The organism is Sphingomonas crocodyli, assembly GCF_004005865.1.
Lineage (GTDB): Bacteria > Pseudomonadota > Alphaproteobacteria > Sphingomonadales > Sphingomonadaceae > Rhizorhabdus > Rhizorhabdus crocodyli.
The window spans coordinates 173,015-230,383 of the sequence record NZ_SACN01000003.1 but is presented as its reverse complement, the minus strand read 5'-3'; the positions used below and the strand labels follow the sequence as shown (position 1 = coordinate 230,383).

Here is a 57,369-nt window from a genome sequence, read left to right as displayed (position 1 = left end):
CTCGCCGATCGCCACGATCTGCGCCGCGATATCAAGTTCAACGCGTCGGTGAACAAGGCCGACTGGAACGAAGACAGCAAGACCTGGACGGTCGGCACCGACACCGGCGACACCTATGAAGCGCGCTTCTTCATCAGCGGCGCGGGTGCCCTGTCCGAACCGAACCTGCCCGATATTCCAGGCATCAAGAGCTTCAAGGGCGAGCTTTATCACACCGGCCGCTGGCCGCGTGACAAGGTGGCGCTGAAGGGCAAGCGCATCGCCGTGCTGGGCACCGGATCGACCGGGGTCCAGGCGTCGACCGCGATCGCCAAGGAAGCCGAGCATCTCTACGTGCTGCAGCGGACCGCGCAATACAGCCTGCCGTGCCTCACGCCGCCGCTGTCGGACGAGGAGATCGCGAAGCGCAAGGCGATCTATCCCGCGCACCGCGAATGGCAGCGCAACAGTTTTGCCGCGACCTGGTCTGATGTCGGAACCCCCTTCGCGATGACGGCGGCGGAGCACACGCCCGAACAGCGCCTCGCCAATATGGAGAAGTGCTGGGCATCGGGGACGGCGGCGCTCGTCGGCGTCTATGCCGACGTGTCAACCAATGCCGAAACCGCGCAGGAAGTGTCGGACTTCGTCCGCAACAAGATCCGCCAGACGGTCAAGGATCCGGTCACGGCCGAGCGCCTGTGCCCCAAGCAGGGCACCTATATCGGTACCCGCCGCATCATCATCGACACCGGCTATTACCAGATCTTCAACCAGCCCAACGTGACGCTGGTCGACATCACCGAGGATCCGATCGTCGAGATCACCGATACGGGCGTGAAGCTGAAGAGCGGCACGTTCCACGAACTCGACATGCTCGTCGTCGCGACCGGATATGACGCCGTCACCGGGCCGCTTCTGTCGATGAACATTACCGGCAAGGACGGGCTGGAATTGCGCGAAGCGTGGAAGGATGGCCCGCACACCTATATGGGCCTGGCCGTCGCCGGCTTCCCGAACCTGTTTACGATCACCGGCCCGAGCAGCCCGGGCGTTCTTGCCAACGTGATCTTCTCGATTGACCAGCACGTCCAGTGGATCGCCGGCGTTCTCGAGCATATGCGCAAGATCGACGCGGTCGAGATCGACACGACCGAGGCGGCGCAGAACGAATGGGCGATGCACGCCGCCGAAACCTATTCGCGGGCGCTGCGCATCCACGACGACCAGAACTGGTATCTGGGCACGAACATCCCGGGCAAGCCGCGTTCGGTGCTCGTCTACCAGGGTGGCCTGGGCTTCTATAAGACCAAGTGCGACGAGATCGCTGCCGACAATTATCGCGGCTTCGTGTTCGAGCGCGAGAAGGCGGCGGCCTGAGCGGGCGGGGCCTGCGCCCCGCCTAAAACTTCAACCGCTTTTTAACTGACGTGGGCCTTTCAGTCTGGCCGAGTGCCGCGCGGCGTCAATTGGCCGCTTACCGTCAGATCGTCCCACACAGGCGTGCTGCACAGCTTGTGATAATAAGGTGCGTAGAAGGGCGAGTTCACCTGCAGGCGCATGTGCTCGGTATTGACGTAGTAGTTCTTACCGACGCCGCCGACCTCATTCATCGAGATGAGCTTGCTCGCTTCCTCGTCCAGCTCGGCATTGTAGCGATCGAACGCGTCCTGCTTGACGTCGACCTGGGCGTGCCCGGTCTCGAGCATCTTGATGATGCACTGGGTCGCATAGGAGCACCAGATCGCGAACCACACCGGCTGGGCGGGGCCGCCCGACACCGGCTGCGAGTTCGGGCCGTAGAGCGTCCACAGGTTCGGGAAGCCCGGGTTCATCATGCCGACATAAGCGCGCGGGCCATCACCCTCGTCCCACTTCTGGTGGAGGTCGACACCGTCCTTGCCGATATAGCGGGCCGGCCACAGATATTTGACGACATCGAAGCCGGTCGCGGTGACGAACAAGTCGGCCTCGTAGATCTTGCCGTCCGCGGTCTCGATGCCTTCGGGCACGAGCCGCTTGATCGGCGTGGTGACCAGTTCGACGTTCGGCTGGGTCAGCGCCTTGTACCAGCCATTGTCGACGATCGGACGGCGCGAAAAGGGCGCGTAATCGGGCATGACCTTGTCGATCAGATCCTGCCGCCCGCCGAGCTGGTGGCTCATATAGGCGGTCAGATCCCTGCGGATCTGGTCGTTCGCCTCGCTGACGATGCCGCCTTTGGCCTGCCATTCGGGATCGACCTGCATCAGGCCGTGCGTTTCGAACAGACCCGACGTCGCGCTGTAGCGCCACCAGTTCCAGTAGCCGGGAAGATTGTGGACGAGCCACTGCACTTCGGGCTCCATCGCCTCGCCATATTTCTCACGCGGCATCATCCACTGCGCGGTGCGCTGGAAGACGGTGACCTGGCTGCCTTCGCGGGCGAGCGCACCGAGCATCTGGATGCCGGTCGACCCCTGGCCGACCGTCGCGATCTTCTTGCCCTTCAGGTCGACATCGTCCTTCCACAAGGCGGTGTGGACGATCTCGCCCTTGAAGTTCTCCTGCCCTTCCCAGTCGACGACCTTCGGGGTCGCGAACAGGCCGGCGCACGAGATGATCGCATTGGCATCTTCCTTCAGCACGCCATCGGGCGTGTCGAATTCGAGCTTCCACACGTTGCGATCGTCGTCCCAGGTGGCCTTCTTCAGGTCATGTTCGAAGCGGGTCTTGTCGAACACGCCGCGCTTCTTCGACACCTTGCGCAGATATTCGCGCACCTCGGCGCCGCGGCCGAAATATTCGGACCATTCGTGATCGCGTTCGAACAGGAATTCGTAGGTGATCGAGATCGTGTCGACGCGGACGTCGGGATAGCGGTTGATGTTCCACACGCCGCCCGGGTCCTTGCGGCGCTCGTACACCGTGTAGGGGATGCCGAGATTGTCGAGCTGGACGCCGGTGCCGATGCCCGCGAAGCCGCTGCCGATCACCGCAACCTTGAAGCCTTCGGGGATCTCCGGCTTCCCGTTGGTCCAATCGACCATATACGGGAATTCCTTGAACCCGGTCAGGTCGCGGCGGAGGTTGAACTCCATCTCGCCGTTCGGAATGCCGGTGACCATGTCCATCATCCGGCGCAGATCGGCTTCGGCCGGCTCTTCCAGATTGGCGGGACCGGCATTCTTTTCGAGCCACGCAGCCGCCTTGTCGGCAAGCCATGCCTTCTGCTCGGGACTCATCTTGGCGCCGACGGGGAGAGCCGCGAACGCTTCGTCACGGGTGATGTGGAACATCGCCAGCTTGACCGCATTCAGATCCGCCAGCTCCACCGCGCGCCGGATATAGGCGGCGTCCTTCTTCGCTTCGTGCTCCACGAACTGACCTCGGATAGGGAGATGTGGACATACGGCACCTTCGCCTGCCGTGCGCCGCATCTATGTTTGAAGATGAAGGGCTGAGAGGATGCCGGAGCCGCGTGACCCCGGCATCCCTGCCATCTTAATATTCGGCCGGCACAGCTGAGCCGGACTTCTCGTCCTTCGGCGCTTCGGCAACGAGCGCCTCGGTCGTAATGAGAAGCGACGCTACCGAGGCTGCATCCTGCAGCGCGGTGCGCACCACCTTTGCCGGATCGATCACGCCGGCCTGGACGAGGTCGCCATATTCGCCGGTCGCCGCGTTGAAGCCCCAGCTATAATCGGAGGATTCGAGCAGCTTTCCGACGATGTAGGATCCGTCCTCGCCAGCATTTTCAGCGATCTGCCGGGCCGGCGCGCGCAGAGCGCGCCGGATGATATCGATGCCCGACTGCTGATCATCATTGGCGGCTTTCAGCCCGTCGAGCGCCTTGAGCGCCCGTAGCAGAGAAATGCCCCCACCAGGCAGGATACCCTCTTCGACGGCTGCGCGGGTGGCATGGAGAGCATCGTCGACGCGATCCTTCTTTTCTTTGACCTCAACCTCGGTCGCGCCGCCGACGCGGATGACGGCGACGCCCCCTGCAAGCTTGGCCAGTCGCTCCTGAAGCTTCTCGCGATCATAGTCACTGGTCGTGCTATCGATCTGCTGACGCAGTTGCGCGACCCGGTTATCGATATCGGCTTTGACACCGACGCCATCGATGATCGTGCTATTATCCTTGTCGATCGTGACCTTCTTCGCGCGGCCGAGCATATCGATCGTGACATTCTCAAGCTTGGTGCCAAGCTCTTCGCTGACCACCTCCCCGCCGGTCAGAATGGCGATATCTTCAAGCATCGCCTTGCGGCGATCGCCGAAGCCCGGCGCCTTGACAGCAGCCACCTTGAGACCGCCTCGCAGCTTGTTAACGACCAGTGTCGCCAGAGCTTCCCCTTCGACGTCCTCGGCGATGATCAGAAGCGGGCGACCCGACTGAACCACCTTCTCGAGGAGGGGGACCATGGGCTGCAAATTGGCAAGCTTCTTTTCGTGAAGGAGGATGAAGGGCTCGTCGAGCTCGACTTTGAGCTTTTCGGCATTGGTGATGAAATAAGGCGACAAATAGCCTCGATCGAACTGCATACCGTCGACCGTCTCGAGTTCGGTCTGCAGGCTCTTGGCCTCCTCGACCGTAATCACGCCTTCATTGCCGACCTTTTCCATTGCCTCGGCAAGGATGCTGCCGACTTCGGCATCGCCGTTGGCCGAGATCGTCGCGACCTGCGCAATCTCGCTGTTCGCGCTGACCTTCTTGGCGTGGGCTTCGAGATCCCTGATAACGGCACCGACCGCCAGATCGATCCCGCGCTTGAGGTCCATCGGGTTCATTCCCGCCGCGACGGCCTTCGAGCCTTCGCGCACGATGGCCTGGGCGAGAACGGTCGCGGTCGTCGTGCCGTCACCCGCCTTGTCATTCTGCTTATTCGCGACCTCGCGCAACATCTGCGCGCCCATATTCTCGAACTTATCGGCAAGTTCGATCTCCTTGGCGACGGTGACGCCGTCCTTGGTGATGCGCGGAGCGCCGAAGCTCTTCTCGATGACCACGTTGCGGCCTTTGGGGCCCAGGGTGACCTTCACCGCATTGGCGAGAGTGTCGACGCCGCGCAGCATGCGGTCGCGCGCATCCGAAGCGAATTTGACTTCCTTCGCAGCCATGAGGGCTAAACTCCTTTCATTCCTGACTGATGGTGGGGTCAGGCCGCCTGCCTGAGATTGGCCACGGTTTCGATCACGCCGAGGATGTCGCTCTCTTTCATGATGAGCAGGTCCTCGCCGTTGATCTTGACCTCGGTTCCGGACCATTTGCCGAACAGGATGTGGTCACCGGCCTTCACAGCCAGTTCGACCAGCTGGCCATGCTCGTCGCGCACGCCGGTACCGACGGCGACGACCTCTCCCTCCTGCGGCTTCTCTCTGGCGTTGTTAGGAATGATGATGCCGCCCGAGGTCTTCTCCTCGGCTTCGACGCGGCGGACGACCACACGGTCGTGCAAGGGGCGGAAATGCATGCATAACCTCCGTTTGCAAAACAGGTTGAATCGCGCCTGCTGGCCCTTTTTGCAGCAGGCGGGTGCCAGCTAATGCGGGTCGATTTTCCGTTCAAGACAGGGAACGAAAAATTTTGGCACTCGGCATGATAGAGTGCCAATCTCCATGACAAGGCACATCGCAGAGTCTTGACGGATCGGCCGACGCAGCCCAGATTTTCCTTGCGATCGACATGATCGCGAAGCGACCAACGAAAGGAGGATGGCGTGTCGCAGCCCGAACCCAAACCTGTCATCTTTTTCGCAACGCGCCGCGCGGGACCGAGCCACGAACCCGAAGTAGATCATGCCATTCGGCGCGCACGACAGGGTAAATCGACCCAATCCAAGACTGACGGAGCTCCACCCGGCCCGCCTACTATGGTCATTCGGATCCACTTCGCTTTGCCATCAAGTCGGCCAGCCGATGAGCCAAGTGTCCATTGAAATGGTCGATCACACATTTCTCAGGCAGCTTCAGGGCTATGGCCTGACCACGGCGGAAATTCATTTCCATCGACCCGATGCTCCATCGCTGCTGCAGCTTTTCGTCTGGCAGCAATATGATCTGGCGCCCGACTTTCCCGTCCTGTTCGATTTTCTCGACTTTTGGCGCAGGGAAATTGATGCCGCTCTCCATTCGGTACGGATCGCGCACGATCAAATGGTTCAGCCGCGCGAATGGCTTGCGGTTGATGGGATCATATCGCTGCACTAAGCCCCGAGCGGGGCTACAGATTCAATCGTCTGGGTGAAGCTTTCTTCCAACGTCTCTCCGCGGACCCTAACGACCGATTTCGGGCATGCGCGAAGTCTGGCTGAACGGCTGATTAGGGGCGCGTTACTGCCATCGCTGTTACCCGTCGCCCAGAGCGTCAATCTAACGTCCGATGGCGACTGCCGAATGGTCCTCGCGCATCGCCGGGATGCCGGCCTCCTTGCGCTCCGAGTAGCGGTCGACGAGCTGTTCGACGTGCGGGCGCATCAGCACGGTCATCCGTACGAGTTCCTCCATCACGTCGACGATCCGCTCATAATAGCTGGAAGGCCGCATCCGATCGTCATCACCAAACTCCTTATAGGCCATGGCGACCGAACTCTGGTTGGGGATCGTGAACATTCGCATCCAGCGTCCGAGCAGGCGTAGCGTATTGACGCTGTTGAAGGACTGCGACCCGGCCGACACCTGCATGACGGCGAGTGTGCGGCCTTGAGTTGGGCGCATACCGCCCATCGCCAACGGTAGGTGGTCGATCTGAGCCTTCATGACGCCAGTGATCTGGCCATGCCGCTCGGGGCTGCACCACACATGCCCTTCGCTCCACAGGGAGAGCTCGCGCAGCTCGTGCACGGCGGGGTGGTCGTCGCCCGCCGCTTGTTCAGGCAGCGGCAGGTCAGACGGATCGAAAATCCGGGTCTCGGCGCCGAATAACTGGAGCAAACGGGCCGCCTCCTCGACGCAGAGGCGCGAAAAGGAGCGCTGGCGGAGGGAACCGTAGAGCAGCAGGATGCGTGGCGGTGGCTGGTCGGCACCAAGACCCAACGCAGGCCGGTCGATGACGAAGGATCGGTCGAGCGCCGGCAGATATTTGGGACTGGATAGGGCGCGGACGCGGTTCATGCGGTGCCTTTCGGTTTCTCGGTGAATAGGAGATCGGCAGCGAAGTGCGATGCCAAGGCTCCAAGGATCTGCGCCGCGATGAATCCGGGCACGCATGCGGGGGCGATGCCGGCGAAGCTGTCGCTAAACGACCGTGCGATGGTGATCGCGGGGTTGGCGAAGCTGGTCGACGAGGTAAACCAGTAGGCGGCCGTGATGTAGAGCGCGACGCTAGCCGGGATGCTTTCGGGCCGCATCCTCGCCGTGCCGAGGATCGTCACGATGATGCCGAAGGTAGCAACCGCCTCACCGATCCATTGGCCGGGGCCGATGCGGATCTTACGCGACAGCTGCAGAACCGGGACGTCGAACATCAGGTGGGCGAGCCAGACGCCGAGAACGCCACCGATCAGCTGGGCGAGGACATAGCTGATAGTCACCCTGGTGCTGACGTGGCCGCGCAGGCGCATGACGAGTGTGACAGCCGGATTGAGATGCGCTCCGGAGACCGGACCGAGCATGGTGATCAGCACAAACAGCATCGCACCGGTCGCCAATGTGTTCCCGAGCAGCGCGATGGCGACGTTCCCGTGGCCAGTCGCTCAGCCATGATGCCCGAGCCGATGACCGTCGCGAAGAGGATGAGGCTGCCGAGCGCCTCGGACAGGAGGGCTTGGCGGATCACGTCCCGCTGACACGCTGGCCGGCTGCGTCGACGACCTGTTCGCCGTCTTCTTTGGCGAAGGCGCCGCGTTGCGCGTCCGGCAGAATGTGGAGCACCGCTTCGGACGGACGGCATAGTTTCACACCGAGCGGAGTCACGATGAGCGGTCGGTTGATGAGGATCGGATGTTCCAGCATCGCGTCGATCAGCGCCTCGTCGCTCAGGGTTTGATCGTCGAGGCCAAGCTCGGCGTAGGGCGTGCCCTTCTCCCGGAGCAGATCGCGGGGCGTCATTCCGGCGCGTTCGATCATCTCGACGAGCAGGGCGCGCGATGGCGGCGTCTTCAGGTACTCGATCACGTGGGGCTCGACGCCGCTATTGCGGATCAGCTCGAGCGCGTTGCGCGACGTTCCGCAGTCCGGATTATGGTAGATGACGATTTCGGTCACGGCCGGTCCTTCAGCAGCAGGCGAGGTCGGCGAGCAAGGGCTCGCAGAGTTCGGCGCGGCCCTGACAGCAATCCTTGGCAAGGAAGGTCATCAAGGCGCGAAGCATGTCAATGTTGGCGCGCTGGATCTGCTGTCGGCCCTGCCGCTCGGCGATCACCAGCCCGGCTTTAGCAAGCACAGCAAGATGGGTTGAGAAGGTGCTTTGCGTTAGCCCACTTGCCTCGACCAGCGCACCTGTCGGCAAACCGTCCGGCTCGTGCCGAACAAGCAAGCGGAAGGCGTTGAGCCGGGTTGAGTGTGCCAGAGCCGCGAGCGCAGCAATTGCCAAGTCCTGATCCATAGATCGGGAATGCCCGATTAGTTGCCCGCGGGCAAGAGCCATCGACTTATCCCGATGTAAGCGGCTCACCAATGTCGGCTTTTCCTAAGATCAATGGACGGCAGGTTTTGAGCACGCACCGAGCCAGGCTAAACGGCCGATAATGGGGCGCAAGGCTGCCTGCATCATGACCGGCGGTCTATAGCCGCCTCACTCCCTTCAAATATTCAACAAGTCGACAAAGTGGAGCGCGACGCCCGCGACCGACGTGACGGCAAGGGTGGCGATCACGCTCCACCTCAGCACGAAGATCGCATGGAGCGCACCCAGCGAGAGGACGAAGGCGGCGGGATCGAGGCTCTCCAGCACCGGCGCGTCGAAGCGGATCGGCCCCAGTGCGAGCGGCGCGGTCTCACGGAACAGCGTATGCAGCGCGAACCACATGGCGAGGTTCAGCACCACGCCGACCACTGCCGCCGTGATCGCGGAGAGGGCGGCGGCGATGGCGGCATTGCCGCGCAACCGTTCGACGAAGGGCGCGCCTAGGAAAATCCAAGCGAAGCAGGGCATGAACGTCACCCAGGTCGCCAGTAACCCGCCCAGCGTCCCCGCCACCAGCGGCGACAGCGCGCCCGGATCGCGATAGGCGCCGAGGAAGCCTACGAACTGGAGCACCATGATCAGCGGCCCTGGCGTCGTCTCCGCCATGCCGAGGCCATCGAGCATCTCTTTCGGCCCCAGCCAGCCATAATGATCGACCGCCTGCTGCGCGACATAGGCCAGCACCGCATAGGCGCCGCCGAACGTCACCATCGCCATTTTCGAGAAGAAGGTGGCGATCCGACTAAACACGTCGTCGGGGCCGAGCAGCGCGATCAGCGCGGCGACCGGGATCAGCCACAAAGCGAGCCAGACGATCGCGGTCCGTGCGGTTTCGCGCCACGACGGATTGGCATGGTCGGGCAATTCCTCGCCCAGCAGGGTTTCGGCGTCCGGCACGATCTCGCCGCCCGCAGGACCATGCCCGCTGCCGCCCGCGAACAATCCTGCTCCCCGTCGACCCGCCAGCCAGCCGATCAGGCCCGCACCCAGCACGATCAGCGGGAAGGGTGCCCCGACGAAGAAGATCAGGACGAAGGCCGCCGCCGCGAGCATACGCGACGCCATCGTCTTCAGCGCGCGACCGCCGATCCGCAGGACCGCCTGCACCACCACCGCAAGAACCGCCGCCTTCAGCCCGAAGAACAGCGCCGAGACGATGCCGATTTGCCCGAAAAGGACGTAGATCCAGCTCAGCGCCATGATCGCGATCGCGCCGGGCAGGACGAACAGGGTGCCCGCGATCACGCCGCCCTTCGTCCGGTGCATCAGCCAGCCGATATAGGTCGCCAGCTGCTGCGCCTCCGGGCCGGGCAGGAGCATGCAGTAATTGAGAGCATGGAGGAAGCGATGCTCCCCGATCCAGCGTTTCTCCTCGACCAGGATGCGGTGCATAACCGCGATCTGCCCGGCGGGGCCGCCGAAGGAGAGCAGGGCGATCCGCAGCCAGACCCAGAAGGCTTGGCCCCACGTCACCGGCGCGGGGCGTGCGGGCGCGGTGGCGCCCCTTTCGATGTCAGCCATGACCGCCCCTTACGAACGCGCGCGGGCGGGCTGGTGCGATGTCCAGTCGTGCTTTTCGCCCTGCGCATCGCGGGACCAGCGGTAGAGCGCGTCATAGACGGCCATGCCCGCTTCGAGCTGCGCATGATCGTCGCTGAAGCTGCGCGACAGGCCCAGCGAGATGGCGAGCAGTCCCGCCGCCTCGGGCGCGATATCGAGTGTGTCGGTGTCCGCCCCGCGCACGATCGCGGCGAGCCGGGTCAGCGGCTCATGCGTGTCGAGCCCGAACGCCTCGATCATCAGGTCGAAGGTGCAGCGCCCGTCGCGGTGGCTCCAGAAAACACGGTCGTCGGACAGGTCGAACGGCTCCGCCCCCTGCGACACCGCAACGCTCAGCACGTCGCCGGGCGAGACGTAGAGGAAGCGCGCCTGGGGATCGACGAAGCGGCGGATCAGCCAGGGGCAAGCGATGCGATCGATCTTCGGCCGCGCGCGCGTCACCCACCATGTGCCGCCATCGTCGTGGCGCGGCGGCAGGTGATCGAGGCAGACGGTTATCCCGCCCGCACTTCGCCACGCTTCGAACCCGCCGTCGAGGATCTCAGCCGCCCGCCCGTCGCTGCGCAGCAGGGCGGCGACCGCGGCGGCCGGCCCGGCGCCGTCGGCATCGACCAGCAGGATCGGCTGATCGACCGGATCGGCCCAGTCGAGCGCATTGTCGGGGGATCGCGGGATCGATCCGGGGATGATCTCACGCGGCTGATCGCGCAGATCGATGATCAAAGGGGCGGCAGGGGTGCCGACGAGGCGGTCGAGCTTGCTGGCCGCAATGGCGTTATAGGCAGGCATAAGGCGTCCTTGATGACAATCGGGACGCGATGCTTCGGCTGACGCCTCGTGGGGGGATCGCCACCCCCATTGCCGGCCATCATGCTGTGGCGGGAAAAGTTGTCAAGCGTGATGGATCAGGCCCGTAGGCGACTAACTCCGATACTCAACCCTCCGACGGGCTCGCGTCCTTTCAGATTAAAAGTGAGGGAATATTTCTGTTCCTGATTTGCGGTCGCAGACTCTCAATATTCTAGGAGGTAAGTGCTCAGAATGTGACCGCTGGCAGATCGCCACGATTTCTCCATGAGGAAGCAGCGACCATGCCTGTGCGGAAATTGGACCGGATTGGCCGGCTGCGTCGGGAGCTAGGTATCTATGCTCCGGCGGAAAGCGCCGATGCGCAGCGAGGAAACCAAACAGCGCAGGATCGCTCGATGATCTTTCCTTCGGAAGAAAGGACATCGAACGTTCGCGCACTGTCTCCGAACTCAACCTCGCGGATGCGCAAGCTGCGCGCACTGTCGCATTCCAAGGATCGATAATTTGGTAGTCGGGCCAGCGAGCGCGAAATCAACGATCTCGAATGTCTGCTTTCAGGCGGGCTAGAGCGGCAATCGAACGACCGATATGGGGCGCGTAGCTGCCGCTTTGCACCATCGATTGGGGGAGCCCCCCATCAGCAGCAGCCATACGATGTCGGGCGGCATCTCAGGTGATGCCACCACTTACACCCGCATTGCCTTTGCGGCGACCTAATGCCGACGTTGCGCTCGACTATCCCGGCCATTTGCGCGGAGATCGCGCCGTAACATCGCGCTCATCATGAGGGGGCGCGGGTCCAGACCTGGCCCTGACAGAAGAAGGCGATGCAGCCTTCGACCTGGAGCGTGTTGTCGGGGAGCAGGCTCGCCTTGCTCTTGTAGGTCCGACCCGATCGGGGATCGTAGATCGAGCCGATCCACTTCGCGCTATCGGGGACGAAATCGGTCAGGATCTGAAGCGCTGCCAGCGGCCGGGCGCGCAGCGCCGGATCGGGATTGTTGGTGTCAGTCTTGGGCGCCGCCGGATCGGGTTTCAGGATCTTGACGATGCGCCCGCACATGTTGGCGCCGCAGCCTTGGATCCGCACAATCGATTTACCGCCGTCGGTGATCCAGTCGCCCATGATCGGCTTTGGCGCGGACGTCGCGGCGGCCAGCGGCGCAGCGGCGAGGCAAAGGGCGATCGTCACGGTGAAGTGTCTCAAGATCATCTCCTGATACGGGAAGGTTACGACAGGTGCGTCGCCAGCGCGGTGCGGAAGCGGCGCAGCTCGTCGACGAACAGGTCAGGCTGTTCGAACGCCGCGAAATGGCCGCCGCGCGCCGGCTCGGTCCAGCTGACGAAGCGCGGATAGAGCCGCTCGGTCCATTTGCGCGTCGAGCGCAATATCTCTTTCGGGAAACTCGACACGCCCACCGGGATAGTGACCTGGTGGCCCGCGAAATTGGTCGAACTCTCATGATAGAGCCGCGCCGCGCTCGTGCCGCTGTTGGTCAGCCAGTAGAGCATGATGTTGTCGAGGATTTCATCATAATGCAGCACATGGGTCGGATGGCCGCCGCAGTCGGTCCACAGAAAAAATTTCTCGTAGATCCAGGCCGCCTGCGCCACCGGGCTGTCGGCAAGACCGTAGCCGAGCGACTGCGGCTTCGTCCGCTGCACCTCCGAATAGGCACGGTTGTAGAGCTGATGGTCGGTGAATTGCGCTATGACCGCGGTCTCGGCCGGGTCGAGCGCGCCGCGCTCGGCTTCGCTCGGGAAGCCGAGCGGCAGATTGAGATGGATCGCGGCGAGCCCGGCAGGCGCCTGCGCGCCCATCGCCTGCGAAATCCCCGCGCCCCAGTCACCGCCCTGAGCGATATAGTCGGCATAACCAAGCCGCTCCATAAGGACCGCCCAGGCGCGCGCGATGCGCTCGATATTCCAGCCGCGCTCGCGCGGCTTGTCGGAAAAACCGTATCCCGGGATGCTCGGGATCACGAGGTGAAAGGCGTCCGCGGCCTCGCCGCCGTGGCGCACGGGATCTGCGAGCGCGTCGATTACCTTGAGGAACTCGACGATCGATCCGGGCCAGCCGTGGGTGAGCAGGAGGGGCGTCGCGCTGGGCTCGGCCGAGCGGATATGGAGGAAATGGATCGCCAAGCCGTCAATCGTGGTGGTCGACGAACCTCGGCGATTGATCTCGGCTTCGCACCGCCGCCAGTCATAATGGTGGCGCCAATGGTTGCAGAGCGCTTTCATCTCGTCGAGCGGCACCCCCTGGAACCAGCCTTCGCCAGTTTCGCGATCGGGCCAGCGTGTCATATCCAGCCGTGCCGCGAGGTCGTCGAGCTGCTGTTGCGGCACGGCAAGCCGCAAGGGTTGGATCGCGTCATGTTGAACCAGGGACATCATCTCGATCTCTTATGAAAAGTGCGCCGCCGCCTTTCTGAGGCGGCGCTGTTATAAAACTCACGTGAGCTGTCGCGACATCGATCGCGGCCAACTCAAGCGGTCGATTGGCACGACGAACGGCGGTCCTTGGAACAGAGAATCGCTTCGCTGAGGGACCGATGTAGGGCGCATTGCTGCCTCATCGGTGCAGTGAGAAGCCCACCTTTCCTGCAACAAGCGCCCACCAGCAGATCAAGGGCTGCGCGAACAAGCGAGGATAGTGGTAAAGCCATCCCGCGCCCGTCCCGGTGGATAGGTCGTGCACCGCGTGATTGATGTCCACCGGGTAAACGCAAACAGCGTAGAGGGCGAGCATCACCCCTGCGATCGACCGGGTACGCGGCAGGAACAATCCGATAGCACCTGCTAATTCAGCGAGACCGGTCGCGATGATCACCGCGTGCGGCGCAGGTATCGAGGGTGGCATCATCGCCGCAAAGAACCCGGGGCGCAGCAAATGGATCATGCCGATGAAAAGGAAGATTGGCGCGATAGTGATGCGCGCGAGATTGGGTACCCGCGTCGAAGATCCCTCTGGTCGGATGTCCATAGGAGACAGCTCTCGATTTGAATGTGTTCAAGCAGCCTGCAATGTCGCGCCATAAGTGCGGGTCATGTCCTCGCCCCGATCATAGCGCCCGGTCCATTCGGCGAAATAGTCTGGCAGCGCCTCATGGACCGGATCGTGCCAGGGCAATTGCGCGGCGAGCACGCCCGCCAGCGACTGCATCCGTGCCTTGAACGGCAGCGTCTGATCGCTCTTGTTGCGCAGGAGGATATCGGCCGGGACATCGTCGATATGGCGGACGAATTCCTCGCCCATCATTTTGAACAGCCCGCCCGAATGCGCCATATATCGGCGGTAATTGGCAATGCGGTAGAGATAGCGGCCAACGACATGATCGTAGATGATCAGGCCCGAACTGCGATGCTCGATCTCTTCGCAGAAATGCCAGAGCATCAGCGAGGCGACGCGCGTGTCGCCTCCAGCGAACAGCTTGTCGCGGTGATCGATCAGCAGCTTGAAAAAGGGCGTGAACACACTTTCGAGACCGCCGACATAGCCGAGGTGGAATTCGAGCGGATGCGCTTCGTACAGCTCGTCATACGAGGCAACGACCTTGTCGAGCGTCTCCTGCAGGCCAGGATAGCGGCGAATCAGCGCCTTGAGATGTTTCTTGTGCGCAAGCGAATGGATGCTTTCCTGCGCACGGAAGGCTTTGGCCTCCGCCAGCACCGCCGGATCCGTGATCCGCGCTTCGGCATCCTGCACAGCGCGGCAGATATACTTCTCAAACCCGACAGCGAGGAACGAGATCTTGTTCATCATCACCGAAAAGCCCGGATCCTGGGGATTCCAGATGAAGGCCACATCATCGAATACGAAAGGGATCTTGCGCAGTTTTAGATCGGTCATCGGGGTCGCTCCCAGGCGAGTCCATCCAGCGTCGGCGCGATCTATATACAATAATGGACAATATGTCCATTTATCGTTAGGGGTGCGATATGAGCGGTGACGGTCCCGACAGCAAAGCCGCGCTTTTACGGGCGCCACGGCGCGGCGAGGATCGCGGCGCGGCGCGGCGCGCTATGACGCGCGAGCAGATCTGCAAGGCTGCCAATAGGCTGTTCGCGACGGTTGGGTATGCGGCGGCGACAATGGACCAGATCGCCAATGCGGCCGAGATCCGGCGGTCGACGCTCTACACGCACTTCGCGGACAAGGAGCAGATCCTGGAGGCGATCGGCGAAAACTACGTCATCGACGTCTGCGATGTCATCCGGCGGCTGCCGGGGCCTGCGCCGTCCGATACGGAGATCGGCGCCTGGGTCGCGGATTTCGCCGACTTCGTGACGTCCGAGCCGGCGCCTGCCGAGCTGATCATGGCGGTGGGCATGCAGCCGGGAACACCACAGGCAACCGCGCGGTTCGGCGCGACGATGATGCGGTGCTTTGCCGAACAGTTCATCGCCTTCGAACGCGCCCTGCAACCGGGCGAAGGCTTCCGACTGGCATGGGCGCAGGCGACGCTGGCAGAACTCGGTCATGCCCTGACCCACCGCGCCCGGCATGGCGACGATCAGACATCGCGTGACCGGCTGGCCGTGGCGACGATGCTGTTCGGTCGCTTCCTGCGCGAGGAACGCTGACCACCGAGAATAAAATGAGGAGGAGGGGACGATGGACGACAGGATCGAGCCGTTCACGATCGCGGCGACCGACGCGCAACTGGGCGACCTGCGCGAAAGGCTGCTTCGCACCCGCTGGCCGCGCGAGATTGGCGACAACGGCGCGTGGCAGGCGGGCGCCAACCTGGCCTATATGCGCGAGCTGACTGACTATTGGCTCAACACCTATGACTGGCGCGCGCAAGAAGCGAAGATGAACGCGCTGCCGCAGTTCCGAACCACTATCGACGGCGTGCCGATCCATTTCATCCATGTGAGGGGCAAGGGCTCAAACCCGACCCCGCTGATCCTAAACCACGGCTGGCCGTGGACGTTCTGGGACATGCGCGAGATCATCGGGCCGCTGGCCGACCCCGCCGGAGTGGGTGGCGATCCGGCCGATGCGTTCGACGTGATCGTGCCGTCGCTGCCCGGCTTCACCTTTTCGAGCCCGCTCGACCGGCCAGGCGTCAACTTCTTCGAGACGGCGCATCTGTGGGTGAAGCTGATGGACCGGCTCGGCTACGAACGCTTCGCGACGCAGGGCGGGGATTTCGGCGCGATGATCTCGGCGATGCTGGGCCATGCCTATCCCGATCGCGTGATCGGCGCACACCTCCACTTCATCGCGCCGATCAAGCCGCCTTATCCCGAACCGTCGGATTTCGAGCCGCACGAATATGCCTGGGGCGCGAAGACGCAGACGTTCATGCAGGACGGAAACGGCTATATGCAGATCCAGCGCACCCGCCCGCAGACGCCGGCCTTCGCGCTGAATGACTCACCGGTCGGCCTGGCCGCATGGCTGGTTGAAAAGCGTTACGCCTGGGCAGATGTCCGTGACGGGCTGGAGACGGTGTTCAGCAAGGACGATCTGCTGGATACGGTGATGCTGTACTGGCTCACCGAAACCTATGTCAGTTCGGCCCGCTATTATTACGAAGCGCGGCCCGGCAATGCGGGGCCGGTCCACGATCGCGTGCCTGTGGTCGAGGCGCCGGTGGGAGTGCTGCAATTCGCCGAGGATGTGATGCCGCAGCCGCGCCGCTGGGCCGAGCGTTATTACAATCTCCAGCGCTGGAACGTCGCCCACACGGGCGGGCATTTCGCGCCCATGGAGGTACCGGACCTGATGATCGACGACATCAGGGCGTTCTTCCGCGAACTTCTGACCTAGCGCTATCCCGGATCGACATGTCTGCTTTCAGGCATAGGATTAGCGGCACGAATGACCGGTCATGAGGCGCGTTCCTGCCCGCTAAATACATCCCGTCCGATCCGGTCGCTCCATCCCAGAGCCCCCTTGCTTTTTGAGCCGTGTCGTTGATCCTGCTCCAAAATCAGAATGGGTTATGGAGGGACAGATGAAAGGCGCGGGAGACGTATCCGACCTCGATGTCGTCGTCGTAGGCGGCGGCTTTGCCGGGATCTACATGGTTCACACGTTGCGGAATGCGGGCTTCGATGTCCGCGCGATCGACAAAGCGGGGGATTTCGGCGGGACCTGGTATTGGAATCGCTATCCGGGCGCGCGCTGCGACGTCGAAAGCTTCGACTATTCCTACTCTCGCCGGAGATCGATCAGGAGTGGACTTGGACGGAGCGCTACGCGGCTCAGCCGGAAATCCTGCGCTATGCTCATTTCGTGGCGGATCGGCTGGGCGTCCGGCCCTACTTCACCTTCAACATGGCAATGGTCGGCGCCGACTATGACGAGGCGGTCGCGCGCTGGACGATCCGTACCGACAAGGGCGACAGCCTGACGGCGCAGTTCGTCGTCATGGCAACGGGGTGCCTGGCGGTGCCGAAGGATCCCGCAATCCCCGGTCTCGGCGATTTTGCGGGCGAGACCTATTTCACATCGCGCTGGCCGCACGAGGACGTGTCGTTTGCAGGCAAGCGCGTGGGTGTGATCGGCACCGGATCGTCGGGCATCCAGGCGATCACCGCTGTCGCCGAAAAGGCGGGCGAGCTGTTTGTCTTTCAGCGGACCCCGACGTTCTCCGTCCCCGCGCGCAACGCCCCGATCTCGCCCGAGAAAATGGATGAGGCCAAGGCGATCTATCCCGATCGGCGCCGCGACGCGCGGGCAAGCTATGCCGGGCTGAAGGCGACGCCCGGCACGCGCAAGACGTTCGAGATGAACGATGAGGAGCGGCGCGCGAACTTCGATCAGGCGTGGGCGCGCGGCGGATTTTCGATGCTGGGCGCCTTCCCCGATCATATGATGACGATCGAAGCCAATGATCAGGTCGCCGATTATGTGCGCGGCGAGATCAACGTGATCGTCGAGGATCAGGCCGTGGCCGAAGCGCTGAAACCGCGCGGCTATCCGATCGGCAGCCGGCGCGTCGCGCTCGATACCGGCTATCACGCGGTTTATAACAAGCCCAACGTCCACCTCGTCGATCTCAAGGTCGATCCGATCCGCGACGTGACTGCCGAGGGTGTCCGTACCGAAAGCGCGACCTATCCGCTCGACATGCTGATCCTGGCGACGGGTTTCGATGCCTTTACGGGCGCGCTATCGTCGGTCGATATATATGGGCGCGACGGCCGATTGCTGCGCGACGTATGGGCCCAGTCGGCGGACTGCTTCCTGGGCATGGCCGTGCATGGCTTCCCGAACATGTTCATGATCACGGGGCCGAGCGGGCCGACCGCGATCTCGAACGTGATCGCCACGATCGAAGCCAATGTCGAATGGCTGGTGCGGGCGTTCACTTATGCCCGCGATCACGATATTGAGGCGCTCGAGGCCAATGCCGACGCGCAGTCCGCGTGGGCGGCCAAGGTGGCGGGGTTAGCCGAAAACAGCCTCTATATGCGCGGGAACAGCTGGTACATGGGGGCGAACATCCCCGGCAAACCGGTGCAGTTCATGTGCTACCTGGGCGGGCTGCCATCCTATCGGCAGATTTGCGACCAGGTGATCGACGCGGGGTTCGAAGGCGCGTTCGATGTGACCTACAAAGCACCCGCCGAGATGGCCTGATCGATCCTTGTTCGGGGTCTGCCCCTCAGCGGCAGACCCCGAACAATCATCGTCAGCGAATGAGCAATTCCGTCAGTTCGCCCTTCAGGAAAGCCATCAGCTTCTGCTGGGAGGCAAGGTTGGGCATCTGCGCAAAGCCGTGGATCGTGCCTTCGATGCAGCGATAGGCAACCGGCACGCCCGCGGCTTCGAGCCGCGCGGCATAATCGCGCGCCTCGTCACGCAGCGGATCATATTCGGCGGTGACGATGGTCGCAGGCGGAAGCCGGCTCAGATCGTCGTGGAAGGCCGGGGCAGCATAGACATCCGCATCGCGTCCGCCCAGATACAGGCCCCACAGATGGCGCAGCGAACCCTCGGTCAAATAATAATCGCGCCCGTTCGTGCGGATGGATTCGGTTTGCAGCCGGGGATCGAGCGCGGGATAGAGGAGCAGTTGGTGGTCGATCCGTGGGCCATCCCGCTCGATTGCGGCGATGCACATGCCGGCCGCGATATTGCCGCCCGCGCTGTCGCCCCCGACCACGATTGCCGTCGGCGTGATGCCCAACGCTTCGGTGCCGTCGCCATTGACCCATTCGAGCGCCGACCAGCAATCGTCAAAGGCAGCCGGATAGGGATGCTCGGGCGCCAGCCGATAGTCGACCGACAACAGGCTCCAGCCGAGCAATGCGCTGAGCCTGCGGCAGAAATCGTCATGCGTATCGAGATTGCAGAAGGACCAGCCCCCGCCGTGGAAATAGAGCAGCAGGGGCGCGTCAGGGGCACCGTTTGCGTAGAAACGCGCGGGCACATCGCCGTCCATGCCGGGGAAGCGCACATCCTGGACCCGCGTGATCGAGAAGGGCTCGCCGCGCGCCGCATTGCCTGCCGCCATCATCGCGCGGAAGGTCGCCATCTCGATCTCCGGCCCGGGCACGGGTGCGAGTTTCAACATTTCCAGCGTGGCGGCCACATCGGCATCGATTGTCATCGCTTCTCTCCAGCGGGGAACCGTTGATCAGTCCTTCAACAGGCCGGCATAAGCCGTGCGGATCGCCTTCTTGTCGATCTTGCCGGTCGCGGTCAGCGGCACCGGCGCGCAGATGATGCGATCCGGCATCCACCATTTCGCGATGCGCGATGACAGCCAATCGCGCATGGCATCAACCGAAATGTCGGCGCCGTCATGCGCCTCGATCAGCATGATCGGCCGCTCTTCCCACTTCGGATGATAGACCCCCGCGACCGCGGCCACTTTCACGCCGGGGAAGCCCGCCGCGATGTTCTCGAGATCGATCGAGCTGATCCACTCGCCACCCGACTTGATGACGTCCTTCTTGCGGTCGGTGATCCGCATGAAACCGAACCGGTCGATCGTCGCGATGTCTCCCGTATCGAACCAGCCATCGGCGTCACACGCATCCTCAGCATGCTTATAGTAGCGCTCGACCACCCAGGGACCACGCACCTTGAGCGTGCCCGAAACTTCGCCGTCATGCGGCAATGGCTGCCCATCCTCGCCGAATATCTCGATCTCGATGCCAAACAGCATGCGCCCCTGCCGGGTCCAGATCTGGTCCTTGGCACCCTCGACGCCCAGTTCGTCGAGATCGGGCGTGGGGGCGGAGACGACACCCAGCGGGCTCGTTTCGGTCATGCCCCAGATCTGCTGAACCTCCACGCCCAGCTTGTCGAAGGCGATCGCCATGTCGCGCGGCACCGCCGATCCGCCGATGATCACACGCCGCAGCCGGTGAACGCTGCCGCCGGTGCGTTGCAGATGATCGAGATAAGTCGTCCAGATCGTCGGCACGCCACCGGTGAAGGTGACCCCTTCGCTCTCGATCAGTTCCTGTAGCGACGCGCCATCCATCCGGTCGCAGGGCAGCACGAACTTGGTCCCGTTGATCGCCCCGCAAAAGGGCAGCCCCCAGGCGGTCGCATGATAGAGCGACTGACACGGCAGCACGACGTCGAATGCCGAAAAGCCCAGCGCACCGGTTAGCCCGGCCGCAAATGCGTGCAGCACGACCGATCGGTGCGAATAGAGTACGCCCTTGGGATCGCCCGTCGTTCCGGAGGTGAAGCAGAGGAAAGCCGCTTTGTTCTCCTCGATCCTGGGCCACGGGTAGACATCGGGCTGGTCGGCGATCAGCGCCTCATAGCTTTCCCATTGCCCCGCACGATCGGGAGGCGTCAGCAATATGATCCGCTCGACCGTATTCAGGAGCGGCTTTACCCGCTCGATGATCGGGATCATGTTGAGATCGGCCAGCAGGATGCGCGAACCCGCTTCGTTAATCGTGTAGGCGAGTTGCCCGTCGGGCAGCCTGGGGTTGGCCGTGTGCAGGACGGCACCGATGCCAGGCACCGCAAAGAAGAGCTCGAAATGGCGGTGATTGTTCCACGCGAGCGATGTCAGGCGGTCGCCCGGTGCGATCCCGAGCTGCGCAAAAGCGTGGGCCGCCTTCGCGCAACGGGCAAAGCAGACTGCATAATCATAGCGCCACAGCGTTTCATCGACATTGCGTGACACGATCTCACGCCGCGGATGCGCGGTCGCTGCGAACTTCAGCATATCGATAATCGCCAAGTCGCCGTGCTGCATCAGCCCGTGCATATCGACATCCCCTTTATCTTTGCGCGGGAGCCTATCGTGCGTCGGTGCCGGCCGCCAGAGCCCTCAACGGTATCGGATGACGGCGCGGTTGGTCTCGCCTTTCTTCATCATCGCGAACCCCTCGTTGATCTGATCGAGGGTAATTTCCTGCGACACCATCTCGGCTAGGTCGAGCTTACCGCTGACGAACCAGTCGACATAGGTCGCGACATCCTGCCGCTTCGCGCCGCCCATCATCGTATTGTGCCAGTTGCGGCCGAGCATCTGGCTCCACGTCACCGGCACCGGCCGATCGTCCGGGATCATGCCGACGGTGATCATCTTCGACCAGCCGCCTTTGCTGAGACAGGCCAGCGCCTGTTCGAACACCGTAGGGCTGCCGACGCAGTCGAACGCATAATCGGCCCCGATGCCCGTCAATGTTTGCACTGCCTGCGCAACGTCGCCGCCGGACCCGTTGACGAAATGTGTCGCTCCCATCGCGCGTGCCGCGGCTTCCTTTCCGGGCATGACGTCCACCGCGATGATCGTCTTGGCGCCGGCGATCTTCGCGCCCTGAACCGTGCTGAGACCGACACCGCCAAGCCCGATCACCACCACGCTTGAGCCGGGATCGACTTTCGCGGCGATCAGCGCCGCGCCCACGCCGGTCGTCACCCCGCAGCCGATGCACGACGCCGTCGCGCGATCGGCCGCCGGATTGACCTTCTGCACCTGATCCTGCGGCACGACGAGATATTCGGAAAATGTACCGAGCGCCATGAAGCCGGGCACGTTCTTCCCCTGCCAGCGGAACCAGGTGGGGAAATCGGGGCGATAGGATCGGCCCATCTGCGCGCACATATTGGTCTTGCCCGAACGGCAGAAGACGCATTCGCCGCAATCGGGCACCAGGAAGGGAACCACGATATCGCCGACGGCAGCTGATGTGACGTCGGCGCCGATCTGTAAGACCTCGCCTATCCCTTCATGGCCGAAGATCGCGGGAAGGCTGTGCCGGAACTTGCCCTCGATATAGCTCAGGTCCGAATGGCAAAGGCTGGCCGCGTCGAGACGGATAAGAATGTCGGTCGTACCCGGATCAGCGACTTCGATCTCGTCGATCACCAACGGTTTTCCCGGCTCGACCAGGATAGCGGCACGCGAGACGACGGGCATGGGCACACTTCCATTCTGACGAATGGCATGTTTCATCCAACGCGATGGCCTTGTCGTCAACCTGAATGGGTGTCGGCTTTGGAGACCGCCGCCGTAGACGCGTTCGGCGGTGGGTAATGTCGGTTTTGGTGACCGTGTTCTGGATAGGGTGGTCTATGCCGGAAGAGCACCAGCCCATTAATGGGCTATCATCGGCTATTGCGCGTCAGCTACCTCCATGCAGCCGGCGTTGCCAATCTCGGCTATAAAAGCAAAGCAGCTTCGTCGCGATGTTCAGCAATGCGCTTGGGAAACGCTTGGCTCCCACCTGACTTATCGGAGATCGCGTCGTAATCACACGTCTTCGTTTCAGCTTTTAGGATCAGCAGTAACCTCCGTGGACGGCCGAAATTGAGGCGTAAAGCTGACTAGGCGCCGATCTCGATCCGAAGTCCCGTATGCACGTCGATAGCAATCTTGAAGAGTGGCAGGCCCATCATATCGTAGACATGGAGTGTCCACCGGCGATCGTGCCAGGCGCCTAGCGGACTTGCCAGAGCGACGTTCGCAAGCTCCAGTGCTCTCGCCCGCGCGGCTTCCAGATCTGGCAATTCCTGTCCACTCAAATCCCCGACATTTGGCCATCGTCGATGTCGAAATAAAACAGGGGCATTCAGCTTTTTACCGCTAGGCGCTGCCGCGGTAAACGGCAGGTTCTGGCACTGACGAACTCCCAGCTGAATGGCCGATCTTGCGGCGCGTTGCCGCTCGACCGCTCCTGCTCCGATCACGACCAAAAACCCCTTGCTCGCGTTGGCTCTAACGATACCGTTGCACATGATCGTACCGGACGGCAGGTTTCGCATCATCACCAGCAGGACACGCCACCATGAACTGGAAGTATTTCGCCCTGGCGCTTGCCGCCGTGACGACGCCGGCGATCAGCCAGCCCACGCCGGGCGTCTCCGTGCCGCCAGAAATCGGCGTGGCCTATGGCCGATTAGGCAAGGCGATCATGTCGCACGATGCGGATGGTGTTAAATCCGTCTGGGCCGAGGACTTCGTCGTCAACTCGCCCAACAACGAGGTGCTGAACCGCGACCAAGTTATTGCTGTGATGGAACGGGACTTCCTAGAATATAAAGATTTCCGAAAACACATCACCTTCGTTAGCCAGAAGCCCGAGATAACGGTGGTCATGGGTTACGATACGATGGTCCCGATCAAAGGGCCGGGGGCCGGCCAGCAAGTAACTCGACCCTTCACTGACATATGGGCAAAACGGACCGAAGGCTGGAAGCTGGTCGCACGGCAAGCGACTATCTCCGCCGTCGGTTCACCAAACGTCCGATAGGTCTGTGAAGCCAGCCGACCGCTATGAAAGCGAACTGCCCGCTTTCAGGAAGCCAACAGACTACCCGCTACGTCCAGTGTTGGGGCGCGTTGCCGATGCCCTGCAGCTTAACCGCTACAGAAAAATGGCCGCGCCCGGGAAGGTGGGGGCGCGGCCAGTGGAGAGAACTTAAAGGGCTATGGTCAGGTCGACACCGTAGGTGCGAGCGCGCTCGTAAATGACCGACCCGACAGAGCCGATCGGCCCCAGGTCGAAACCGATATATTGGGTGATGTTGCGGTTATCGAAGATGTTGCGTCCCCAGATTCCGAGGTCGAGCTTCGTCCCGCCGACCTCCATGCCGATCAGCCCGGCACGACCGTTCACGATCCACTGAAATGGCGTCGTCGCGGAATCGATGAGCGCCTGGCTGGCCTGGGCCGTCGGACCACTGCCTGGCGCAATGTCCGAGGTCATCAGGATCTTGCTGCGGAAATTGGCGTCGGCCCGGATCGATAGGTGCCCGCCGGCGACCAGCTCGGCGCTATCATATTGGGCGGCGAGGCTCCCGGTCCACTTCGGGCGTTGAAACGGCTGATAGCCGGGCGCCCCGGACTGAAGGACGAAGCCCGGGAAAATGGTGCCGCGCTCGAACTTGAAGTCCGTATATCCAACGTTGGCGGTGAGGGTGAGCCCATTGACCGGGACGACGGTATTTTCCCATTCGAAGCCGGTAGCTTTTCCGTCTGCGGATGACACAACCGCCTGAGCGAAGGGCGCGGAACTTGCGACACCCGTTAATAGCCCGGAAGTGGTGTACTGCATCGCCTTATAATCGACATGGAAGACAGCGAGGTTCGACCGGAAGCGACGGTCGAACAGGTCAGCCTTGATGCCGCCTTCGTACGAATAGGCTCGCTCGGGCTTGAACGTGATCGTCGCAAGCTGACCACCCGAAATGTAGCCGTCAGCATATTTGACGTAAGTGAGAATGTTGTCGGCAGGTCGGAAATTAAGGCCTGCCATGAAGGTCTGTTCCGAGTCCCGGTACCGGATCGGCGATACGATCGCGCCCGGCGGGGTTGTTGGAGTTCTCGACAGCGTCTGGTCAGGCAGGGTCTCGTAGCCCCGCTTGCGATCTTTGGTGATACGCGCGCCAAGCACCAGGTCAAGGCGGTCGGTCAGGTGAAACTCGGGCTGCACAAAGGCGGCTTTCGACACAGCGGTGACGCGGTTGGGGATATAGCCGGGGTTGCCCGGAATGACGAACGGTGTCCCGTTCGACGTGGTTTGCTGGCCGTTGACCGCGGTCAGCACCAGCGAATTGAAGACGTTGCTCGGGCCGCCCGTGACGATCGTGTCGCGGAAGTAGAGGACGCCCGCCGTGACCTGGAACCAGTCAGTGTTCACGTTGACCTGGAACTCGTTGCTCCATTGATGCTCGTTGTTCGACGAGTCCGTTGTGACGATAGCATAGGGCGCCGTGGTGGGCGCGAACCGCAGCGCCGGATTGCTCGACAGGAACGACGCCGGCAGGAAGGCTGGAGTGCCCAACGAAGCGAAGTTCACCGGGCTGTTCACGAGGCCACCCAGGCCGTCGAGCTGCTGGGCGGTGTTGCTCAGCTTAGTCTTGCGATAGGCGAAGATGTTCTTGAACGTCAGCTCATCCGTCGCCTGCCAGCTGGCGGTAAAATTATGGCCAAAGGTGTAGAGCCGGGCCGCCTTTGTATAGGCGTTGTTGACCGCATCAGGTCGCTTCTTGGCGATGGGAGTCTTGGGGTTCGGGCTGGCGTTATACAGCGCGCTGGCGATCGTGCCGGCTGGCAAGTAATCGATCCCGATGGCGTTCGGGGTGAAGTTGTTTTCGGAATAGTCGAACTTGTAGAGCAGCGTGACGTCATCGATGAGGTCAGTTTTTAGAGCAGCGCTCACCGCCTCGACATTGTCGCTACCGAGATATTTCGGCGAAACTCGACGTCCCAGAGTGCCTCCGGTTGCAGGGCCATAATTCCAGACCGTACCGGCGCCGGAGTTGCGGATGTCACCCCGTTTTTCAGAGTGAAGATAAGTCACTGTCGCGCTGAAAGGGCCGACTTGCGGGAGGTCTACGCGCGTCTTGCTACGCAATGCGTTGTAATTGCCGTAGCTGAGTTCCTGGCGGGCGCTGAACACACCCGTCGGGTTGCGGGTCGTGATGCTGATCGCGCCACCGGTCGCATTTCGGCCGAACAATGTCCCCTGCGGCCCCTTGAGCACCTCGATCCGCTCGATGTCCGCAAAGTCAAAGACGCCGCCCACGACACTCTGCATGTAAACGCCGTCGAGATAGACGGCGACGCCCTTGTCGGTCCCGGCCGCGGTGCCGCTCGTGAGAATTCCGCGCAAGGTGAAGTTCGGGATTTGCGCACCACCACCCGAGAGACGCACGGTCAGATTAGGTGCGATGGCGTTCAGATCGCGCACGTCCTGAATGCGGTTGGCTTTGATCGAATCCTGGGTCAGCGCGGTGATTGAGATCGGCACCGTCTGGAGGTTCTGCTCGCGCTTTTGGGCGGTGACGATGATCTCCTCGACACCGGATACTTCCTGGCTGCCGAGGCTTTGAGCCGCGAGGGGCGGAGCGCCTAGAGCCGACCCTGCGACGAGCGCCAGACGGATTAACGAGCGCCTGCGATTATATGCCATGCCTTTCATAGTCCCTTCCTCTCCCTGGGCGGTCTTTGCCGCCTCTCCACAAAAACTTATGTGCGGCCGCTTTGGCGGGCTGCGCTTTTTGCTGCTTCGGCCGACCGTAGCTTCACGCCGTGCCAGGCGATGAGATCCATGATCTCCGGCGAGAACATGTCGTAAATTTCGATCCCTGTGCCGGTGAGTGCTCGGCGAACCGCCGCCAGCTGACGGGGTGACGTGCCGGAACTGATCAGAGACGAGATGAAGCCGGCCCATTCGATTCTTGGCGCCGCGATGTCTCCGGCAAGCTCCGGATGTAGGAACGCCAGGCCAAAGAAGTGATGATTAGGATCGGCGACAAGGCCGATCATATGAACACCGCATCCAGAGCAGGCGTACCGCTGGATGTTCGCGGCGGTGTCGACAATCGAAAGCTTGTCGTGGTTCGCGGTGACGGAGTGGAGGTCGCTCGCAACCACGGCCGTGAGAGCGAGCAAAGCGCCTTGCGGTTTCCAGCACTGACTGCAACCGCACAAATGTGTGTGCTCGACCGGACCTTCGATCTGGACCAGAACCGGATCCGTGTCGCAGTGACATTGGAGATAGCGGCGCCCCGCCCTGGGGCCTTCATCGCGCCGACCGTCCAAGGCCGGGTGAAGCCTGACGCGAGCTCTCGCGAGCTGTTCTGCGCGCTCTTTGAGATCGAGGTTCATCTGTTCGTAATCGCGCCGACCCAGGCCATCCATCATCGGCCAAAGCATTTCAGTCAGAGGGCCTTCGAAGGACTCGCTGTGATCGAGCCGCGTCTGGGTCGGGCCAAGCGGAGACAGCTTGAAAACATGCTCTGCGCGATAACCATGCTCACCGGGCACCTCGGTGAACCAACGCAGCTCGCGGGCACCAACGACGCGCATGATCGTCGGCGAGAACGGGTTTGGCGGCATTCCGGTGAACGCGATGTCGGCGGAAAGTGTCTGCCCGACCGTGGTCAGCCCCGCGATCCGCGGGATGACCTTGTTCCATTCGGCATAGGCATCGAGTTCATCAAGGATGGCCCATATTGTCTGCGCGGGCGCATCAATGGTGATCGAGGTTTCGACGGTCCGCATGTCAGTAAACGACCACCGAGCGGATCGACTTGCCCTCGCGCATCAGATCGAAGGCGGTGTTGATCTCTTCGAGGCCCATGACGTGGGTGATCATCGGATCGATCTCGATCTTGCCGGTCATGTACATGTCGACGATCTTGGGCACGTCGGTGCGGCCCTTGGCGCCGCCGAACGCCGTCCCGCGCCAGTTGCGGCCGGTGACGAGCTGGAACGGGCGGGTGGAGATTTCCTTACCCGCTTCGGCCACGCCGATGATGATGCTGGTGCCCCAGCCGCGGTGGCATGCCTCCAGCGCGGTCCGCATGACATCGGTGTTGCCGGTCGCGTCGAAGGTGTAGTCCGCGCCGCCATCGGTCATCAGCACGATCTTGGCGACGACCTCCTCACGGCTCATGCCGCGGCTGTTGAGGAAGTCGGTCATGCCGAACTTGCGGCCCCATTCCTCACGATCGGGGTTGATGTCGACGCCGATTATCTTGGCGGCGCCCGCGAGCCGCGCACCCTGGATCACGTTCAGGCCGATGCCGCCCAGGCCGAAGACGACGACATTGTCGCCCACCTGCACCTTAGCGGTGTTCACGACCGCGCCGACCCCGGTGGTCACGCCGCAGCCGATATAGCAGCTCGACTGGAACGGCGCGTCCTCGCGGATCTTCGCCACCGCGATTTCGGGCAGGACGGTGAAGTTGGAGAAGGTCGAGCAGCCCATATAATGAAAGATCGGCTGCCCCTTATAGCTGAAGCGGCTCGTGCCGTCGGGCATCAGCCCGGCTCCTTGCGTCGCGCGGATCGCGGTGCACAGGTTGGTCTTGCCCGAAAGGCACGACTTACACTGGCGGCATTCGGGGGTGTAGAGCGGGATGACGTGATCGCCGGGCTTCACGCTGGTCACGCCCGCACCCACCTCGCGCACCACGCCCGCGCCCTCATGGCCCAGGATCGACGGAAAGATGCCTTCGCTGTCGAACCCGTCGAGCGTATAGGCGTCGGTGTGGCAGATGCCGGTCGCCATGATCTCGACCAGAACTTCGCCTGCCTTGGGGCCTTCGAGATCGACTTCGACGATCTCGAGCGGCTTCTTCGACTCGAACGCGACGGCGGCGCGGGTCTTCATGCAAACACCATCGGGAGCGTCTCGTGCCGCCGAACCATGAGGCTACTTTCCCATTTCGGTTGGGCACCGTTAGGAAGTGAAATGTTTGTCGTGGCCGCCAGTAATTCCTCGAAAACGACACGTGCTTCGAGCTTCGCCAAAGGCGCGCCCACACAGGTGTGGATGCCGCGACCAAAGGCGACCTGACCACGCTTGCGATCAAGGTCGATCCTGTTGGGGTCCAAATGCTCTGCGGGATCGCGATTGGCAGCACCCCACATCATCAGGACTGTTGTGCCGGAGGGAATGTCGACACCCCCTAGCTGGGTATCATGCGGCACAGAACGCAGATGATGGCGGAAGGGAGACTCGAGACGAAGCGCTTCCTCGATGAACTTTGGGATGAGGCTGGGCGCTTCGCGCAGACGCTGCTGCAACTCTTGATCCTCGGCGAGCATGCGCGCGGCGTTGCCCAGAAGGCTCGAGGTGGATTCTCCCCCCGCGCTCAGCATCGTGTGCAGGAAGATGATCGCCTCATGCTGCTGCAGGACACCGTCACGAACGGATCGCGCGATTGAACCCAGTATGTCTTCCCGGTCTGGCGAGGCCGCGTGGAGCTGGCCCGCGATCCACGCGCCAACCTCGTTCGACTTCGAGATGTTGGCCACCAGCTCCTCCATCGTGAGGGTAGCGCCGAGGATAGAGGTGGAATCATAGGCAGCCTGGAGCAGGACCTGCAGGTCGGCATCCTCGAACCCGATCAATTTGCTGATGATCGAGATCGGCACCATCCCGCCAATCTCCGCCATGAAATCTGCGGTACCCAGATCCATGGCCCGACGTATGCGAGCGCGGGCAATCTCGACGACTTCCGGCTCCAGCGCCGTCATGCGCCGACCGACGAACTCGGGAAAAATCGCCTTTTTGTGCGCGCCGTGGAGCGGCGGATCAGCGGTCGCAAGCACCTGGACGCCGGCACTGCCAAAGGGCAGACGTGCGGGCAGACCGCGTGCATCCTTATAGAGCAGTGCATTCATGTTGGAGGAAAAATCTTCCACGCGTCGCACCGCTTCGTCGATCATCGCAAACGAGCTGATGACCGCCACGTCAGTATCGGGCACGCGCCATACCGGTTGATCATACAGGCGGCGATAAAAAGGATATGGATTATCAATATTCCCGGGCTCAAGGAGCTCGGTCCCTGCAATATCTTTCATTTAAATCCTCACCATTTCATCTCTGCGCGAGATGGCGAATAATGAGCGCGGAAAAGCAGCATCTGCGCAACAGTTACGCAGAAATAAACATTTAGCCTTCCGGAAATCACGCTCCCAATCATCAATCCCACAGGCACTGATCACTTCTCGATCCCCAGAATCGCTAATAGCGTATTAGATACGCAGTTTCAAGCGGGGATCGCCACGGGGCAGAATTTCCGCCTGCTTCGTAATTAGGATTTAGCGGACAGGTTCAGGGCTGAGATGGCATCTCAAGCAGGCGCTCGAGCCCCGCGACGATGTTTTCATAGTTGAAGCGCCGCACCGAGGTGCGATCAATGGCGGCCATTCGCCGCGTCAGATCGGAAGAGAGCTTTCGGTCATCACTCGAGAGGCCACCCGCTGCGAGGTTGGCATCGACAGCTGCCTGTGCCGGATGATTGGCTTCCATCACGATCACCGCAACCGCAGAGGTGCCCAGCCAGTTAAGGGCGAATGCGAGCGCGTCCAGCTCCACACCGCGGGATTTGAACATCCTGGCAAGCGGAACAAGCCAGACACGGATCCAGGAAGCTGATTGGGGGCTATTCCAGAAGATGACTCTCAGCGCCTCCGGGTGCTCGTCCCAAAGTCGCTGCGTTTCTTTCAACCAATCGAAAACGATATCCTGCCAGGGCCGCCCTTCGATTGCCGGCGCTTGCCACAAGCCGATGAAATGCTCTGCCACAGCATCGAGAAGCGATTCTCGGCTTGGATAATATCGATAGAGCGACATCACGCCGACGTTCAGGCTCGCGGCGAGCTTTGCCATCGTAAGCTCGCCTGAACTTCCGCTCAGAAGCCTGCAGGCTTCCGCGACGATCTCTTCCTTCGTCAGACGGGGCTTCGGTCCAGGCTTCGCTACCCCGATGCGCGAGGAAGCCGCCGAGGTCTTGTTTGTCCGGGGCATTGGCACAGAATAGCCATGTGCCCGATCATAGCAAATTGGTGTCCAATCCAGTCGGCGGACAAATATCCAGAACATCCGCCTCTGGGATACAGCTCAGCTGGCGTAAATGACCCTGTATGGGCGCTAGCTGGCGCGCCTTTGACATGACCTGATGTCATACGAAGATGCGCGAGACTGGTCAAAGAGTGAAGCCGCTGTCGATCGTAAGGCTGGCACCCGTCATGAAGCCGGCTTCGCTGCCCACGATAGACCCCACCAGCCCGGCTATCTAGTCGGGACTAGCGACCCGCTTTAACGGGCTCATGCCCGCCAGCGCATCGATTGCGCCGACATTGATGTCGGTGCAAAGGAAATGACCGATATCGGCGCGCGTTGCTGCATGTTTGGTGCTGCCAGACCTGCGACTGCGGCACGGATTGCCGACGACCGCTTTAAAGTTTCCGGGAAAGCCTAGGTTGTCGCGCGACGATCATATTCGCGAGAGACTTGCTAGAAGCGGTTAGCCAAATGCTTAGCTGCTGAACCGAACGCATGCTTATGCGGCGCGGCATCATCTGCTGCCATGACTGGAGCCCGTGCTTCGTTACAGTTAGAATGGCAGTGTGGTTCATGATCTTCCGATTGGGCGTTCGCTGCTGCGCTTTCGCCGCCTGAACGGCATTAAACAAGCGCATGTCGCTGAATTGCTGTGCGTTTCGCAGGGCAGCATCTCGCGATGGGAGGGCGGTACTCATGCTCCGGACGAGCATCATCGTGAGAAAATTGCGACGTTGATCGCGGCGCATGCGAATAACAATGGCGACATGGCCATGAAACGGCTCATCTCGACATCGACGCTTGCGGTACACCTGGTATGCGACGCGACACATATCCTGCTTGCGGCTTCTCCTGCACGAGCAGCGGTATTCGCGGGTGGGGTTGATCGGTATTTAGGCACATCGCTGTGGCGCTATGCCAGCCCCGAGATTGCCGAAGCGGAGGCCCGGCTTGCCGATGACGGTTGGTTCGAACGTCCGTTCAAGGCATTGACCTTCCGGACAGGCGATAACCTTAGCCACGATGTTCCAGTGCGGTCGAGCACGGTGCGCTGCGAGACAATTCCGCTCGCAGATGGGCGCGTTGGACGGGTAACGACCACGCTCGCTCAACACGCATAATATATTCGTTCTCCGTGCCGCGTTGACGGCGTAGCTCCGCTGCCGGGGCTCGGCTGTTGTATCTAAACTTGTCGCTTTGGCTGATCGAAGCCGTAGCCGAGGACGCGTTTGAGGTGCCTATGTCCAGCCTGCTGGCGACCAAAGCTATCAAGTCGTGAATTGGAAGGCGAGCGCGTGAACGACATCTTGGATAAGACCCAGCGGCTGACGGCGATCATCGCCTTTCTCCAGTCGGCGGAGAGACTAAAGGATACGCTGCGAAGCGGACGTACGGCGCAAGGGCGATCCGAAAGCACTGCGGAACACAGCTGGCGGCTGTGTTTGATGATTATGGCATTTGAGCGCGATCTGGCGGACCATGACATCGCTCGACTTCTCAAGCTTGCCGTCGTCCATGACCTGGGTGAAGCGATCCATGGAGACACACCGGCGACCGAGCAGCATCTGGATCCGGATCGTAACGAACGCGAGCGCCGCGACATGGCTAAGCTCTGCGCGTTGCTTCCGGACGACATCAGCGGGGAAATGCTGAACCTGTGGGACGATTATGCTGGGGCCCGCTCGCCGGAAGCACGATTGGTAAAAGGCTTCGACAAGCTTGAGACGATGCTTCAGCATTTGGCGGGCAGAAACGCTTCTGACTTCAATTATGCGTTCAATCTCAGTTACGGCACCGCGCAGACGAACTATCACCCCTTGCTGCGCGATCTCCGCGCTATAGTTGATGGCTGGACGCGGGAGCGGATCGACCACTCTCATCGCGCATGACCTAGGTGGGATGCCTTTGCTCGGTCATCGCCACTGCCCTTGCATCACCAAGCGCAGTCGCAGGATCATGATGATATCCAGCCACCATGCCAATCGGCGCTTGCCGAAAAAATGGCGACTTTAAGATGAGCCGGGGGCCATCTGAACGACTGACTTTGGGGCGCTTTGCTGACAACGGAGCGGTTGCAACTTCAAGGATTAAGAAAGCTCCATACCTTGGAAATGACGACCGATCCTTCCCCTACGGCGGAAGCGACGCGCTTGACGGAGCCTGAGCGAACGTCGCCGACAGCGAAGATGCCGGGATGCGAAGTGCCGTAAGCCGAATCCGCGCTCGCCGCCTCACCGGTGAGGACGAAGCCGCTGTCGTCGAGCGCGCGGGGATTTCTTCGAGAACTTCGGGCCTAGCACGACCCCGGATCGCCTTGGTGCCTTTAGCCTGAGCTTTCCGGTTCGAATGGCCGACCGGGGCGAAAAGCAGATGTGTCTGCCGGCAGTGAAGGTTGACGACTGCGAATGTGTTCGCCGCTCGCTTGAGTCTCGTTGGATGCTATCTTCAAATCTTTGCGCGAACATCAACATCAGAGTGAAAGCTCTTCATCCTGCGTTGGTGAACAATCGGCCGGCTTAAAGGCTTTCAACCTAACTTAAATCAGCAAAGGTTTTTTCCAAGGAACTGTGATCATCGCGCGCTGTTCATCGCGTGGGCGGCGGCGAACAGGGAGCATTTCGTGAAAATCCATATCATGTCCGTCAGCGCGATCGGGCTCGCGCTGAGCACGGCCGCGCTCGCGCAGTCTTCTGCCTCTTCCAACGCAGCTCCACCGCCGCCGCCGGCCCCCTCGATGGCAATTCCCGAACAGCCCGCGGCCGATATGCAGGCCGTTCTCGACGCCCACGCGGCGCTTGGACCCAAACCGATTGAAAGGCTCACGCCCCTCGAGGCCCGGCTTCAGCCCAGCGCCTCGGATGCGACGATGGCAGTGATGCGCAAAAAGGGTCTGTCGACCGCTCCCGATCCTGCGGTCACGACCAGGGATCTGCCCTACGGCGCTGACCCGATGCAATATGCGCGGATCTATCGCCCGGCGGCCGCCCCTGCCGACGCAAGTCTCCCGATCGTGATCTATTATCATGGCGGCGGATGGGTGATCGCCGACGTCAACACCTATGACGCGACCCCGCGCCTGCTCGCAAAGCAGCTCAACGCGATCGTCGTCTCGGTGGAATATCGCCATGCGCCCGAAGCCAAATTCCCCGCGCAGCATGACGATGCTGCTGCGGCTTATCGCTGGGTCGTGCAGAGCGCGCCCACTTGGAATGCCGATGCGCGCAGGATCGCGTTAGCCGGCGAAAGCGCGGGCGGTAACCTTGCGGTCGCGACCGCGATCCATGCTCGGGACAATAGCCTGCCCAAGCCGCTGCACGTCCTGGCGGTCTATCCGATCGCCGACAGTCGGATGGACTTGCCGTCGCGCAAGGATTCGACTGGCGCCAGGCCTCTCAACGGCGCGATGTTGAAGTGGTTCGGCTATTATTACGCGAAGACATCTGCCGACATGCAGGACCCGCGCATCAACCTGGTTCAGGCCAATCTGAAGGGCCTGCCGCCGGTTACGATCGTCAACGCCAAGATAGATCCGCTGCGCTCGGACGGCGAAACGCTGACGACGGCGCTTAAACAGGCGGGTGTGCGCGTCGAGCAGAGAAGCTTCGATGGTGTCACCCACGAATTCTTCGGCATGGGGACCGTTGTGCGCGGTGCCTATGACGCGCAAGCCTGGGCGGTGTCGCGTCTCAAGTCCGCTCTGTCCAACTGATCGCGAGGAGTCGAGGTCATGAAGATTATCCATGGCGCGCTCTGCGCGCTCGCCTTCGCCGCCGCGCCCGTGGTCGCACAGGTTATGCCGCCCGTCGATTATGTGAAGACGGCGGGCGCGAGCGACCTCTACGAAATCCAGTCGAGCAAGCTCGTTCTGGCAACGAGCCAGGATCCCAAGGTCCGCAGCTTTGCCGAGATGATGATCGACCATCATTCGAGGAGCACAGCAGACCTGAAGGCCGCAGCGGCCAAGGCGAAGGTCAAGATCGCCCCGCCCATGCTGACCTCGCTTCAGAACGAGCTGATCGCGCAGCTCCAGGCTGAACGGGGACCGGCGCGCGACGCGCGCTACATTGCCGAACAAAAGGCGGCGCACGGGCAGGCACTTAACGTCCACGAGGCCTATGCGGCCGAAGGGACTTCGCCGCCGCTCAAGGCCGCGGCGGCGAAGATCGTTCCTGTCGTCGAGCACCATATCCACCAACTCATGGCGATGTGATCGCTCAGGCCGCCGGCGATGCCGGCGGCCGTCTTCAAACGCTTTTCCTGATGAGGTGCATCTTGGCCGTTCGCCCGACCATTTTCCTCGCGAGTGCCGCGCTCGGCCTTGCCTTCTCAAGCGCCGGATCAGCCCAGCAGGGCGACGGCACGCGGGTCGCGATTTCTACCGCGATCAACAAGCCGGCCAAGGTTCCGGCGACTCCCGAGCGCGTCGCTCAAATCAACGTGCCTTCCGGGTTCACCGTTGCGCCTTTCGCGACGGGGCTCAAGAACGCCCGCATCCTCGCGGTCGCGGCCAATGGCGACATCTATCTGAGCCGACGGGACCAGGGCGATGTCCTGCTGCTTCGCGACACCGATGGCGACGGCAAAGCCGACGGCGCCCCCGTCACCGTCGCCAACCGCGCGCAAGCCCATGGCCTCGCGATCCATGACGGCAAGCTTTACCTGGTGACGGTCAAAGAGCTGTTCGTTGCAGACATCCTGACCGACGGGCGCCTCGGGCCAATGACCCTGCTTGCCGGCGACCTGCCCGACAGCGGCCAGCACGCCAACCGAACGATCGCATGGGGTCCGGATAATATGCTCTATTTGAGCGTGGGATCGACCTGCAACGCCTGCAACGAGAGCAACCCGGAGAACGCCACAATCTTGCGTGTCTCGCCCGACGGCAAGAGCCGCACGATTTTCGCCAGCGGTCTCAGGAACACGATCGGCTTTGATTGGGATCCTGCCACGGGCGCGCTTTGGGGTCTTGACCATGGCATCGACTTCCTCGGCGATGACGACCAGCCCGAGGAGCTCAACCGGATCGAGCAGGGCAAGAAATATGGCTGGCCGCATGTCTATGCCAGTGGCCGCATCTATCCGCAGAGCACACCCGTAGGCGACATTTCGAAGGAAGACTGGAAGGCGACGAGCGAACCGATGGTGCTCGGCTACACCGGCCATGCCGCCCCGATGCAGCTTGTCTTCTACAGCGCCGGTGCCTTTCCGGCCGAGTTCAACGGCAACGCCTTTGCGACCATGCGGGGTTCATGGAACCGCGCAACCCCTTCGGGTTATGAGATCGTTCGGATCCGCTTTGCCAGCGGCAAGCCAACAGCGATCGAGCCCTTCGTCACGGGCTTCCTCACCGACAACGGCACCTCCCATTTCGCACGACCGGTCGGCCTGGCGGTTGCGAAGGACGGCGCGCTGCTAATGGCCGATGACGCCAATGGTGTCATCTACCGTATCGCCTATCAGAACGGTCGCGCGCGAGCCGCCGGCGACAGCCCGGCGCCCGTCACCGAAATGCAGCGCCAGACGAGCGTTGGCCTCGGCGTTCCCCTCGCCAGCGCCCGGCCTGAGACCGCCGCCCGCGGCAGCCTGAGGATCATGTCGCAGAACTTCACGGCCGGTCGGCCCATTCCGCTCAAGCAGAGCGAATATGCCGACGGCGTGTCCCCGCAACTCAGCTGGACCCCGGTTCCCGGTGCGGTCTCCTATGCGCTGATCATGGAGGATCCGGACGCGCATCCCATCACGCCATTCGTCCATTGGCTGGCGTGGAATATCCCGGCTGCAACGACGGCGCTCCCCGAAGGCTTGCAGGAACAGCCAAGGCTTACTGAACCCAACGGTGTCTTGCAGGGTCGCACGAGCCGCGGGTCGGCCGGTTATTATGGTCCGCGCCCGCCGGTCGGCGACCCGCCGCACCACTATCATGTTCAGCTGCTTGCGCTCGACACGATGGTGGACGTCCCAGCCGGTGCCGATCGTGAGATGCTGCTTGCGGCGGTCAAGGGCCATGTCCTTGCCAAAGGTGAACTCATCGGTACCTATCAGCAGATGCAAGCGCCGCCGAAATAGCGACACAGGGCGGCATACCGCTGGATAGCCTCCGGTCTCCAATACCTACGGGCTCGATTTCCTCTGCGGCCCGGCTGCGGACATGAACATGCGGCTGATCGGGCTCGACAAGCCGGCGTTGAAACCGCAATGGGTCTCGGCACGACAGCGCCCCTATATGTTCCTTGCTCCATGGTCGATGCGAGCGATGTTGAGGCATTGGACCTCGTCGAACGGCGGGCGGCGATCGCGACCGGGCAATTTGGCGCAGGGCCGCGTGCTGATTATCGCTGACGAGCCACCGTAGGATGCTCGTGGTCGAAGTAGCCGAGGAACGGGCTATGCCTTCGAAGCCTTTAATGGCCCAAGCGCGATGCGGCTTAGCCAGTCGCATCCCGACATCGACCTGCTGATCACCGATGGGGGCTTGTTCGGGGCATGAGGCGGCGGACCGGCCGCTCGAGGCGAGCCGCTACCTCCATTCTCGGGCGCCACGTCGCCAATATCCCGGAGACTAGAAAAGCTTGTCCAAGGTTATTGGTAGCTCACGAATCCGCTTTCCCGTCGCATTGTACACGGCATTGGCCACGGCGGCACCAACGCCGGTAATGCCGATCTCCCCGATACCTCGCGCGCCCATGGGGGAACGTGGGTCGGGAATATCGGTCCACATCACCTCGATCGCAGGAACATCGAGGTGCACGGGCACGTGATATTCGGCGAGGCTCGGGTTCATGATCCGCCCGGTGCGCTCGTCGAACATCGTCTCTTCGGTCAAGGCCAGGCCCAATCCCATGATCATGCCGCCGCGGAACTGACTGGCTCCGGTCTTTGGGTTGAGGATGCGGCCACAATCGAAAGAGCCGAGCATGCGGGAGACCCGCACCTCGCCAGTGACGGCGTTGACGCGCACTTCAACGAAAATTGCGCTGTGCGAATGCATTGACCAATGCTGCAGTTCGAGCGGATCGGGCGGCGTGGCTTCGACGGTGACGGCTTCGCGCTGCGCGCGCGAGAGGATCGACGTGTAGCTTTCGTATCGGTCGGGCTCGTCCAGCTTGGCGAGGCCGCCGCGCGTGCCGAACACATCGTGCGGTTTCAGTCCGGCAAGCGACGAATCGTTGCCCGCAAGCGTGAGCAATTCGGCGAACAGTTCGCGCTGTGCCTCGACGATCGCGGCGCCGATCGCCGCCGTCTGCTGCGATCCGCCGGCAAGCACCACGCCGGGCAGGTCGGTGTCGGCATAATTGAAGGTCACCTGGTCGAGCGACAGGCCCAGCCGGTCCGCCGTGACCTGCGTGTGCGCGGTGGCGGTGCCCATTCCCATTTCGTGCGCGGCGATGCCGACCGTCGCGTGACCATTGCGGTCGAGCGTGATCCGCGCAGCGCCGCCCGGCATTCGGTAATAGGGATAGGTGCCGGTCGCGACCCCCATCCCGATCAGCCAATCACCCTCGCGCCGGCTGCCGGGCACCTTTGGCCGGTCGGCCCAGCCGAACCTTGCCGCACCATCCCGAAACGCCTGTTCCACCGCCCGCTGCGAAAAGGGCAGGCCGGTGGTCGGGTCCTGCGCCGGCTCGTTTTTCAGGCGCAGTTCGATAGGGTCGATGTCCAATGCGACGGCCAGCTCGTCGATCGCGCTCTCCAACCCGAAGGTTCCGACCGCTTCGCCGGGCGCGCGCATGAATGTATTGGCAACCATGTCGATAAACGCCTGTTCGACATCGAGCTTGAAGGCGCCGGCGGCATAAGCGCTCTTGGTCTGCACGATGAAGGGTTCAGGCGTCGCGCTGTGCCTGCTCATCGTGATAGCACCAGTGTGGACGATGGCATCGAAGGTGCCGTCGGCCTGCGCGCCGATCGCGACGCGCTGCTCGGTCATCGCCCGCCCGCCGATCGTGCGGTGCACGCCTTCGCGCGACAATACGATCCGCACCGGCCTTCCGGCCAGTTTGCTGGCCGCCGCAGCCAAAGCCTGATGCTCCCAGAGCGTCTTGCTGCCAAACCCGCCACCGACGAACGGCGAGGTGACGCGCACCTGCTTCTCATCGATGCCGAAGATCTGCGCAAGCGACCAGGCGGTATGCGCGACCGCTTGCGTCGCGTCGTGAACCCGCAGCGTCTCGCCCTCCCATGTTACGGTCGCGGCGTGCAGCTCGATCGGATTATGGTTGTGGCGCGGGGTGCGGTAGACGTGGTCGACCCGGTGCGCCGCCGCCGCCAGCGCGGCTTCCGCGTCGCCGATTTCGAGCTTCAGGGGCTCGCCCTGAAATTCGCCCGGCTCGGTACCCGCAGCTTTCGCCGCCGCGAAGTTCGTCATCGCGTCGGCCCGCTCGTAGGTTACCGCAATCAGTGATTTGGCGTAGTCGGCCTGTTCCTGGCTTTCGGCCAGCACCACCGCGATCGGCTGGCCATTCCAGTGGATTTCAGGATCCTGCAGGATCGGCAGGTCGTTGCCCCCGCCAGCCTTTGAGGTCGACATGAACAGCGGCATCGGCTTCATCCGCGGCGCATTGTGATATGTCATCACCAGGACGACCCCCGGCGCCCGCTCGGCCGCCACGGTGTCCAGCGTTGCGATCCGACCGCGTGCGACCGTGCTGAACAGGACGGACGCATAGGTCATTTGCTCAAGTGCAAACTCGGCTGCGAAGGGGGCTGCACCTGCGACCTTGAGCGGCCCGTCTATCCGAGACACCGGTTTGCCCGTGTGACCATGCTGCTCGCGGATCAGCGGGTCGGGGGTACCGCCCGGCATCCAGCTATCGGGGGCGGCCGCGATGGCCTTTTGCATTGCGCCCTGGATCGCACCTTTGACCGCCGCCTTGGCATCACCGATCATGCTCATGGCACCAAGTCCGCAAGCGTGGCGGCGATGGTCCGCCTCGCCAGTTCGATCTTGAACGCGTTGTCGCGGAGAGGAACGGCATCGGCAAGCTCGGCCTCCGCAGCCACGCGGAAGGCCGCGTGCGTCGCCGGCTGCCCGACCAACAGGCGCTCGACCTGATGCGCTCGCCAGGGCTTATGCGCCACCCCGCCCAGCGCCAGCCTGACATCGGCGACAACCCCGTCCTGAACGTCGATCGCCGCAGCGACCGATACCAAGGCAAATGCGTAGGAGGCGCGGTCGCGCACCTTCCGGTAGGTCGATCGGCGCGCAATCGCCGCGGCGGGCAGTTCGATCGCGGTTATCAATTCACCTGTCTCGAGCATCGTTTCGATGTCGGGTCGGTCCTCCGGCAGACGGTGAAAATCGGTCATCGGGATCGTGCGTGGCCCGTTTGGACCGTCAACATGGACGATGGCATCGAGCGCCGAGAGCGCGACGCACATGTCGGATGGATGGGTGGCGACGCAGGCCGGCGAGGCGCCGAGGATTGCGTGGATCCGATTGAACCCGTCCCGCGCGTCGCAGCCCGACCCCGGCGCCCGCTTGTTACAGGCAGCGGCCTCATTGTCGTAGAAATAATAGCAGCGTGTGCGTTGCAGCAGGTTTCCCCCGACAGTGGCCATATTGCGGATTTGCGCCGATGCGCCGGCCAGGATCGCGCGCGACAGCACCGGATAGAGCGTTCGGATGTGCCGGTGTTCCGCCAGCGCGGTATTCGTGACCGCAGCGCCAATGACGACCGCGCCATCGCCTCGCACCGCGATCTCGTTGGCCAATCCCGTCACGTCGATCAGCGTGCGCGGACGCTCGATCGTCTCGCGCATGAGGTCCACCAGGTTGGTGCCGCCGCCAAGATAGCGGGTTTCAGACCTGCTGCTGGCCAACGCAATCGCCTCGCGGGCATCGGCCGCGCGAGCAAAGGTAAAGCTTTCCACTACGCGACCTCCTCGACGAAGGTCGCCCGGATCGCGTCGATGATACCGTTATAGGCGCCGCACCGGCACAGATTGCCGCTCATCCGCTCGCGCAATTCATCATGGTCGAGCCTTATCGCCTGCGCTGCGAGGTCGGGGGTGACAAAGCTTGGCAGACCCCTCTGGGCTTCGGCTGCCATCGCGATTGCCGAACAGATCTGGCCGGGCGTGCAGTAACCGCACTGGAAACCGTCATGTTCGACAAACATGGCCTGCAGAGCATCCAGTTGGTCGACCGTTCCTATCCCCTCGATGGTCGTGATCTCACGCTCCTCATATTGCACCGCCAGAGCGAGGCAGGAATTGATGCGGTTGCCGTCGACCAGCACGGTGCAGGCACCGCAGGCGCCCTGATTGCAGCCCTTCTTCGTGCCGGGCAGCGCGAGGTGCTCGCGCAGCAAGTCGAGCAGCGACGTGCGAATATCGACGTCAGCTTCGCGGATATCGCCGTTAATGTGAAAGCGCATTGCCGCCCCCGTCATGACATTCAAGCACAACACCGTAGCGCGCACCGCGTTCCGGGATTTGCGTTGCAGCAGACAAGCAGGATTCCATTCCTGAGCCCGTCGCTGCCCCCGACGGATCGCAGGCCACGCTGGGTTCGATCGAGGCCAGGCTTGGCCGGGTGCCCAATTTCTTCCGCGTCCTGTCCCACAGTCCTGCTGTGATCGATGCCCACGTGGCGCTAAACCAGGGCCTCAGCAAGGCGCTCGGCCTCAAGACCCGCGAGCGCGTCGCGCTTGCAGTGGCGGCGGTCAACGGCTGCGAATATTGCGACGCCGCCCATAGCTTCACCATCTACACTTTCGCCAGGCTGAGCCGGGACCTCGCCGGGAACGGGACCTCGGTCGATCCTCGATCCGCGGCGGCGGAGGCGGAGGCGGAGGCGGCCTTCGTGCGTAAGTGGCTAAAGAGCGAGGCAATGTCTCGGCAGAAGACCTTGCGGCGGTTCGCGAAGCCGGCTTTGGCGAAAACGAGATCGTGGAGATCGTCGCCGTGGTCGCCGAGAACTTTTTCACGAACTTGATCAACAAGGTTGCCAGCACTGAAGTGGATTTCCTCTCGATCTAGATTGGCTCACGGTGCGGTTCGCAAGCCGCACCGTGGAACGATATGCCGGCAGGAGAGCAGCGCCAGCTCAGACCTTTCGTACAGAGAAACGATGGGCAGTTCGGAGCGGTGCCGCCCCTCAGACCGTCTGATCATCGGCGCCTGGCGGTCGCACAAGGGGACTCCGACCGACGTCACCGGGAGAAGTTTTGCGGCGTGGCGAATGCCCATCGTAGGGTTTCGGCCAGAGCGTTAGTCCCACCATGCACCAACGGAGCGGTCAGTCCCGAATGTGAAAGCCCATGCATTTTCCTTGCCCATGGCGGCAGTAGGTCGATCGCCGCGCGCATCAGCAACGCCTGAGCCGGCATGTCGGTGATGCGAGCAGGCTTGGGATGCAATATCAACCGGGCGACTTCACGGGTACGATGGTCGACACCAAGCATAGGCCTAAAATCAGATAATATCGCGTCGGCCTCATTTCGGCTCTGGGGCACGGGATCGGCGCCAAGAGCGCGCGCTACGGTGGCGCTTTGCGCGAAATAATCGTCCTGATCAGCCAGCGACATCTGAGGCTCGCCATAGGCCCGCCAGGCGGCCAAAAAACACGTCGCCTCGGCAACGTGCACCCAGGCGAGGAGCATCGGATCCGCCGCGCGGTACGGACTGCCACCGGGCGCGACCCCGACAACCTTATCGTGGATGCTCCGCACCCGCGCGATCGCCTCCATCGCCAGATCACGGTCGCCGAATGTGGTGACTGCAATAAACCGCGCAGTGCGCCTTAGTCGGCCCAGCATGTCTTTGCGAAAGTTGCTATGGTCCCAAACGCCGCTCAACGCGGCCGGATGCAGCATCTGGAGCAGGAGCGCCGTCACGCCGCCGATCATCATGGTCGTCACATCGCCATGAACGCGCCAGATGACCGCCGAGGTTGGGAACATGGCATTGTCTGAACGAACGACCGGTGCCTCGCCCCGCGCCTGGTCATTGAAGATGCCGACAACCCGGGCGATAAGCGCTCTACGAAAGAGCTCAACGGGCCCGCGAGGTAGCGCCGCGGTCCTCACGCGCCGCCGATGCCCTCGATCACCTTGCCTGTTCCGCCACATTCATCGCAGCGGGCGCCGTAGGTTTCGCCAGTGCCCGAACATAAAGGACAAATATCCTCGCCCGTTCCGGGCGTTCCGGGCGGTGCGACGTCGCCGGGATTGAGGGGGCCATCGCTCATGGGGATCTCCGGGTGGTCTGAAAGCTCTCCAACAAAGACCTTCGAGGCGCGTTCCTCTCATTACGGTGGTGTCCGTCAGCCGCCGTGCGCACGCTCGCACTCTGCGGGTGCGCCCCGGCGGCGATACATGCCGCGATCGTCGCGCGGCTGCTTTTGACCAGCTAGTCCAGCTGGCCAAATCAGACCTGCTCGACACCTGCGGATGCTCGCCACAGCGCGACAACTCTATATCGACGATCTCCGCCCGATTTTTGCCGACGCAGCGGTAAGTTCATCGTCGGCAACGTTACAGACGCATGGCCAAATGGGCCAGGACGGTCGTGGGACGTTTCCGGGCGGCTGGAGCGTCTCATATCGGGCCTGGCGGGTTTGGTTCATACGCCATGACCGGCCCTAGCCGAGCAGGCGCTAATTCTTTTCCCCAGCTGCGAGTAGCGCGAGCGCGAGCCGCAACCCGTCACGCTGGCCGTGCGCCTGCGCCCGGCCGTGCCCGAGCTCTTGTCACGACCCGTCATCGCCAGGACAAGGCACGGCCCTTCCCTGTCCTGGCAAGCTCAAGCCGCGCCCCGGGCGGCAGTTGTCGGGGGCGGGGAGGGGGTATCACCACCACGAGGATGAATCGATTGTGGGATCGGGGAGAGCGGGAGCGGTCGGCCGGCGGCGAACGCGAAGGGGACTTTACGTCAGCAGACGGGTGCCGGCTTCGCCAAGAGCCCCTTTGATCCTGGAGGCGAATAGCGCCAGGGTCGGCGGAAGGTCGATCTCGGCGTGTACCGCTTGATCGAGCACATCCAGCCGTGCGGAGACCCGCTGCCCCAAGGCTTCGACGGTAAATCTCAGCCGGTTGTCTTCCCAGACATGTTCGGTCACCCGCCCGCCAGGGACGAAAGACGTTAGCCTGTCGAAACCGGCTTCAAGGCGGTTGCGTGCAGCCGCTTGGCCAAGCTTGTGCGGGATGTCGATCTTGACTGGTTCGGCCATCATAATCCGAGGCATTGCTACCGTAAAAAGGGTGCGAGGTGATAGCAGACTAACCGGCCAGCACGAACTGGCCGGTCTGCAGACAATCAGGCCTGCTGATCGCGCCGTCCGTTCTCATCGAGATCGATGCGGTTCGATTCCTCAAGACCAGGATTGCCGGACTGCTCGCGCTGCTCCTGGCGATCGCGCTGCTGGTTCTGCTGGCGCCCGACCGAGCCTTCCCGCTGCTGTTCCTGCTGGTTTCCACCAGCAGCATGGCCACCCCGGCCGCTACCCATCGTCGCGCGGTTCTCGCCATTCTGCCGATCTTCATCCATGATATGTCTCCTGATGAGCGCTCTGCGTAGCTCCTGACATAAGCGACCCTCACGGCCAGACGTTCCAATCGTTGCGCGTCAGTTTTGAGCCTTTCCGCTTCCTCCTGTCACCATCTGCCTGCGGACGCCCGAGGCCCCGACACGCTTCCGCATTCGGTCAGTGCGTGATGCGATCCCGAAGTTGGATAGAGGGTCGAGATAGCCCCGTTCGAGAGATAACCGCATATGTTATCGCATATATCAATGTTAGTTTATACATTCTCGCATATGCCACCTCACAACTTAGCTTGTAATTATATATTTTGGCATATAATTTCTGCACATTATATGCCTAAGCAGATATCTTTATCGTTTCTCCGGGAACTTGGCGATGCCCTTCGCAAGGGACGCGTCAGCAAGGGTTTGACACAGCGCGCGCTCGGCGAGCGCGTGGGGTTGCCGCAAAGCCATATCTCCAAGATCGAGCAGGGCGGCGTCGATCTGCAGCTGTCGAGCTTGGTCGAAATGGCACGCGCGCTCGATCTCGAACTCAAGCTGGTACCACGCCAGGCGCTGCCGGCGGTCGATGCGCTGATCCATGCAAGCGGACCCGACGATAGCGAGCAGAGTACGCGCCGTGCTCGCGAGATCATCGCGGTCCACGAGCAATTAGCGCGATCGCTCACGACCGCCTTTCCAAATCTCGACGAAGCTCTCACATTTCAGACAATGCTGCGGATGATCCAGGGGCACCGTTTCGATCCAGCCGCTTTCAAGATACTGAAGACCGCGCTCGCCCCAACGCGGAAGATCGCCGACGCCTTCAGGAACGGCGACATCACCCGCCGCCAGCTCATCGTGACCCTCGAGCGGATCAACAAAGGCCTGCGTGCTTTGCGCAAGACGCTGGGTCAAGGCGTGAGAATGACCGCCCCGCGCCAGGTTCCTGCGCACAGCCTCGAGGATGACGATGATGACTGAGCTGCGCGCGCTCGACATCCTCCTCCATGACCGCCGGATTGGAACGATCACCGCGCTTGAAGGGGATCGCAGCATCTTCACCTTCGACGATGCTTATGCCGCTGACACAGACCGCGACACACTGAGCCTTGCGTTCAAGGACCGCTACGGCGAGCTTTATACAGCCGACAACCGTGCCTTCCAGACGCGGCTTCAGCCCTTCTTCTCAAACTTGCTGCCCGAAGGCGCATTGCGCGACTTCCTGGCGCGACGCACCGGGGTCAACGCCACCCGCGAGTTTCAGCTGCTAGGCGAACTCGGTGGCGATCTGCCGGGTGCCGTACGCGCGCTCCCGGCCAACGGCCATACCGCCGCCACACTTGCAGCGGCGAGTGCTGCGCCAGCAGCCTTCGACCCCAAATTCCGCTTTTCGCTCGCAGGCGTCCAGCTCAAATTCTCGGCGCTTAAAAACGAGGGCAGGGGCGGCGGCCTTACCATCCCGACCCAAGGCGAGGGTGGAGGATGGATCATCAAATTGCCGTCGACCCGCCTCGAGGATGTGCCCGAGAATGAATTTGCGATCATGACGCTTGCTGGGCTGATAGGAATCGACGTGCCCGAGATTGAACTGGTTCGTCTCGATCAGATCGACGGTCTGCCCGCCGGCATCACGTATTATGGTAGCACCGCCCTCGCTATCCGGCGCTTCGATCGCAGCCCGGACGGGCCAGTGCATGTTGAGGATTTCGCTCAATTCTATCGCGTTTACCCCGAAGCAAAATATGACACTGCAAGCTATCGCACCATTCTCGCCGCACTCGCCATTGAGACCGACGATCGCAGTGTCGAACAGTTTATCCGTCGCCTGACCTACAGTGTGCTGATCGGCAATGGCGATATGCATTTGAAGAACTGGTCGCTGATCTATCCCGACCGTCGAACCCCCGTCCTGTCGCCGGCTTACGACTTGCTGTCGACCATCCCTTATCTGCCCAAGGACGAAGCCGCGCTCAAATTCCGGCGCTCCAAGGCTTGGGCGAGCTTCACCTATGACGAGCTTGCCGCAATGGCCGACAAGGCCAAGGTCGCCCAGACTGCGATATTGGCTATCGCACGCGAAACGGTTGAACGCTTCGATACGGCATGGTCGGCACATAAGACCCATCTGCCACTTTCCGACACACTGATAGGCGCTATAGAAAAGCACCGCGCGCGCGTCGCGATCTGACCCCACCTTGATGTGGCACATTTGATGGCGCCAGGGACAAGCATGGGGAGACGCGGTCGACGCCCACAAGTTCACTCGCAGCTGCGAGCGACGCCCGGGCGACCATTTGCTAGGAGCATTTCCTGAGCTACCTGGCCGTTACGAGCGATAACGAAGCCGCGCTGCGCGATGCGGCGTTTCGCATTCGGCCGCAAGTGGCTCTGATTTACATGACCGACCCGTGGGTTCACCACCTGCATCGAGTTACGGAACGTCCGATGCCAGTGACAGAGATATGATCGGCCAGCTTGTGACTTGCTTATTCAACCGTTGGTACGGGACCGCCGCCGCTGCCTGGGCTAGTAAATCCTCGATGGCGGCGACGGATTGCTGACCACATAGGTTTTGGTTTCGACGTCGCTCAGGCGGTCGATCCCGTGCCCGAACCGGACTTGCCGGAGTTCGTCGAGGATCGGTGCATGTTAGTCCCAACCATGGTCCGGTTTTCGGACGTGACGAAATCCTACGATCATCGTGGCTTTCGCTCAGCGCCGTGATGTCGATCACCTCGCCGCCACGGATTTCGGGATGGTTTTCGAGATTTGTGAGTGAACGCCGCGGGGCAAGGCCCGGCGTCCGCTGGTCGGAACAAGTCGATAGCGCCCCCGCCCCGCCAAGCGGGGCGCATACCACCATTGCGGTTGTAGGGATTTCAGCCGGCCATCATGCCGATATCCGCCAGATAGGTGGCGCCGTGCACCGCGCTGGCGCGATCGGACGCGACGAACAAAACGACCTCGGCAACCGCTTCGGGCTCGGCGAACGGACGCAGGGGCGTCAATCGGCCAACGAGCGCATAATCGACGTCCTGCGGGATGGCCGTGTTCGTGCCCATGTTGGTGTTGGTGGCGCCCGGCGCCACGCAATTGATGCGAACCGGCTCATGAATGAACTCGAGTGCAAGTGACTTGGTTGCGTTGACCAAAGCCGCCTTGCTGGCGCCATAGGCCGGCGTGTAGGCCTGCCCTTTAAAGGCCGCGTTGGACGCGACATTCACGACGTTGCCGTGCGACTTTAGCAGATGCGGCATGGCGGCCTGGATGATGAAGAAAGGCGCGTGGACGTTGACCTGAAAGGTCCGCTCCCAGTCCTCCGCGGTCACAGCAGCCAGGCGCGAGAACGAGATATAGCCGGCATTATTGACCACGATGTCGAGCCGGCCAAAGGCCGAGACTGCCGCATCAACAATGGCTACGCAGCCATCCTTTTTGGTCAGATCGCTGACCAAGATCTCAACCGTTCCGCCAGCTTCGCGAATGAGAGCGGCGGTCTCCTCCAGCAAATCCGCTTTCACGTCTGCTATCAACACCCTGGCCCCGCCCTGTGCCAGGCCAGTCGCAATGGCGCGTCCGAGCTTGCCACCGGCGCCGGTCACAATGGCGACCTTGTTCTCAAAATCCATAGTCTTCCCCACCCCGATATCATTGCAGCGCTCACGTCGCTGCGTGCTTTCAAGACAGTGCAAAGGTGTGACGCCTTGTCGCAAGCTTGCCGCCCAGGGACGAGGTGTCAACGGTGAGATTAGGCTTAGCCACAATCTCCTCTCGCCATGCATCATCATCTGCGACTGGCGCATAGGTGTCGCTATCGCCCAACCGCGACGCGCGCGATCAGGAGCGTCACTAACCCACGCTGTCCTCGGCGCCGCGCCGCGTCAGCCGAACGCGAGGGGCTGGATGAGGAGCCAGGATACGGTGAATATCGCCAAAACGAGGAACGGCGCGGGATGTGCTGTCCACACCCCGAGCCTGGTGATGAAATGGCGCATTCTGTCGACGACCCATCCCCGTCCAACGTGCGCTTTCACGGTGGGCTCCGGCGGAATCGTCCCAAAAAAAGATTCTAATCCGTTAATCTAACAAGTGATTGGATTCACACAGAGCTGTAGCTAGCGTAACGGCATCGATGTCCGCTCCCGTCAGCGCGGCGACATCGTCGATCATGGGATCGTCCATCTTTCTCGATGCTTCGGACCCGTTCTCTTTCAATGTGGACTTTGCTGCGCAGGGTGCCAATTCAAGTGGAGCTGAGGGCGAGGCCACGTTCAATTTTCTGGGGGCCAGCTCGAACAACAAGGTCTTTAGCTTCAGCTATAACATCGCAAACACCTCCACCGGTGCTAGCGCCAACTCGCGCCTCGGAGCTTTCGGCTTCAACACGAGCGTTGATAACTACACGCTTGCGACCACAGGGACGGCCTTTTCTGGAATGAAGAACGGCGGTAACTTCAACGGTCTCGGGGTCCACGATCTCTGCTTCTACGCCGGTCCCAACTGTAACGGTGGTGGAAACAACGGGATCAATGTTGCCTTGGGCGAAGTGAATGGCGGCTTCACGCTCACTTTCGCGTCCTCTCAGTCATCCTTGACACTCACGGACTTCGTAGCCCGGTGGCAGGCGGCGCAGAATAATGGCTCGACGTCGGGGTTTGGTGTCCCCAAAGCTATTCCGGAGGCTTCGACTTGGGCCATGCTGATGATTGGGTTCGGTGGCATTGGACTAACCGTCCGCAGTCGTCGTAGGCAGCCTCAGGTCGCGTTGGCCTAATCCACCACTCAGTCTACTGCTCGGCCCCAGAGACCTGCGTGTGTCTAGGGCCATTCCCATAGGCTGCTGGGTACGCCTCAGTTATAAACAGTAGGCGTCCATTTCGCCGTTGCTTGAGGTTGTTAAAGGTCAATCAGCCCCGCTGGGGGACTGCGGCATCAACCCGCTGTCACAACTTCTGGCGAATGTGTGAGATGAGCCTTCAAGTGAGCCGAAACATCCCTGTCGGCGTCAGCGCGATCTGAGCGGTTCGGACCAACCCAGCCGCCTGTCACGCCATCGCTGGGGCAGTCTTGGCAAGCTGCATAGGAGACGGTTGTCGGAGTGCCTGCATCTGATCCCCCGCCTCGCTGGGGGGGGCAAGGTCGTTGCGAGGCTAGACAAATAACCCCTATCTATCGGCACCCGCCGATTTAAGGATTCGATGGCCCTCTCACCGCCTCGTCATTTGAGAATAGCCGCCTCGTTAGCACACGGGCGAAAATGGGGGGGCAGGGCCGGGGGTGTATAATGCGTGCAGACCCCTGTCCTCGTGGGCGGCCACCATAAAAACCGATACCGCCGCGACCGCCTTTAAGGGCTTGGTCATTCAATAGCATTAGATAGGTCTCGCCCGGGTCAGCGGGCGTGTGCCGCTTAAAGGTGACCTGTCTAACTCAAGTAGGCAGGTCACTTGCGGAACACGCGCGCACACCTGCGGATTGAAGACAGGCATCCATTGCCCCGGGTTACCTAAAACTCGTCGGATCATGACACCCGGTGGCCACTATTATTCTCCGTCCCTACTGCGCAGCGGCCGAGAATTAAATGGCTCGCTTATATGCCGTTGGAGGCGGATATCCTGAGCTTTGGTTAGCGTGGCATGTGCTTTGGTGAGTGATGGCTATGCTCGCTGGACGCCAAATCCGCCACAAGGGCGGTGGGGATCGGGCCGATAGGACAAGCGTTGATCGCGTGCGCGCAGTGGCGAGGCTGCCGAAATTATCTGCGGGTCTATGGAAAACTTGTTAGGCAACGAGCTCAAAGCGGCATGCGCTCGCGCGCTAATTAATTGACTTCGTGCTCGGCCACGGCGCTCGCCACATCACTGGCGGCTGATTCGACATCGATTGCGGCTTTATCAATGTCATTCGCTACGTCCTGAACGGTCTCGCGCGCGAGCCTATCAACCTGCGATCGCATAACCTCCGCGGCAGTCGTCATCTCAATGGCTTCCAATCGCGCATCCTCAAGTTTCTCTTGGAGGGCCGCGGTCTGCGCACGGCTTTCGCCCAGCGAGGCTTCGAGGTCTCGTTCTCGTGCACTGGGCCCACAACCAGTCACGGTGAAGACCGCTAAGTACCATAAAAGATGACGCATGACGGCCTCGCACTCTGATATAGCGCGATCATATGCCGACGCTGGCAAAGCGCAATTCTGTAAAAGACGTGCGTGAGCGAAAGAGGAGCGACCGGGCGATACTTCCCCGATGACGATGGGTGACCTGGCAGACGTTTAGCAAGATGCTACAAATCTGTCAGACAAATTTTTCGCCGACCAGTTTATTATGGCGTCAAACGCCGACGGCCCTCGGAAAGATGCCAACGGCTTGGCAGAAAGGCGCGCTCGCCATCTCGCAATCTGATAGCCTCGACGATATCCACACGTTCCATAATCATCGCCTGCCACGCTTCTGGCGATCGTGAGCGCGAGATATCGACACCGGCCCGCATCACTCGGCCAATATCGATACTCAAGAAATGTCGAAGGACAGAACAAGAGCCTTGTTGCCGGTGGCGACATGATCGCCTTGTGCAAAGCCATATCCTCTCGACCTGCCGCATCACGCGACAGGATAGCGTTTCGGAGAGCGTCGAGGCATTTTATAATCGCCGACATCTCGGCAGAACCGAACCTCAACGCAGCTAGCCGTGCGGCCTCGGCGTCCGGAATGAGCCGGACTTCGTAGGTCCCAGCGGCGCGGGCAATTGATCGAACGGCACATGGCGCCAGCAGAGCCGATGGGACTCGCGTGAGGAAGGATCCGACTCTCCGACGTGATGCGAGCAGGCCGTCAGGCTGAAGGCACGAGGGCCTCGCGCACGACGGTGCGGGACACATCGAGCGTCTGGGCAAGGGGCTTTTGCGGCTACGGATACTGGGGCATCAACCGGCCCGGCAAAACCAAGATTACCCGGGACGAGGTAAATCGCGCCGAGGAAGTTGGTTGCGAGCTTGTCGTAGCCTGTGGCGATGCGGCTGAAGTCCTTGAGGCGGCAGACCTGCGCTCGACAGCGTTGCGCCCCTTGTAGAGCGAGCGCGAGAAGCAGCTTTTCCAGCGGCGGTTGACCTTGGAGGGGATGTCGGGGACAGCGCCCTGACGCTCGATTAGGATCGCATTGCTGTCATAGGCTTTGTCGCCCAGCGCGATGGTGCGCGGCGCGAGATCATCGAGCAGCACATCGGCCGCGTGGCAGCCAGCGACCTCACCACCGGTCATCAGGAAGCGGATCGGCCGACCTTGGCGATCGGTAAGCGCGTGGAGTTTGCTGTTGCGGCCGCCGCGGCTGATGCCGATCGTCTGGAGGAGCGCCCCCCTCTCCACCACCTTCCGAGCGATGCGCCTTCATATGCGTGCTGTTGATCAGGACCTCGGCGGGCGGCCCACCGGCTTCAGCCAGGATGACGAACAGATCCTGCCACACGCCCTTCGCCGTCCCGACGGACGAGCTTAGGTGGTCGATTACGTTATCGATAGCACGGTATGTCGCGACCAAGACCACTGTGCGGCGACCTCGTGATCTTTCAGATTGCCGCCATGTTGGGCCCGGTGGTCCAGATGTCATGCACCATGCCCAATTGTTGCGAGGTCACCAGACGATGGCGCGGAGCCGTTCGAAGGAGATGTCGCCGCTAAGAGCATCCGAGAATGTGAACCGCAAACCAATGAAGAAACCTTCCACGAGCCGCTTTCGTTCGGAGGACTTGCGAGAAGGCCAGCTCGCGTTCGCAATACCGTCTTCACAGCGCATGCGGTCGAGGCGGACACACAATGCGCGACAAACGTTGAACGGTGACGATGTCGAGCTGAGCGCGAGGCCTTGAATGTGGAAACCAACTGCTGCTTACTATTTTAAGCGCGCATCGAGATCTCGCGATCTGGCTCGAGCAGCACCCTCGTGGCTAAAGCCGCGTATCATCGCTGAGGCAGAGCGATTTGAAAGAAAGGCGATCGAGGCAGCCGCGCGCGAGCGGATCGAACCGATCGATCAAGGTCAAAAAATGCGTGGGGCGTAAGAGACTTACCCGGGTCCATTTGACTGCGCATCATCGGAGCGCATGCACCGCCAAGTTCTTATGTAAACGCAACATCGATATTCCGACATTCACGGCTCCCTACATTCACGGCTCGAGACGGCATCACGCAGACGCCGATCTCGCGCGTAAGCATCAAGAAGGCGAATATCAAAAAATGGCCCGCCGAAGGTCTTCGACGGGCCGCAAGTTGGGAAACCCCCTAAGGGACAACGATAGAAAAGCCTATTGCGTCCAAATAGGCAATCTCTTTAACCAATTTCACGGCGTGCATAACACGAGACAGACCCATCGATAGACGTGCCGACGGGTCCAGTTTGCTTTCAGAGCCGACATAGATGATCGAGCGATCAAGCGACCTGTTATAGGGGCAGACAGGCCAATCACTCCGTCAGCTGTCGGAGTGCCCCTCTATCGAAATACAAGTCACCAATTTATTAAATGATATGCAATGGCTTATTGTCGGCACAAATATCTCATATTTTCAAATCGCTGCCTCCAGAGCGCTCACCCGTTCCAAGCAATCGAGCCGAAAAGATTGTTGCAACTTAATCCTTATGGAGAGCAGGCGGCCTTTGCGGCGCTTGCTTTTCCGGCCTTGGTCTCCACGAGAATCTCGGGATTGTCGTTGGATGCGGCGACCTTGTGGCCTTGCATTGGGGGTCGGTGTGCGCAGTTTCTCTACCACTTTACCGTGAGCTTCACGGCGCCTTTCGCAGGTTGTCGGCCATCGGACATCTCGCTGAGACGTTAATTCAAGCTCTGCACGTGCGATATCGTACCTGTCGAGGCGTGACCGCCGCGGGTCTATTCTCGTTCGAGCCGCCTCAGGAGGTTACCAATTCTGTCTCTTGTTCAGCACGGCGCTTGATGCGGATCGCATCGATCTGCAGACGTAATCTATCGCTACGCTGCCGTATTCGACGCTGCTCCGCTTGCAGGCGCACGAGTTCGGCCGCGGCCAGAGTTTCGCTGAACCTGTCCATAACCGCACAATGTTTTGCGAGAAAAAATGTTCCGCTTCAAAATGTGTCTGGCGGGTCGATGGTCCGGGCAACTGATTGATCAACACACTTTGTATTGAAGATCTCTAGCGCTCAAACGACATTCCGCCGCGCCGCGCCGCGCTAACACGGCTTGAGATCCTTCTGCCGCGATGGCTTGGCCGCTCAGGGTTTCGCGGTGTTAAAAAAGGAAGATCAGGCGCCGGCCTGTGTGAGTTCATCACGTGTCACGCACTAATCCAGGCAATAGCGGTCGGCTTGCTGTGTAGGATATGCCGTAAGGCTGTCTGGGGCTGCAACTGTCCGCGTCATGCGAAATTCCGAGAAGAAGTTTATATGCCTATTTATCGTCTGTTTCGCCTGAGTTCAGAGGGGCGCATTTGGGGACCTGGAGAACTGTGCGACCTCAATGACGATGCGGGCGCCATCGAAGCCGCCCGCGGACTCGGCCACACCTATGCGGTGGAGGTTTGGGATGAGGCACGCCGGGTCGAGATCGTTGCGCCGCGGCCGCGCTTTTTTGATGCGCAATGAAGCGACTGCCGCGCCGTCGCAGTCTCGCGACATGACGTTCAATGTTTGGCGTCGCACCTCGCGATATGACGCGATCGATCGGATGAACCCGACAAAAGTCTAATCTCTTCTAGTGAGCTATTTCAGATTGTGTGGAGACGTTTTTGCGTGCCGAGCGTTTGGATTATGCTGACCACCGGAACGATCTCAGTTGGTGAACATAATCCCGACGAAACCGAAAAGTCAGGTTTAGCTTGTCTCACGATGAAACGCGTTGATGAGACCATTACATCGTTTGCGCTAGGCGTTGCCTATAGCAGCTTGATCGCATGTCTAATTCGATTGCAATAACCCGCCAGCCTGCTGAAAGATATGTCGTTGGCGACCATATGCGCTTCGATGGTTGCCATTCTGGTACTCGCGTGCATGCCGTTACATGCCTTGTTCAGTGGACTGTGCTTAGCGGTCAGCACTCCGATGTGAGCGATGCCCTGCGAGCCGACGAGAGTCTGACCCCGCTCGGACGATGGATCGAAGTTGCGACCGGACCTCTGATCATCGTGGTGCTTCCCAAGGAATTACATAACACGAATTAACCATGTCTGGCTGCGGCCCGCTTGCTCTGTCGCTCCGATTGCTAGGCAGACCGTGACAAGGGCGCCTTGCTTTAAACGCCAAGTGATGCAGCCCCATCGAGACCATGATCCAATTAGTTACGTTCCATGCGTAGCGGCCGCAAGAGCCAGGGTTCTCTCGATAAACTTTGATTTATTCAATGACATATAAGCTATCGCGCACAGATATGATGAGACTGTCGAAGCCGTAACATTATCTTTACGAGAGCCAGTTAACGATAGTTTTATGGATAGCGGTATTTTCATCGTAAGAAGTTTACGGCCACGCAGCGTCAGCGGCGATTTCGTGCGTTTCAAAGCGAAGCGTCATGGTCGCCCGCTTTCCATAGAAATTAGTCTGAGCCAGTGGACAGCTCTGCGCGAGCGCTGCCCAAGCCTGCCGGCATCGCTACACACGATCGAACGCCTGGCAGCCGACGGTCATCCGCGCACCGATCCGGAGGGTGAGACAGTCCTGCGAGTGACCTTGTCCAAGGCCGAGTGAATCATCGCGGGCCGCCCGCACCGGACAATGGCGCCGCGCATAGTGCCGCTGCTCACGCCCCACTGCAGCGCCCACACTCGGAATGTGGGCGCGCTTTCCAAACATACGGTGCGTATGAGCGCGCTTTGTCACAGCTAATGTGCGCTTGTGGCGCTGAAGCGCACGATCTTGTAGCGGCCACCCGCCTTTACCTGCGCATCGCCATTGAGTGCCACGAACAGCGCCCGGCCATTGCGGTCGGCCATTTGCCGGGACAGGCTGTCATTGCTGTCATTTGCAGCCGCTCTAACTACCTTCATGACTCTTGGCCGCAAGGCTGCCGCCTCGCCATCGCTCAGTCTACGAAAAGAGCGGAACAGCTGATCGATGGTGGCACTGCTGGCCTCAGCCGGAGCCGCGATCACAAAGTGAAACGCCTGGCCACCACCGCCATTATAGACGGCGATCAGCAAGACAGCATCTCCATTCGACCCCGTCATATTAAGCCGCGTCGTCCGGGCGGAGAGGCCGTTGATCATACCATTTGTCACGCTTAGAGGCTGCTTAATATCACTGTTTATAAGCTCTCTGATCAGCTGTCGCAGGTAAGCGTCAAGATCTTCGGCCTCGAGCTTACCGCCGCCAAATTCGCCTCTGATGTCCCCCGTCCCGGTGATACCAATCGCTTGGGGACTGTTGGTAAGGGTGAAGCCAGCAGGCGCATCGAACGCGATCCGCATGATTGGGTGGGCAAATCGACGGCCGATGACGAAGCCTTGTTGAGGATCGTCTCCGAACAGCAAGCCATCTACATTGTTTAAATAGACATCTTCTCGTTCGGGTCGCACATGTTCGGCGACGCCGGTGGCATGGGCTGTTTGAATTGCGCGTTTTATCCGGTTGACAGGCAACGGGTGGCTACTGGCCCATTCGGGCAAGCTGTGCGCATCATTGTCGCCATTAGTTGCCTTTATGAAACGCTCCTGCCGACCCAAGGCATGGAGCATGTCGGCGGCTGCGAACGGATCATAGCCAGCCTTCGAGACATATTGGATGCCGAGAACGTCAGCTTCATATTCTTCTTCGCGTGAGTAGCGCAGGCCGAAGAGCGAGACGGCCCGCCCCGCAATCCGTGTCAGCCGGTCCGATCCGGTCAAGCTGACTGCGAAAATCCCAAGCAGGCTCCACAATGATCGTTCGCGCTGTCGCGCGCTATGCCGAGCCACGATATGGCCGACCTCATGACCAAGAACCGAGGCAAGCTCATCCTCGCTTGCCACGACCGCGAGCAGCCCTCGCGTCACGTAGATGAAGCATCCGGGTACCGCGAAGGCGTTCACAACATCGCTGTTGACCAGCGTGAAGTTACATTGCCCGCGCAGACCCGCCGCGCTGGCGATCTGAGCGCCGATGGACCGGACATAATTATCTGCGTCTCCGCGATATTCCCCCCCCATCGTCGCAAGGATTTGCGCATGTTGCTGCTGACCTGCGACGCGTTCCTCCTTCGTAACCCCCGGTAGATCAAGTTCTTGAGACGAGTGGTCACAGCCTGACAGGAGAAGACATGCAGCTGCCACGATGGCAGGCATTGGTATGCGAGATTTACGGTCCATCATCATCGAAATGCACGAAGGGCTGTTGAGTGCCGACAGACGCGATCAAAAGAAGATCGATCCGAAACCAGATTCAGCATCCGCAGGGGATGTTGCGATGAGCGTGGGGGTGCGCCAGCAGGTCGAACTCCAATTAAGTCATCCACAGCCGAACCACTCCCAGTCTGAGCGTCCGTTTGATTTAGCCGGCGTCACTCAATGGAGTGATATAGATCGACTGCGAAAGGGTTCCCGACACATCCGACAGGGTCGCTCGTGTTCCGGGCCCTAGGGCCGGGCGGCAGCCGACGTTGTTGTTCGGCCACGCGAGTCATTGTGCGCCTCTCCTCGATCTCGAGTAAGAGCAATGCCTTGCGGGCTTTGACATAAGCCTCACTCTCCCCGTTGATCGGCTTTCAGAGATCTGCAAGGTCGTGGGCGGACTTCAGTTCGGCGTCGAACATCGCAATCTCCTCGCACGATTAGCGCGCAGGCCCCTCAACTTATCCCCCAGCCCACCAGCGCGGTCCGTTGGTTCCTTCAAGACGCCTGTGATCATGCGCCGCGATCCAATTATTTGGACACTACCTATTGTCGCCAGCGATATATGCTGTTCCACCGCAATGCCCCTATCAGATGTTTATGCAAATCGCCTGTCATGCGAGTGGCCGCACTCCATCGAACCGGCATTTCAGCGCTGTGCGGGGCTGGCCAGTCGGCGTCCTGGCCGCGAAGAACTTTGAGCGTTTACAATGGCATTTAGCGACGGGAAGCGCATAATCGCGGTTAAGTCGCACCCGTTTCAATTGTGATTGGGGTCGAGCGGTCATAACAATCTCATATGTGGCCTTTCACACGATCCAAGCTCAACGTGTCGGAGGCGCTCGACCAGGCGGCTTCACTCGCCGCGACCCATTGGGT

General features: G+C 61.3%; 50 protein-coding genes and 5 pseudogenes (2 of these 55 only partly in view). 20 read left to right on the top strand and 35 right to left on the bottom strand.

All coding sequences use genetic code 11. The features are described from left to right. Positions 1 to 1,359, top strand: the 3' portion of a protein-coding gene (locus EOD43_RS18665) for a flavin-containing monooxygenase (RefSeq protein WP_127745548.1). 267 nt of this gene lie to the left of the window's left edge; the window shows 1,359 of its 1,626 coding nt (coding positions 268–1,626); its start codon lies beyond the left edge, outside the window; its stop codon occupies positions 1,357 to 1,359. A gap of 59 nt (positions 1,360 to 1,418) precedes the next feature. Here EOD43_RS18665 and EOD43_RS18660 read toward each other — a convergent pair whose 3' ends face one another. The 3 genes from EOD43_RS18660 to groES form a co-directional block, all read right to left on the bottom strand. After that, positions 1,419 to 3,338 carry a flavin-containing monooxygenase gene (locus EOD43_RS18660; protein ID WP_164857336.1) on the bottom strand — a complete coding sequence of 640 codons (1,920 nt, stop codon included), beginning with the start codon at positions 3,336 to 3,338 and terminating at the stop codon, positions 1,419 to 1,421. A 124-nt stretch (positions 3,339 to 3,462) separates the two neighbouring features. Beyond that, positions 3,463 to 5,082, bottom strand: coding sequence for a chaperonin GroEL (groL, locus tag EOD43_RS18655; protein WP_127745546.1), 1,620 nt, complete (start codon positions 5,080 to 5,082; stop codon positions 3,463 to 3,465). Between the two features lie 38 nt (positions 5,083 to 5,120). Then, positions 5,121 to 5,435: a co-chaperone GroES gene (groES, locus tag EOD43_RS18650; protein ID WP_127745545.1), complete on the bottom strand. Its 315-nt coding sequence runs from the start codon at positions 5,433 to 5,435 to the stop codon at positions 5,121 to 5,123. Between the two features lie 466 nt (positions 5,436 to 5,901). Here groES and EOD43_RS18645 point away from each other — a divergent pair, with 466 nt between their 5' ends. Beyond that, positions 5,902 to 6,171, top strand: coding sequence for an usg protein (locus tag EOD43_RS18645; protein WP_127745801.1), 270 nt, complete (start codon positions 5,902 to 5,904; stop codon positions 6,169 to 6,171). A 162-nt stretch (positions 6,172 to 6,333) separates the two neighbouring features. Here the strand turns inward: EOD43_RS18645 and arsH are convergent, their stop codons facing one another. The 10 genes and pseudogenes from arsH to EOD43_RS18595 all read right to left on the bottom strand — a co-directional run bounded on the left by arsH (position 6,334) and on the right by EOD43_RS18595 (position 14,810). Next, positions 6,334 to 7,074 carry an arsenical resistance protein ArsH gene (gene arsH, locus EOD43_RS18640; protein ID WP_127745544.1) on the bottom strand — a complete coding sequence of 247 codons (741 nt, stop codon included), beginning with the start codon at positions 7,072 to 7,074 and terminating at the stop codon, positions 6,334 to 6,336. Further along, positions 7,071 to 7,738: pseudogene (locus EOD43_RS18635) on the bottom strand (aquaporin). Before EOD43_RS18635 ends, arsH begins: the two are co-directional and overlap by 4 nt. Next, a complete protein-coding gene (gene arsC / locus EOD43_RS18630; protein ID WP_127745543.1) occupies positions 7,735 to 8,166 on the bottom strand; it encodes an arsenate reductase (glutaredoxin) in 432 nt (143 codons plus the stop codon). The pseudogene EOD43_RS18635 and the gene arsC overlap by 4 nt, the downstream one beginning before the upstream one ends. A gap of 10 nt (positions 8,167 to 8,176) precedes the next feature. Beyond that, a complete protein-coding gene (locus EOD43_RS18625; RefSeq protein ID WP_127745542.1) occupies positions 8,177 to 8,506 on the bottom strand; it encodes an ArsR/SmtB family transcription factor in 330 nt (109 codons plus the stop codon). A gap of 198 nt (positions 8,507 to 8,704) precedes the next feature. Continuing rightward, complete coding sequence (gene chrA / locus EOD43_RS18620; protein ID WP_127745541.1) at positions 8,705 to 10,108, bottom strand: chromate efflux transporter; 1,404 nt, start codon at positions 10,106 to 10,108, stop codon at positions 8,705 to 8,707. Between the two features lie 9 nt (positions 10,109 to 10,117). Further along, a complete protein-coding gene (locus EOD43_RS18615; RefSeq protein WP_127745540.1) occupies positions 10,118 to 10,936 on the bottom strand; it encodes a chromate resistance protein ChrB domain-containing protein in 819 nt (272 codons plus the stop codon). Positions 10,937 to 11,738: 802 nt separating this feature from the next. Continuing rightward, on the bottom strand, positions 11,739 to 12,164 hold the full coding sequence (locus EOD43_RS18610; RefSeq protein WP_240653350.1) for a DUF2147 domain-containing protein: 426 nt from the start codon (positions 12,162 to 12,164) through the stop codon (positions 11,739 to 11,741). A gap of 23 nt (positions 12,165 to 12,187) precedes the next feature. Next, on the bottom strand, positions 12,188 to 13,354 hold the full coding sequence (locus EOD43_RS18605; protein ID WP_338069012.1) for an epoxide hydrolase family protein: 1,167 nt from the start codon (positions 13,352 to 13,354) through the stop codon (positions 12,188 to 12,190). A 178-nt stretch (positions 13,355 to 13,532) separates the two neighbouring features. Then, positions 13,533 to 13,943, bottom strand: a complete 411-nt coding sequence (locus tag EOD43_RS18600) for a DoxX family protein (protein WP_127745537.1) — start codon at positions 13,941 to 13,943, stop codon at positions 13,533 to 13,535. A 27-nt stretch (positions 13,944 to 13,970) separates the two neighbouring features. Further along, complete coding sequence (locus EOD43_RS18595) at positions 13,971 to 14,810, bottom strand: metal-dependent hydrolase (RefSeq protein WP_127745536.1); 840 nt, start codon at positions 14,808 to 14,810, stop codon at positions 13,971 to 13,973. A gap of 89 nt (positions 14,811 to 14,899) precedes the next feature. Between EOD43_RS18595 and EOD43_RS18590 the strand changes: the two genes are divergently transcribed. The 4 genes and pseudogenes from EOD43_RS18590 to EOD43_RS18580 all read left to right on the top strand — a co-directional run bounded on the left by EOD43_RS18590 (position 14,900) and on the right by EOD43_RS18580 (position 18,557). After that, positions 14,900 to 15,544: a TetR/AcrR family transcriptional regulator gene (locus tag EOD43_RS18590; protein ID WP_127745535.1), complete on the top strand. Its 645-nt coding sequence runs from the start codon at positions 14,900 to 14,902 to the stop codon at positions 15,542 to 15,544. Positions 15,545 to 15,575: 31 nt separating this feature from the next. Next, positions 15,576 to 16,739, top strand: a complete 1,164-nt coding sequence (locus tag EOD43_RS18585; RefSeq protein ID WP_127745534.1) for an epoxide hydrolase family protein — start codon at positions 15,576 to 15,578, stop codon at positions 16,737 to 16,739. A 175-nt stretch (positions 16,740 to 16,914) separates the two neighbouring features. After that, positions 16,915 to 17,094: pseudogene (locus tag EOD43_RS24265) on the top strand (NAD(P)-binding protein); the annotation flags it as partial. Beyond that, on the top strand, positions 17,073 to 18,557 hold the full coding sequence (locus EOD43_RS18580) for a flavin-containing monooxygenase (RefSeq protein ID WP_420822462.1): 1,485 nt from the start codon (positions 17,073 to 17,075) through the stop codon (positions 18,555 to 18,557). The pseudogene EOD43_RS24265 and the gene EOD43_RS18580, both read left to right, overlap by 22 nt. Before the next feature lie 52 nt (positions 18,558 to 18,609). Here the strand turns inward: EOD43_RS18580 and EOD43_RS18575 are convergent, their stop codons facing one another. From EOD43_RS18575 to EOD43_RS18560, 4 genes are all read right to left on the bottom strand, one after another. Continuing rightward, entirely contained in the window at positions 18,610 to 19,530 is a 921-nt protein-coding gene (locus EOD43_RS18575) for an alpha/beta hydrolase (RefSeq protein ID WP_127745533.1), read from the bottom strand. A gap of 27 nt (positions 19,531 to 19,557) precedes the next feature. Then, positions 19,558 to 21,159, bottom strand: coding sequence for a long-chain fatty acid--CoA ligase (locus tag EOD43_RS18570; protein WP_206363595.1), 1,602 nt, complete (start codon positions 21,157 to 21,159; stop codon positions 19,558 to 19,560). Positions 21,160 to 21,222: 63 nt separating this feature from the next. Beyond that, on the bottom strand, positions 21,223 to 22,317 hold the full coding sequence (locus EOD43_RS18565) for a zinc-binding dehydrogenase (protein ID WP_164857335.1): 1,095 nt from the start codon (positions 22,315 to 22,317) through the stop codon (positions 21,223 to 21,225). Positions 22,318 to 22,724: 407 nt separating this feature from the next. Further along, entirely contained in the window at positions 22,725 to 23,165 is a 441-nt protein-coding gene (locus EOD43_RS18560; RefSeq protein ID WP_127745531.1) for a DUF6894 family protein, read from the bottom strand. A 20-nt stretch (positions 23,166 to 23,185) separates the two neighbouring features. Here EOD43_RS18560 and EOD43_RS18555 point away from each other — a divergent pair, with 20 nt between their 5' ends. Next, positions 23,186 to 23,650, top strand: coding sequence for a nuclear transport factor 2 family protein (locus tag EOD43_RS18555; RefSeq protein ID WP_127745530.1), 465 nt, complete (start codon positions 23,186 to 23,188; stop codon positions 23,648 to 23,650). A gap of 168 nt (positions 23,651 to 23,818) precedes the next feature. Here the strand turns inward: EOD43_RS18555 and EOD43_RS18550 are convergent, their stop codons facing one another. The 5 genes from EOD43_RS18550 to EOD43_RS18530 form a co-directional block, all read right to left on the bottom strand. After that, a complete protein-coding gene (locus EOD43_RS18550) occupies positions 23,819 to 26,323 on the bottom strand; it encodes a TonB-dependent receptor (RefSeq protein WP_164857333.1) in 2,505 nt (834 codons plus the stop codon). Positions 26,324 to 26,370: 47 nt separating this feature from the next. Next, a complete protein-coding gene (locus EOD43_RS18545; protein ID WP_127745528.1) occupies positions 26,371 to 27,408 on the bottom strand; it encodes an SRPBCC family protein in 1,038 nt (345 codons plus the stop codon). Position 27,409: 1 nt separating this feature from the next. Beyond that, a complete protein-coding gene (locus tag EOD43_RS18540; RefSeq protein ID WP_127745527.1) occupies positions 27,410 to 28,522 on the bottom strand; it encodes an S-(hydroxymethyl)glutathione dehydrogenase/class III alcohol dehydrogenase in 1,113 nt (370 codons plus the stop codon). Beyond that, positions 28,519 to 29,718 carry a cytochrome P450 gene (locus EOD43_RS18535; RefSeq protein WP_127745526.1) on the bottom strand — a complete coding sequence of 400 codons (1,200 nt, stop codon included), beginning with the start codon at positions 29,716 to 29,718 and terminating at the stop codon, positions 28,519 to 28,521. Before EOD43_RS18535 ends, EOD43_RS18540 begins: the two co-directional genes overlap by 4 nt. Positions 29,719 to 29,971: 253 nt before the next feature. Continuing rightward, a complete protein-coding gene (locus EOD43_RS18530; protein ID WP_164857332.1) occupies positions 29,972 to 30,667 on the bottom strand; it encodes a TetR/AcrR family transcriptional regulator in 696 nt (231 codons plus the stop codon). Positions 30,668 to 31,269: 602 nt separating this feature from the next. On the opposite strand from EOD43_RS18530, the gene EOD43_RS18520 reads away from it, so the two are divergent. Both EOD43_RS18520 and EOD43_RS18515 read left to right on the top strand, forming a co-directional pair. After that, positions 31,270 to 31,824: a helix-turn-helix domain-containing protein gene (locus EOD43_RS18520; protein ID WP_206363594.1), complete on the top strand. Its 555-nt coding sequence runs from the start codon at positions 31,270 to 31,272 to the stop codon at positions 31,822 to 31,824. A 174-nt stretch (positions 31,825 to 31,998) separates the two neighbouring features. Further along, positions 31,999 to 32,592, top strand: a complete 594-nt coding sequence (locus EOD43_RS18515; RefSeq protein ID WP_206363593.1) for an HD domain-containing protein — start codon at positions 31,999 to 32,001, stop codon at positions 32,590 to 32,592. Between the two features lie 191 nt (positions 32,593 to 32,783). Here EOD43_RS18515 and EOD43_RS24030 read toward each other — a convergent pair. Together EOD43_RS24030 and EOD43_RS24075 are read right to left on the bottom strand one after the other, a co-directional pair. After that, a pseudogene (locus EOD43_RS24030) lies at positions 32,784 to 32,969 on the bottom strand (FAD-dependent oxidoreductase); the annotation flags it as partial. A 305-nt stretch (positions 32,970 to 33,274) separates the two neighbouring features. Continuing rightward, on the bottom strand, positions 33,275 to 33,406 hold the full coding sequence (locus EOD43_RS24075; RefSeq protein ID WP_276318208.1) for a hypothetical protein: 132 nt from the start codon (positions 33,404 to 33,406) through the stop codon (positions 33,275 to 33,277). Between the two features lie 172 nt (positions 33,407 to 33,578). Between EOD43_RS24075 and EOD43_RS18505 the strand changes: the two genes are divergently transcribed. The 3 genes from EOD43_RS18505 to EOD43_RS18495 all read left to right on the top strand — a co-directional run bounded on the left by EOD43_RS18505 (position 33,579) and on the right by EOD43_RS18495 (position 36,769). After that, positions 33,579 to 34,412 carry an alpha/beta hydrolase gene (locus tag EOD43_RS18505; protein ID WP_240653346.1) on the top strand — a complete coding sequence of 278 codons (834 nt, stop codon included), beginning with the start codon at positions 33,579 to 33,581 and terminating at the stop codon, positions 34,410 to 34,412. An 18-nt stretch (positions 34,413 to 34,430) separates the two neighbouring features. Further along, a complete protein-coding gene (locus EOD43_RS18500) occupies positions 34,431 to 34,913 on the top strand; it encodes a DUF4142 domain-containing protein (protein ID WP_240653344.1) in 483 nt (160 codons plus the stop codon). 62 nt (positions 34,914 to 34,975) lie between these two features. Continuing rightward, positions 34,976 to 36,769, top strand: coding sequence for a YbhB/YbcL family Raf kinase inhibitor-like protein (locus EOD43_RS18495; RefSeq protein ID WP_240653343.1), 1,794 nt, complete (start codon positions 34,976 to 34,978; stop codon positions 36,767 to 36,769). Positions 36,770 to 37,262: 493 nt separating this feature from the next. Here EOD43_RS18495 and EOD43_RS18490 read toward each other — a convergent pair whose 3' ends face one another. The 3 genes from EOD43_RS18490 to EOD43_RS18480 are packed head-to-tail and all read right to left on the bottom strand — an operon-like array spanning position 37,263 to position 41,079. Further along, entirely contained in the window at positions 37,263 to 39,596 is a 2,334-nt protein-coding gene (locus tag EOD43_RS18490) for a xanthine dehydrogenase family protein molybdopterin-binding subunit (RefSeq protein WP_127745524.1), read from the bottom strand. After that, complete coding sequence (locus EOD43_RS18485; RefSeq protein ID WP_127745523.1) at positions 39,593 to 40,573, bottom strand: FAD binding domain-containing protein; 981 nt, start codon at positions 40,571 to 40,573, stop codon at positions 39,593 to 39,595. Before EOD43_RS18485 ends, EOD43_RS18490 begins: the two co-directional genes overlap by 4 nt. Then, positions 40,573 to 41,079, bottom strand: coding sequence for a 2Fe-2S iron-sulfur cluster-binding protein (locus EOD43_RS18480; protein ID WP_127745522.1), 507 nt, complete (start codon positions 41,077 to 41,079; stop codon positions 40,573 to 40,575). Before EOD43_RS18480 ends, EOD43_RS18485 begins: the two co-directional genes overlap by 1 nt. A 158-nt stretch (positions 41,080 to 41,237) precedes the next feature. Between EOD43_RS18480 and EOD43_RS24155 the strand changes: the two are divergent. Together EOD43_RS24155 and EOD43_RS24020 are read left to right on the top strand one after the other, a co-directional pair. Continuing rightward, positions 41,238 to 41,369, top strand: a pseudogene (locus EOD43_RS24155) (carboxymuconolactone decarboxylase family protein); the annotation flags it as partial. Positions 41,370 to 41,515: 146 nt separating this feature from the next. Beyond that, positions 41,516 to 41,683 carry a carboxymuconolactone decarboxylase family protein gene (locus EOD43_RS24020; RefSeq protein ID WP_240653417.1) on the top strand — a complete coding sequence of 56 codons (168 nt, stop codon included), beginning with the start codon at positions 41,516 to 41,518 and terminating at the stop codon, positions 41,681 to 41,683. Between the two features lie 173 nt (positions 41,684 to 41,856). Here EOD43_RS24020 and EOD43_RS18470 read toward each other — a convergent pair whose 3' ends face one another. The 4 genes from EOD43_RS18470 to EOD43_RS18460 all read right to left on the bottom strand — a co-directional run bounded on the left by EOD43_RS18470 (position 41,857) and on the right by EOD43_RS18460 (position 44,191). Next, on the bottom strand, positions 41,857 to 42,606 hold the full coding sequence (locus EOD43_RS18470; RefSeq protein WP_240653342.1) for an oxygenase MpaB family protein: 750 nt from the start codon (positions 42,604 to 42,606) through the stop codon (positions 41,857 to 41,859). A 122-nt stretch (positions 42,607 to 42,728) separates the two neighbouring features. Beyond that, positions 42,729 to 42,893, bottom strand: coding sequence for a hypothetical protein (locus EOD43_RS23755; RefSeq protein ID WP_164857331.1), 165 nt, complete (start codon positions 42,891 to 42,893; stop codon positions 42,729 to 42,731). 678 nt (positions 42,894 to 43,571) lie between these two features. Continuing rightward, the gene (locus EOD43_RS18465; RefSeq protein WP_240653340.1) at positions 43,572 to 43,877 is read right to left on the bottom strand and encodes a polyhydroxyalkanoic acid system family protein; all 306 of its coding nucleotides are present in this window, start codon (positions 43,875 to 43,877) and stop codon (positions 43,572 to 43,574) included. Between the two features lie 83 nt (positions 43,878 to 43,960). Next, the gene (locus EOD43_RS18460; RefSeq protein ID WP_127745520.1) at positions 43,961 to 44,191 is read right to left on the bottom strand and encodes a hypothetical protein; all 231 of its coding nucleotides are present in this window, start codon (positions 44,189 to 44,191) and stop codon (positions 43,961 to 43,963) included. A 327-nt stretch (positions 44,192 to 44,518) separates the two neighbouring features. Between EOD43_RS18460 and EOD43_RS18455 the strand changes: the two genes are divergently transcribed. Together EOD43_RS18455 and EOD43_RS18450 are read left to right on the top strand one after the other, a co-directional pair. Beyond that, positions 44,519 to 45,151 carry a helix-turn-helix domain-containing protein gene (locus tag EOD43_RS18455; protein ID WP_127745519.1) on the top strand — a complete coding sequence of 211 codons (633 nt, stop codon included), beginning with the start codon at positions 44,519 to 44,521 and terminating at the stop codon, positions 45,149 to 45,151. Further along, entirely contained in the window at positions 45,141 to 46,358 is a 1,218-nt protein-coding gene (locus tag EOD43_RS18450) for a type II toxin-antitoxin system HipA family toxin (protein WP_240653339.1), read from the top strand. The genes EOD43_RS18455 and EOD43_RS18450 overlap by 11 nt, the downstream gene beginning before the upstream one ends. A gap of 691 nt (positions 46,359 to 47,049) precedes the next feature. Here EOD43_RS18450 and EOD43_RS18445 read toward each other — a convergent pair. Next, the gene (locus EOD43_RS18445) at positions 47,050 to 47,799 is read right to left on the bottom strand and encodes an SDR family NAD(P)-dependent oxidoreductase (protein WP_164857330.1); all 750 of its coding nucleotides are present in this window, start codon (positions 47,797 to 47,799) and stop codon (positions 47,050 to 47,052) included. Between the two features lie 503 nt (positions 47,800 to 48,302). Here EOD43_RS18445 and EOD43_RS18440 point away from each other — a divergent pair. Further along, a complete protein-coding gene (locus tag EOD43_RS18440; RefSeq protein ID WP_127745516.1) occupies positions 48,303 to 48,944 on the top strand; it encodes a cistern family PEP-CTERM protein in 642 nt (213 codons plus the stop codon). Between the two features lie 1,047 nt (positions 48,945 to 49,991). Here EOD43_RS18440 and EOD43_RS18435 read toward each other — a convergent pair. Further along, positions 49,992 to 50,303 (bottom strand): hypothetical protein, encoded by a 312-nt coding sequence (locus tag EOD43_RS18435; RefSeq protein WP_127745515.1) that lies wholly within the window; start codon positions 50,301 to 50,303, stop codon positions 49,992 to 49,994. A gap of 821 nt (positions 50,304 to 51,124) precedes the next feature. Continuing rightward, positions 51,125 to 51,637 (bottom strand): annotated as a pseudogene (locus EOD43_RS18430) (IS5 family transposase); the annotation flags it as partial. Positions 51,638 to 53,578: 1,941 nt separating this feature from the next. Here EOD43_RS18430 and EOD43_RS18420 point away from each other — a divergent pair. Then, on the top strand, positions 53,579 to 53,776 hold the full coding sequence (locus EOD43_RS18420) for a hypothetical protein (protein ID WP_127745513.1): 198 nt from the start codon (positions 53,579 to 53,581) through the stop codon (positions 53,774 to 53,776). 840 nt (positions 53,777 to 54,616) lie between these two features. Next, positions 54,617 to 54,874, top strand: coding sequence for a hypothetical protein (locus tag EOD43_RS18415; RefSeq protein ID WP_127745512.1), 258 nt, complete (start codon positions 54,617 to 54,619; stop codon positions 54,872 to 54,874). A gap of 134 nt (positions 54,875 to 55,008) precedes the next feature. Here the strand turns inward: EOD43_RS18415 and EOD43_RS18410 are convergent, their stop codons facing one another. Further along, entirely contained in the window at positions 55,009 to 56,475 is a 1,467-nt protein-coding gene (locus EOD43_RS18410; RefSeq protein ID WP_127745511.1) for a M48 family metalloprotease, read from the bottom strand. 844 nt (positions 56,476 to 57,319) lie between these two features. Between EOD43_RS18410 and EOD43_RS18400 the strand changes: the two genes are divergently transcribed. After that, positions 57,320 to 57,369, top strand: partial view of a hypothetical protein gene (locus tag EOD43_RS18400; protein WP_164857328.1) — the 5' end (the start) only. 244 nt of this gene lie beyond the right edge of the window; only the first 50 of its 294 coding nucleotides appear in the window; the start codon lies at positions 57,320 to 57,322; its stop codon lies off the right edge, out of view.

Excerpts from the sequence above, each read along its gene's own strand:
- EOD43_RS18470 (WP_240653342.1), bottom strand. The coding sequence starts at position 42,606 with ATGTTCCCAACCTCGGCGGTCATCTGGCGCGTTCATGGCGATGTGACG.
- EOD43_RS18645 (WP_127745801.1), top strand. The coding sequence starts at position 5,902 with ATGGTCGATCACACATTTCTCAGGCAGCTTCAGGGCTATGGCCTGACC.
- EOD43_RS18460 (WP_127745520.1), bottom strand. The coding sequence starts at position 44,191 with ATGGATGAAGATCGGCAGAATGGCGAGAACCGCGCGACGATGGGTAGC.
- EOD43_RS18410 (WP_127745511.1), bottom strand. The coding sequence starts at position 56,475 with ATGATGATGGACCGTAAATCTCGCATACCAATGCCTGCCATCGTGGCA.
- EOD43_RS18605 (WP_338069012.1), bottom strand. The coding sequence starts at position 13,354 with ATGATGTCCCTGGTTCAACATGACGCGATCCAACCCTTGCGGCTTGCC.
- EOD43_RS18505 (WP_240653346.1), top strand. The coding sequence starts at position 33,579 with ATGCGCAAAAAGGGTCTGTCGACCGCTCCCGATCCTGCGGTCACGACC.
- EOD43_RS18455 (WP_127745519.1), top strand. The coding sequence starts at position 44,519 with ATGCCTAAGCAGATATCTTTATCGTTTCTCCGGGAACTTGGCGATGCC.
- chrA (WP_127745541.1), bottom strand. The coding sequence starts at position 10,108 with ATGGCTGACATCGAAAGGGGCGCCACCGCGCCCGCACGCCCCGCGCCG.
- EOD43_RS18565 (WP_164857335.1), bottom strand. The coding sequence starts at position 22,317 with ATGCCCGTCGTCTCGCGTGCCGCTATCCTGGTCGAGCCGGGAAAACCG.
- groL (WP_127745546.1), bottom strand. The coding sequence starts at position 5,082 with ATGGCTGCGAAGGAAGTCAAATTCGCTTCGGATGCGCGCGACCGCATG.
- EOD43_RS18615 (WP_127745540.1), bottom strand. The coding sequence starts at position 10,936 with ATGCCTGCCTATAACGCCATTGCGGCCAGCAAGCTCGACCGCCTCGTC.
- EOD43_RS18530 (WP_164857332.1), bottom strand. The coding sequence starts at position 30,667 with ATGCCCCGGACAAACAAGACCTCGGCGGCTTCCTCGCGCATCGGGGTA.
- EOD43_RS18415 (WP_127745512.1), top strand. The coding sequence starts at position 54,617 with ATGGATAGCGGTATTTTCATCGTAAGAAGTTTACGGCCACGCAGCGTC.
- EOD43_RS23755 (WP_164857331.1), bottom strand. The coding sequence starts at position 42,893 with ATGAGCGATGGCCCCCTCAATCCCGGCGACGTCGCACCGCCCGGAACG.
- EOD43_RS18590 (WP_127745535.1), top strand. The coding sequence starts at position 14,900 with ATGAGCGGTGACGGTCCCGACAGCAAAGCCGCGCTTTTACGGGCGCCA.
- EOD43_RS18535 (WP_127745526.1), bottom strand. The coding sequence starts at position 29,718 with ATGAAAGATATTGCAGGGACCGAGCTCCTTGAGCCCGGGAATATTGAT.
- EOD43_RS18500 (WP_240653344.1), top strand. The coding sequence starts at position 34,431 with ATGAAGATTATCCATGGCGCGCTCTGCGCGCTCGCCTTCGCCGCCGCG.
- EOD43_RS18570 (WP_206363595.1), bottom strand. The coding sequence starts at position 21,159 with ATGCACGGGCTGATGCAGCACGGCGACTTGGCGATTATCGATATGCTG.
- EOD43_RS18595 (WP_127745536.1), bottom strand. The coding sequence starts at position 14,810 with ATGACCGATCTAAAACTGCGCAAGATCCCTTTCGTATTCGATGATGTG.
- EOD43_RS18625 (WP_127745542.1), bottom strand. The coding sequence starts at position 8,506 with ATGGATCAGGACTTGGCAATTGCTGCGCTCGCGGCTCTGGCACACTCA.
- EOD43_RS18545 (WP_127745528.1), bottom strand. The coding sequence starts at position 27,408 with ATGCGGACCGTCGAAACCTCGATCACCATTGATGCGCCCGCGCAGACA.
- EOD43_RS18540 (WP_127745527.1), bottom strand. The coding sequence starts at position 28,522 with ATGAAGACCCGCGCCGCCGTCGCGTTCGAGTCGAAGAAGCCGCTCGAG.
- EOD43_RS18490 (WP_127745524.1), bottom strand. The coding sequence starts at position 39,596 with ATGAGCATGATCGGTGATGCCAAGGCGGCGGTCAAAGGTGCGATCCAG.
- EOD43_RS18465 (WP_240653340.1), bottom strand. The coding sequence starts at position 43,877 with ATGATGGCCGAACCAGTCAAGATCGACATCCCGCACAAGCTTGGCCAA.
- arsH (WP_127745544.1), bottom strand. The coding sequence starts at position 7,074 with ATGAACCGCGTCCGCGCCCTATCCAGTCCCAAATATCTGCCGGCGCTC.
- EOD43_RS18560 (WP_127745531.1), bottom strand. The coding sequence starts at position 23,165 with ATGATGCGAAACCTGCCGTCCGGTACGATCATGTGCAACGGTATCGTT.
- EOD43_RS18450 (WP_240653339.1), top strand. The coding sequence starts at position 45,141 with ATGATGACTGAGCTGCGCGCGCTCGACATCCTCCTCCATGACCGCCGG.
- EOD43_RS18440 (WP_127745516.1), top strand. The coding sequence starts at position 48,303 with ATGTCCGCTCCCGTCAGCGCGGCGACATCGTCGATCATGGGATCGTCC.
- EOD43_RS18600 (WP_127745537.1), bottom strand. The coding sequence starts at position 13,943 with ATGGACATCCGACCAGAGGGATCTTCGACGCGGGTACCCAATCTCGCG.
- EOD43_RS18480 (WP_127745522.1), bottom strand. The coding sequence starts at position 41,079 with ATGCGCTTTCACATTAACGGCGATATCCGCGAAGCTGACGTCGATATT.
- EOD43_RS18575 (WP_127745533.1), bottom strand. The coding sequence starts at position 19,530 with ATGACAATCGATGCCGATGTGGCCGCCACGCTGGAAATGTTGAAACTC.
- EOD43_RS18585 (WP_127745534.1), top strand. The coding sequence starts at position 15,576 with ATGGACGACAGGATCGAGCCGTTCACGATCGCGGCGACCGACGCGCAA.
- EOD43_RS18445 (WP_164857330.1), bottom strand. The coding sequence starts at position 47,799 with ATGGATTTTGAGAACAAGGTCGCCATTGTGACCGGCGCCGGTGGCAAG.
- groES (WP_127745545.1), bottom strand. The coding sequence starts at position 5,435 with ATGCATTTCCGCCCCTTGCACGACCGTGTGGTCGTCCGCCGCGTCGAA.
- EOD43_RS18435 (WP_127745515.1), bottom strand. The coding sequence starts at position 50,303 with ATGCGTCATCTTTTATGGTACTTAGCGGTCTTCACCGTGACTGGTTGT.
- EOD43_RS18420 (WP_127745513.1), top strand. The coding sequence starts at position 53,579 with ATGCCTATTTATCGTCTGTTTCGCCTGAGTTCAGAGGGGCGCATTTGG.
- EOD43_RS18555 (WP_127745530.1), top strand. The coding sequence starts at position 23,186 with ATGAACTGGAAGTATTTCGCCCTGGCGCTTGCCGCCGTGACGACGCCG.
- EOD43_RS18550 (WP_164857333.1), bottom strand. The coding sequence starts at position 26,323 with ATGAAAGGCATGGCATATAATCGCAGGCGCTCGTTAATCCGTCTGGCG.